The sequence below is a fragment of the Phaeobacter sp. JH20_02 genome, assembly GCF_048056915.1.
GTDB classification, from domain to species: domain Bacteria; phylum Pseudomonadota; class Alphaproteobacteria; order Rhodobacterales; family Rhodobacteraceae; genus Phaeobacter; species Phaeobacter bryozoorum.
Genome location: NZ_JAYMVP010000014.1, coordinates 1 through 56,310 on the forward strand (window position 1 = coordinate 1; position 56,310 = coordinate 56,310).

Here is a 56,310-nt window from a genome sequence, read left to right on the forward strand (position 1 = left end):
CGGCGCGCAAAAGGACGCGCAATCGAGGCGATCTGGTCCGAGAAAGTCCGGCGCGGGCAAGCGGGCGCCAAGCATCGCCAACGACAAACCGCGAGATCAACCGTTACCTCGTCTCCATGCGCGGGATAATCCTGCAGCCGTCGACGCCGCCAGCCGTGACGTCGTGGTGAATGCAATCCACAGTCTGGGCAGATGCCGTTTGGTGTCAGACTGCCCGATACAATCCACCCGCCGGATTCACTTCGCTCAACGCTTTGAACCGAAACATCGCTCCCGGGCGACCAGTGGTGCTTCGAAATCATGACTATCCCTCCTGAATTTTCCAGTCTCAGGATAGTGGTGCCACACAAATTGAGGATGACCCTAAATAAGGGCTACGCGACACTACCTCAAACTGGAGGATGAAACCGGTCGCAGGTCAAAGCTTGGCGTACACATAGCCGGTGGCCAAAATTGGCTCGGCTGCGTGGGCCTCAAGCGGATTGTCGAACCGTCTTGGTTCAAGCTAAATTTTTCTGACAATGCGCATAGGTCAAAAACTCGCAAACACGTCTCAAGCAAAACGCTGCCTGCGACATGTACTCGTCATCATAGCCCGCATCGTTTTCCAGGACGCTGAGCAGCGCGCACGAGGTTCCGGTGTCTGTATCGACAAGCAGGAACTGCCCGCCATAACCGGCATGACCCAACAGGCGTCCGTTTGTCATCAAATGGCCGGAGTAACGCAGCCAGTCGCGTGGCGGTTTCAGGCTTGGCGCTGCACGCGCCAAGCAATACCGCAGGTAACCGGCGTTCGGATACGGCCCGTCGCCCGATTTCCCCGCAAACAGCAGACCGAACCGCGCAAGATCGCGCGCGCTCAGGCAGCCGCCACCGGAAAATGCGGGCAGCTGTTCGGGGCTGAGGCTGATGTGAAACGCGCCCTCATAGCCCGCCGCGTCGGCGATTTCCTCGACCAGCCTGGCCAGCGGCACCGGCGACACCGCCGCCGCGATCAGGGTCAGAACATCGGTATTGGCCGATTTGTATTCGGCAAAGGCGGGTGGCGGGCCGGGCCTGAACCCGGTGATCCCAGCGGCGAACTGGGCCAGGCTCGGCTCGGGCGCGCCCTCGGGTGGCAGCCGCCAGCCAAGCGCGATTTCCTCGGTATAACAATCCGATAGAGGGTCTGAATAGTCCTCGGAAAAGTCATTGCGCACCGCCATGTCCAGCAAGGCCCCCACCGGGGCGTCTGCATAGCCAGTGCCGATGTCCGGCAGGTAGTCCGAGACCGGGGCATCGAGCGATACCAGTTCCTGCTCCAGCAAGTGGCCAAAGATCAGGTGGATATGCAGCTTGGTCACCGATTGGATCGAATGCGGCGCGGTGGGGCTGAAATCGCCCGCCGCGGCCTCGAAGATCAGAGTGCCGCCGCGCAGGCAGCAAAAGGCGGAAAAAGCGGGATGCGCCAGCAGCGCCCGCAGTTCCGGCAGGGCCGCCGGCAGGTCGATCGGGGACGGCGCCAACGGCAGCACGTTGCGCGACCGCACCATCAGCGCGCGCCGGAACAGGCGGTGTGCGTTATGGAACCCGTGGCGGCGATGGGCGGGGCGGTTCCAGCGTTGCTTGTTGCTGTCATCGACGGCCAGATCGGGGTTTGGAACGCGCGCGTGCATGGCTAGTCCCTGGCCACGCGATGCAAAAGCACGTCGATGGCCACCACCCGGTCAGGATAGATGAAAAGCGGGTTGATCTCGACCTCGGCGATCTCGGCGCAGTCTTGCAGATAGGCATCCGACAGGGCGTGAATGGCGCCAGCGACCTCTGTCAGATCGGTGGACGGACGCCCCCGATAACCGCATAGTAGCGGTGCCAGGCGCAACCCCGCAAGCCCGCGCTGCACCTCCTCGACGCTGCAAGGCAGAAGCAGCGTCACCGCATCGCCCAGAAGCTCGACCAGAACGCCGCCGCTGCCAAGCACCAGCGCATGCCCGAACTGCGGGTCGCGCCGCAGGGTCAGGATCAGCTCGGCCAGCGGGGGCGGCGACATCGCCTCGACCAGGAAACGGTCGGTGACCGCATCCGGGTCATAGGCAGCGACCGCGCCGGGCATTTGCGCAAGCGCCGCTTGCAACTCGGCCGGGTTGGCAAGGTTCAGCGCGACGGCCCCGGCCTCGGTCTTGTGGGCCAGGCGCGGGCTCATCATCTTGAGCGCGACCGGAAAACCGATTTCCGCTGCCGCGCCCGCCACCTCGCGGGCGGTAACGGCACGGCCCTCGGGCACCGCACCCCCTGACCCGCGCAGCCAGTCCTTGCCGATATCTTCGGTCTGCCCAACCAAGTTGGCTGGGGCCTGCGGTGGCAGCAGTGGCGCGGGCCTTGCGGACAGGATGCGCGCTCGCGCCGCGCTCCAGCCTGCCGCGTCACGGATGGCGTTCAGAGCCTCGTGAATGCCCTGCATCGGGGCGACGCCCTGCTCGATCAGCATCCGGCGGGTCCCTGCATCCATGTTCTCGGGAATGGTGGCCAGGATCGCGGCGGGAATCTGTTGTTCGCTGGCGGCGCGGGCAAAGGCTCCGGCGTCGTTCAGATAGAACACCTTTGAATCGTCCAGCCCAGCGGCGGGGTAATCTTGTACCAGAACCGTGAAATCGGGCGCTAACGCTTCCAGTGTTCGGGAAAACACCGGATAGGTGTGTTCAGACTGGCCCCAGATCGGCGTGGTGTAGTCCAGCGGATTGGACACTGTGGCAATCTCGGGCAGCAGGGTCTCCAGCCCGGCGCGATCCGCGCCCTCAATGGCCGGAAAGCTGAGCCCGATCTTTTCGGCGTGATCGGCCAGCATCGTGGCCCCACCGCCCGAACAGGTGAACCCCGCAACCCGCGCACCGCGCGGCGCGCCGGTCACGCACAAGAGCTTGAGCGTTTCAAGAAACTGCGACGGGTTGCTGACCGAGATCACGCCGCAGCGGGCAAAGAGCGCCTCGTAAAGCTCGTTCGCTCCGGACAGCGAGCCGGTATGGCTGATCGTCAGCGCGGCACCGATCCGGGAACTGCCGGATTTCAGCGCCACGACCGGCACACCGCTATCCAGCGCTCGCAGTGCTGCGCGCTCGAACCGGGCGACATCCTGCAAACCCTCGATATGCAGGCCGATGGCGCGCACCGCCGGGTCACTCGCAAAAGCGTCCAGAAAATCCTCTTGCCCCAGAACCGCCTGATTGCCCGCCGACACCATATAGGCCATCGGCAGCGAGCGCTGGCTCATGGTGATATCGGACGAGAACATGCCCGATTGGGTGATGATGGCCGCACCATATCCCGGCGACCAGCCGCCATGTTCAAACGACCACAGCGCCGAACTGCCCACATAGTTGATCAACCCATAGCAATTGGGCCCGATCAGCGCCATGTCGCCCGCCGCGGCGATCAGCGCCCGTTCGGCGGCCGCATCGCCGGTTTCCTTGAACCCGGCGGAGAAGCAGACCACACCGCCCACACCCATCGCCGATAACTGCCCCAGCGCGCCTGTAACAGCGGCGGCGGGAATGGCCAGATAGACCGCATCGGGGGCCTCGGGCAGATCGGCGATGGTGGGAACGCAAGCCACGCCTTCCAGCGTGTCACGTTTGGGGTTTACCGCCCACATCTGCCCAGCAAAGCCGCGCCTGCGCGCCTCGCGAATGGCAATTGCCGCATCACGCCCACCGATGAAGGCAATATGGCGCGGTGTCAGAAGGCGCCGGAAATTCTCACGCTGCGCCGGTCTCATGCACCAAGTGGCCTCAGCATCGAACGGGTGATGATATGGCGCTGGATCTCGCTGGTGCCGTCCCAGATCCGTTCCAGCCGGCTGTCGCGCCAGAGCCGCTGGACCGGCAATTCTTCCATCAGACCCATGCCGCCGAAGATCTGCACCGCGTCATCAGCGATCCGGCCCAGCATTTCCGAGCAGAAGACCTTGACCATCGCCGCGTCCTGATCGGCCATCCGGCCCGATTGGTGGCGGGCAACCGCATCGGTCACCATCAGGTTGGCCGCGCGCAGGTTCATCGCCCCGTCCGCCAGCCGGAACCCGGTCGCCTGGAACGAACCGATCGGCTGGCCGAACTGGCGGCGATTGGCGGCCCATTCGGTCGCCATGTCCAGAATGCGCTCGGCCTTGCCGCAGCAGGACGCCCCGACCCAGATGCGCCCCATGCCCAGCCATTGCCCGGCGATCTCGAACCCCCTGCCCTCTTCGCCCAGGATCTGGCCGGGGCCGAGGCGGACATTGTCGAAATGCAGCTCGAATGTCTTGTAGCCGCGATAGCTGACCGATCTTGTGCCCTCGCGACAGACGAAACCCGGGGTGCCCACATCGACCAGAAAGGCGGTGACGCGCTTGCGTGGCCCGCGCGGGGTGTCATCGGCACCGGTGGCGGCAAAGACGATGGCGAAATCGGGCATGCTGGGGCCCGAGATGAAATGCTTGGAGCCGTTCAGGATCCAGTCGCCGCCAACACGGCGGGCGTTCGATTTCATGCCCATCGCATCCGACCCGGCGTCGGGCTCGGTCAGGGCGAACAATTCGCGTTTCTCGCCGCGCACGCAGGGCAGCAGGTATTTCTCGCGCTGGTCGCCATCGCAGGCCAACAGGATCTCGGTCGGGCGGGCGGCCCAGCTGTGCAGGGCATGGGAGGTCCGGCCGTATTCTTGCTCGATGATGCGCTGTGTCGACAGTTCAAGACCGCCGCCGCCAACCTCTTCAGGCAGGTTGCAGGCAAAAAGGCCAAGTTCTTGCGAACGCGCCTCGATCCGCCGGCCGATCTCTTCGGGCACATAGCCCAGGCGGTCGACCTCGTCCTCGTGCGGCATCATCTCGGTTTCCACGAACTTGCGGACCGTGGCGGTCAGCAATTCGTGTTCGTGGCTGGTTTCCATGTTCATTTCGGAACCTTTCTCAGCTTCTGCTTCCGCCGGCATTGCGCCGCGACAATATGGCCGAAACGACAAAGGCGATGGCCGTGATCGCGATCAGGACCACGGCCGCGGCGGCCACGGTCGGGTCGGTATTTTCACGGATGCCGTTCCACATGCGGCGCGGCAGCGTGTAGACGCTGAACTTGGAGATGAAGAGCGTAACGACAATCTCGTCCCAGCTCAGGATGAAGGCAAAAAGCGCGCCGGCAAAAACCCCGGGCCGGACCGAGGGCAGGATGACCCGCCGCATCGTTGTCCAGTTCGACGCGCCGAGGTTCTTGGACGCCTGTTCCAGCCTGGGATCGAAAGTGGCCAGCGAAGCGCTGACCGTGATCAGGACCATGGGTGCGGCCAGGATCGTATGGGCCAGGATCAGGCCGGGATAGCTGTCCAAGAGGCCGAGTGGGATCCAGAGCCGGTAGAAGGCCATGGCCGAGATGATCTGGGGAATGATCAGCGGTAGCAAGAGGAAGGCGCGCACAAGTTCGCTGTATTTCGACGAAACCCGCCACAGGCCAATGGCGCAGAGCGTGCCCAGAAAGGTGGCCAGCACCGAGGTCGACAGCGCGATGACCCCGCTCTGGAAGAAGCTCGTGAGCCATTCCTCGCTGGTGAACAGGTTCTGGAAATGCCGAAGCGACAGTTCGTCCTTGGGCATCGACAGAAACCGCTTGGGCGTCAGCGAGACCGGGATGGCGATCAGGGCCGGGGTTACCAGAAACAGCAGCAGGACCCAGGCACCGGCACGGTTGAACTGGGAAAAAAGACCCGGTCTCATCGTGTGCTGCCTCCGAAGACCGTGCTAAGCTTCATGAAACGCGACATGATCCAAAGCAGGGCGAGAACTCCGGTCAGCATCAGCGCCGCCAGCATCGCAGCCGTGCCCCATTTCAGGGTGACGAGCAGCTGGACCGAGATGTACTCGGCCACCATCAAGACCTTGCCCCCGCCCAGCACTGCCGGAGTGACATAGAACCCGAGGCTGAGGATGAAAACCAGCAGGGTCGAGGCAACAATTCCGGGCAGGGTCAGCGGCAGGTAGATGCGCCGAAAGGTCTGGCTGCCGCTGGCACCGAGATTGCGCGAGGCATCCATGACCCGGCTGTCCAGAGATTGCATACTCACAAGCAGCGGCAGCACAGCATAGGGGATCATGTAGTGCACCATGCCGATCAGCACCCCCAACTCGTTGCGCATGAAGGCGATCGGGGCTGAGATCAGACCAAGTGACTCCAATGTGCTGTTGACCAGCCCCCGGTTGCCCAGCAGCATCAGCCAGGAAAAGGTCCGCACCAGGATCGAAATCCAGAACGAGACCAACAAGAGTGTCAGCATGTAGTTCTTCTGCCGCTGGTGGCAGTGCACCATCGCATAGGCGATGGAATAGCCCAATGTCACGCTGAAGACAGTCGTGATCACGCAGATACGCAGGGTGGTCCAGACGATCCGCAGCAGCGAGTCGCTTTCATAAAGTTTGCGATAGTTGCCAAGTCCCGGTTCGGGATCGGTCACACTCAGCCACATGATGTTCAGGATCGGGCCGAGATATAGCGCAATCACAAGCACCAGAAGCGGTGCTATGATGAACCAGCCGGGATGGATTTGTCTTAACACTGCGTTCATGTCCGTGTTCCGAGCGGCCACGCCCGCCAATTGGCGGCGGGCGTGGCCCAAGGGTTCTAGCTGATCGCGTCGAGGAAGGCGTTCACGGCATCGCCGCCGTTTTCGCCCCACCAGGTCGGATCGTTGTAGACGATGTTGGCGATGTTCATTGCCGAGGTGATCGCATAGGGTTGCTGGTCCTCGGGGATCTGGGCAAAGGCCTCGGGGTTGGAGGGGGTCATGCCAAGGCAGTCCAGGATCGTGAGCTGCGCCGGAACGCTTTGTGCCGTGGCGATGAACTTCATCACCGCCTCGCGGCCCGCCGGATTGCCCTTCGGCACGATATAGGCGCCGGGCATGGCGAGGGCCTCGTTCATCACCAGCTTGAAGCGGCCATCGGTGTCGTTCTCGATGTTGCGGCCACGGTTCTGCCAGACCATGCCCATCGAGACCTCACCGTTGACAACCATCGAATGCGCCTCGGAGCCGGAGCCCCAATAAAGGCTGTCATCCTTGATCGATTTGATCTTGGCCAGCGCCCGGTCCATGTCGAGCGGATAGAGCGCGTCCTTGGAAACCCCGTCGGCCAGCAGCGCGCCTTCCAGCGCCCCGTTCGCCCATTTGTAAAGCGAGCGTTTGCCGGGGAACTTTGCCGTGTCGAAGAAATCCGCCCAGCTGTTCGGCGGGTTGTCGCCGTAAGCCTCGGTGTCATAGACGAAGGCATAGCCGTAAAGGATGATCGAAACACCGTGTTCCAGGGCATACTGCGGCAGCGTCCGGTCCTTCGAGACGATGTCGTAGTCAATGGCTTCCAGATGGCCCGACGGCCCAAGCGCCACGGCGTCGAAGAGGTCGGCGTCGCAGACATCGGCGGTGACGTTGCCGCTGTCGACCATCTCCTTGATCTTGCCCTGCAGGGGGCCCGACGTGTCGAACTTCAGCGGCATGCCGGTTTCAGCCGTGAAGGGTTCGCCAATGGCCTTGCCATGGCATTCCTCGGACTGGCCGCCCCAGTTCCACATGACGATCTCATTCGCTGCCGCTTGCGCGTCGCCCGCCATCACGGCGTTCATGGCGACACCCGAGGCACCGCAAAGCGCCAGAAAGGTGCGCCGGTCCATGCGTCCCGCCTTATAGGCATGGACGCTTTCGGTAAGCATTTCCTTCATGAATTGCTTGTCTTGCATTTCGTCCTCCTTGTCAGATGCCCAAGGCCATGCCGGGCGATTGTTGCGACGCCTTGAACGGCGCTCTTGGGGTGCTCATTTAGCTTTCGTTCAGTTCCACGGCCGCCTCGTCCTGCCAGCTCAGCTCTACGGCTTCGCCCTCGTGCAGCTGTTGGCGGTTGCGCCAGACATCGATGTCGACCTCGATCTGTTCCGCTTCGTCAGTCTCGACGATGATCCGCTGCATCGACCCGAAATAGGTGATGCTGGTGATGGTTCCCTGACGCCGGGCCTGCGGATGACCGGTGCCGAGGTGAATGTCGATCTTCTCCGGGCGCAACGCATGGGGCCGGCCGTTCTGCTGAACAAAGTTCGACTTGCCCAGGAAACTGGCGGCAAAACGGGTTGCGGGCCGTTCATAAAGCTCTTTCGGAGAGCCCACCTGTTCGATGGCGCCGTCACGCATGATGACGATGCGGTCAGACATCGACAGCGCCTCTTCCTGGTCATGGGTGACATAGATAAAGGTCGTGCCGATCCGGCGGTGAATGTCCTTGAGCTGTTCCTGCACCTCGACCCGCAATTTCTTGTCGAGCGCGCCCAGCGGCTCGTCCAGCAGCAGGACCGGCGGCGCGAAACACAGCGCCCGCGCCAGCGCCACCCGCTGCTGTTGCCCCCCCGATAGCTGGCCGGGCTTGCGGTTGGCGAAATCCTGCAGCTGCACCAGCTCCAGCATCTCGTCGACACGGGCCCGGATCTCGGCCTCGGGCCGTTTGCGCACGCTCAGCGCATAGCCGATATTGTCGCGTACCGTCATATGCGGGAACAGGGCATAGCCCTGGAACACCATCCCGAAGTTGCGTTTTTCCGCCGGCACATTGGCAATCGAGCTTCCGTCCAGCGCGATGTCACCGCTGGTGATGTCCAGAAACCCCGCGATCATCATCAACAGCGTCGTCTTGCCCGAGCCCGAAGGGCCAAGCAGGGTCAGGAACTCTCCCTTGCGGATCTCCAGATTGACCTCGTTGACCGCCCGGAACGTGCCGAAATATTTCGACACGCCCGCGATCCGCAGACTGCCGCCAGAGAACGCGTCGGCCATCTACGCCTCCGCCCCGCGCAGTTTCAGCTTGGTACGGGCTTCATTCGGCGTCAGCAAACGCGCGCCCATGCGCTCGATGATCTCGCGCGCACGGGTCACCAATTGGCCGTTGGTCGCCAGAACACCGCGATCGAGATAGATGTTGTCCTCCAGCCCGACGCGGACATTCCCACCCAGCGCCACGGCGGCGGCGGCCATCGGCATCTGGCCGCGCCCGATGCCGAAACTGGCCCAGCTGGCCCCCGCCGGCAGCTGAGACTTCATCGCCACCATGGTTTCGACATCCTGATCCGCGCCCCAGGGGATGCCCAGGCACAATTGGAACATCGGCGGCGCGTCGATCAGGCCCTCGGCGATCATCGCCTTGGCAAAACGGATATGGCCCAGGTCGAAGACCTCCAGTTCGGGCTTCACCCCCCATTCCTGCACCAGCGCCGCCATCCGGCGCAGCGTCGGCGGGGTCGAGATGTAGATCATGTCGGTGTCCGAGAAATTCAGCGTCCCGCAGTCCAGCGAACAGATATCGGGGCGGCATTCCTCGATATGGGCCAGTCGCGCCTCGGGGCCGATCATATCGGTGCCCGGTCCGGGCATGGCCGGGTTGGCGGCGTCAGAGATCCAGTCGCCCCCCATCCCGGCGGTCAGGTTGATCACCACGTCGGTGCCGCTGTCGCGCACGCGGTCGACGATCTCCTTGAACAGTTTCGGATCGCGCGAACCCTGTCCGGTTTCCGGGTCGCGGGCATGGATATGGACGATGGCCGCGCCCGCCTTGGCGGCCTCGATCGCCGCCTCGGCAATCGCCTTGGGTGTGACCGGGACATGCGGGCTTTTGCCGGTTGTGTCCCCGGCGCCGGTAACGGCGCAGGTCAGCACGACTTCGTTGTTCATGCGATTTTATCCCTGTTGTTTTTTCCAGTTTGCTGGCCGGATCTTCTTAAAAACTGTCGATTATTCGCCGCATTTCGGGTGCAGGTGTCGAAAAACATTGATAGGGTGCAAGAAAAGGTAACCGCAGGAAACATCATGCAGCTCGACTTGCCGCCCCCGCAGGGCAAAGGCCAGGTCCATTCGGTTTTCGTGGTGGTGCCGCGGTTCAACCTGACGACCCTGATCACGATGATCGAAACCATGCGGATCGGGAATTACCTGTCTTCCGAGCGGCTGTTCTCGTGGGAGGTGACCTCGTTCGACGGGCTGAGCCTGGGCGCCAGCAATGGCATACGCGTGCATCTGGATGTCGAGCCGGACAAGACCGCGCCAGCGGATCAGGTCTTTGTCCTGGCCAGTTGGGGGGGTGAGCATTATCAGAACAAGGCGCTAACCTCTTGGTTGCGCAAGCGCGCCCGCCAGGGCGAGCGCATCTGCGCGGTCGAACTTGGCTGCTATCTGGTCGCCCGTGCCGGGCTGATGGATGGCAAGGAGGCCACGACCCATTGGTCCTGGATCAACGGATTTCAGGAGAAGTTCGACCAGATTTCCGTTGTGGAACAGCTATTTACCATCGACGGGCGGATCCTGACCTGTGCCGGTGGCATGGCTGGCGTCGATCTGATGCTACGGCTGATCGAGCAGTCGCACGGGGCCAGTTTCTCGGGAGAGATCGCGGACCAGATGCTGCACAATCCGATCCGCAAGGGATCGTCCTCGCAACGCCGGACCATGGGACGCGGGACCGAGTCTATCCTGCCGCTGGTGCGGCAGGCGATGACCCTGATCGAGCGCAACATCGAAGAGCCGCTGACCGTGCCCGAAATCGCCGACGCACTGGACGTATCACAACGCCAGCTTGAGCGGCAGTTCAAGAAACATGTGGGCTGCACGGTGGTTCAGTTCGGCCTGCTGCGCCGATTGCAGAATGCGCGCGTCCTGCTGATCGCCACAGAACTCAGCGTGCGCGAAATCGCCACCGCCTCCGGTTTCAACACACTCTCGCATTTCTCGTATTCGTTCAGCAAGTTCTTCGGTCGGCGGCCGTCGGACTATCGCGAGGCCTGGCCCTCGAACGAAGCGGCCCCGACCTGGCCCGGCACCTTGTCGGATTTTCTGCACGCGCTGAATTCGGTTGAGAAGCGCGCTAGCGCGCCTCTCGCGCCGCGCGAAGAGCATTGAGCACGGCGACGATCTCGCGGTCACGCTGGGCCGCCATGTCGGCAAAATGCCGGTCACCGGCGATGGCGTTGCAGCCATCGACCATGCGGTCGCGCAACTCTTGTGTCAGTTCGGGCGCCTGAAGCCGGGTCCAGGGCAGTTTCAGCGCCGGGCCGAACTGGTCCAGATTGGTGGCCATGCCACCCGCGCCGCAGGCGACGTGAAACGCCATGCATTGCCCCTGGCTGACCATGCGCGGCGCCGGTCCGTTAATCAGCGCGATGTCGATATCCTCGGGCGTGGCCTCGCCATTGGCGACCATGTGCAGCGCCTCGCGCCACAGCGCCTCTTGCAGCCGCGTCGCCACGAAACCGGGGATCTCCTTTTTCATCATCAGCGGCGCCTTGCCCGCGACGCGATAGAATTCACCGGCCCACTCTACCGCCGCCGGGTCGGTTCTCTCGCCGCCGACGATCTCAACCAGCGGCAGCAGATAGGGCGGGTTGAACGGATGCCCGATCACCGTGCGCCCGGGTGTTTCGCAGTTGGCCTGAATGTCGGTCATCATCAGGCCCGAGGTCGAGGAGCCGATCACCACCGTCTCGGGCACGATGCGCCCCAGTTGATGATAGAGCGCCTGTTTCATCGCCAGATTCTCGGGCGCGCTTTCCTGGATGAACCCCGCCCCCTCGACCGCCGCATCGAGGTCATGGACGACGCGCAACCGGTCGAGCGAGGCACCTGGTGCCAGGCCCAGTGCGGTCAGGCTGATCCAGGCGGTATCAAGGATGGTGCGAAACGCCCCCTCCTCTGCCGGGTCGTGCAAATAGCTGGTGACGTCATAGCCGCGCGCCAGGAAATGCGCGGCCCAGCCGCCACCGATGGGACCGCCACCGATGCTGGTGACACGAGTGATGGTGGTAGGATCTGGATACATCATTCGCCCTTGAACCTCGGTTCGCGTTTCTCGACGAAGGCGGCCACGCCTTCGGCCGCATCATCGGATTTCAGCATCTTGCGATAGGTCGGCATCGGGTCGGTGCGCATCTTGTGGAACGCCTGTTCCAGAGGAACGCATTCGATCTCGCGCTGAACCTCTTTCACCGACTGCATGGCCAGCGGTGCCGACCAGGCGATCGAGGCCGCCCATTCGCGGGCCGCATCCATCAGTTGGTCGTGGGGTACGACCTTGTTGACCAGTCCATAGTGGGCGGCCTCGGACGCAGACATGCGGCGGCCCAGCAGGAACATCTCCATCGCGATGTTGTGCGGAATGCGCCGCGGCAGACGTTGCAGCGCGCCTGCGTCCGGCACGATTCCCAGCGGCATTTCCGGCAGGCCAAACTCCACATGATCGGCGGCGATCAGCAGGTCACAGGCCATCGCCATCTCAAACCCGCCGCCGATGGCCAACCCGTTGATCGCGGCGATCACCGGCTTGTTCAGCGCCCAGTTTTCGGTCAGGCCGGTAAATCCGCCAAAGCCGTAGTCGTCGCTCTCCCACCAGTTATCAAGCTGCATCTCGCCTGCGTTCAGCGCCTTCAGATCCCAGCCCGCGCTGAAGATCTTGTCGCCTCCTCCGGTCAGGATCGCACAGCGCAATTCCTTGTCCTCGTGCAATTCCTGAAACGCCGCCGCCAGCGCCTGGCTGGTTGGCACGTCGATGGCGTTGACCTTGCCGCGCGACAGCGTGACCTCAAGAACATGGCCGTCACGGCGGGTGCTGACGCCCTCACTCATCGGGGTATCCTCCATTACCGGAATTCCGGCATGACTTCATTGCAGAACATCTTGAGCGATCGTTTCTGCGCGTCATGATCCAACCCCATCGAGGCGTAGTAGATGAACTCGTTCACGCCCAGGTCCTCGTACCGCTTCAGTTTACCGATGGCGGTTTCAGGCAAGCCGAACATCAGGTTCTCTTCCAGCATCTCGGGGTCGTATTGCTCGCGGCCCGCAATCTGGTCTAACGGCAGCGCGGCGGGGAAACCGTTGACGACGTCACCGGCATTTCGGAACAGGTTCTCGAATTGTGACAACAGGCGCCGGATGGCGTCCAGCGCCTGCTGGCGGTCGGTGGCATTGTCATAGATGCAGGCATGACGCATCAGCGCGAAACGCGGCGACCAGCCGTTATCGGCCTTGGCGATGGCCTCATCCAACTGCCGCTTGTAAAGCTCTGCCTCGGCAAAGGGCCGGGTCAAGGGCCAGCAGTTGATATGGCAGCGGTTGCGCACGGCATAGTCATAGGTGATGGGTGAACGCGCGGCGACCCAGACCGGCATGTCGGCCTGCACCGGCTTGGGCACCGAGGTCGAGGTCGGGAACTGCCAGAATTCGCCGTCATGGGCATAATCGCCCTGCCATAGCGCGCGCACCGCTGGCAGCATCTCCTGCATATAGCGCCAGGCATCGGACTGTTTCAGCCCCGGTTTCATCCGGTCGAACTCGCGCTGATAGGCGCCCGAACCGATGCCGAATTCCAGCCGCCCGCCGCTGATCAGGTCAAGAAACGCCGCCTCGCCCGCGAGGTTGATCGGGTGCCAATAGGCCGCCGTCGCCACAGCTGTGCCCAGCCTGATCTTGCTGGTCTCTCCGGCCCACCAAGTCAGGATCTGGAAGGGGTTCGGCGCGATCGTCATCTCGATGGCGTGATGTTCAGCGGCCCAGACGATGTCGAAACCGCCCTCTTCGGCCATTTGCACCATTTCAAGCGTGTGACGCGCGACATCGTTCATGTCGAGACTGTCGTCGATCCGCTCCAGGTTGATGGCAAGTTGGAATTTCATTGTCCGTGTTCCTTTCCGGGCTCTGGCTCAGCGCATGACAAAGGGGTTGGCCATGGGTTCGTCGGATGTGTTCATCCACACCGTCTTGGGCCGGGTGTAATCGTAGATCGCCTGGAACCCGCTTTCGCGGCCATAGCCGGACCCCTTGATCCCGCCAAATTCGGCGATCGGAGAGACCACGCGATAGGTGTTGACCCAGACGATCCCGGCACGCACGGCACCGGCCATCCGGAGCGAGCGGGCGCTGTCGCGGGTGAAGATCCCGGCCGCCAGCCCGTGTTCGGAATCATTGGCCAGCGCCAGCACCTCTTCCTCGGTCCGGAAACGCTGAACGCTCAGGACCGGGCCGAACAGTTCGGTATCGACGATGCGCAGGTCCTGGCGCGGGCAGTCGATGATCGTCGGCTCATAGAACAGGCCACCCAGCCCCTCGGGCTGCTTGCCGCCGGTCAGCACGGTGCCGCCCTCGGCCTGCGCATGGGCGACCTCGCGCTGGATATGCGCCAGCTGCCCGGCGGTGCAAAGCGGCCCCATCTGGGTCTCTTCCGCCAGCGGATCCCCGATCACGATGGCACGCGCCTGCGCCACCATCCGGTCCAGGAACTCTTCGGCGATGTCTTCGTGCAGGTAAAGCCGGGATCCGGCGACACAGCTTTGTCCCGTGGCGCCAAAGATACCCGCGATCGAGGCGTTGACCGCACTTTCGATATTGGCATCCTCGAACACGATGAAGGGTGACTTGCCCCCCAGTTCCAGCGAGACCTCGGCAAAGTTGCGCTTGGCGTTCTCCAGCACATGGCGTGCGGCGTTCGGCCCGCCGGTGAACGAGACCCTTGCCACCAGCGGATGCCCGGTCAGCGCCCGCCCGCAGGGTTCGCCGTGCCCGGTGACAATATTCACGACCCCGGGCGGGAAACCGGCCTCTTCGATCAGCTTTCCGAATTCCAGCATCGCCGCGCTGGCATGTTCCGAGGCTTTCAGAACCACCGTATTGCCCGCCGCGAGGGCCGGACCGATCTTGACCGCGACCAGGAACAACTGGCTGTTCCAGGGCACCACGGCGGCGACCACGCCCAGCGGCTCGCGCTTGGTAAAGACGAACATGTCCGGCTTGTCGATGGGCAACGTTTCACCGCTGACCTTGTCGGCGCAACCGGCGAAAAAGTGAAAGAACTCGGCGATGTACTTCGCCTGCCAGCGGGTTTCCTTCAGCATCTTGCCGGTATCGACCGACTCGATCCGCCCCAGTTCCTCGGACCGGTCCGCCAGCAGATCACCCAGGCGGCGCAGGTGCTTACCGCGTTCGGTTGGTGTCATCCTGGCCCACGGCCCCGAGGTAAAGGCGCGATGCGCTGCCTCGACCGCCCGGTTCACATCCGCCTCGGTGGCTTCGGGAACCCGGCACCACACCTTGCCGTCGGCGGGGTTGGTGCTGTCGAACAGCGCTCCGTCCGAGGCATCGACCCAAGCGCCGTCGATCAGCATCCGATAGCTCTGGATATCGGCCATCTCGGTCCTCCCTTTTTATCTCTCGTCTCATTCAAAGCGGCGAATCGTCGACGAGTTGTGCGAAAAATCGGCATCTAAGTGTCGAAAATTCTTAAGTTGAGGATTGGAGATCAGGGCAGGCTGGCCTCAAAAGGAGATGCGAACGTGACCAGCAGCAAGAAAAAGGTGATCGGCGGCCCCCTCGAGATCGGCGGCAGGGTTCTGTCGCTGTCGCGCGCCATCCGGGCCGGTGATTTTGTCTTTCTGACCGGCCAGATCCCGATGCAGGGCGGTGCACCGATGACCACAGGTTCGGTCGAGGAGCAGACCCGCGCCGTGCTTGACGACATTACCGCCACCCTCGCGCTTGCCGGGTGCACCCGCGACGATGTGGTCAAGGCGATGGTCTGGCTGCGCGACCGGAGCGATTTCCCCGGATTCAACGCGGTTTACGGCGAATACTTCCCGCACGACCCGCCAACCCGCTCGGCCGTGGTCAGCGACCTCTTGGTCGATGCCCGGGTCGAGGTCGAGGTGATGGCCTATAAGCCGCTGGGTGGAGAAGGCTGATGCCGGTCGCACCCGACGGCAGCGCCTATGAGCTGATCGGCCCGGAAGATGCGCCCTGCGTGGTGCTGATTCACGGACTGGGGCTGAACCGGGCCTGCTGGCAATGGACCAGCCCGGCGCTGGTCGAGGGCTATCGCGTGCTCAGCTATGACCTTTACGGCCACGGCGCATCGGCGGATCCGCCCGAGACACCCAGCCTGACGCTCTTTTCGCTCCAGTTGCAGGGTCTGCTCGATCATTGCGGTATCGCGGATGCGGTGATCGTCGGGTTTTCGCTGGGCGGCATGATCGCGCGCCGGTTCGCGCAGGACTGCCCTGAACGTGCGCGCGCGCTGGTCATCCTGCATTCGCCGCACCAGCGTGGCGCCGAGGCCCAGGCCGCGATCCTGGCACGGGTCGAACAGGCCCGCGACGAGGGCCCGCAATCAACGGTCGAGGCGGCGCTGGAGCGCTGGTTCACCGAGGGCTGCCGCACGGCCAACCCCGCGATGATGGAGACCGTTCGCGGCTGGGTCACGGCGAACCGCAAGGAGGTTTATCACCGGATCTACCGGGTTCTGGCCGATGGCATCGACGAGATCACGGCCCCGGTGCCGCCGCTTACTTGCCCCGCATTGGTGATCACCGGGGACGAGGATTATGGCAACGGCCCCGAGATGACCCGCGCCATCGCCGCCGAGATCAAGGGCGCGCAGGCGCTGATCCTGCCCGGTCTGCGCCACATGGCGCTGGCCGAGGATCCGGCCGCCGTCAACACCCCGCTGCGCCGATTTCTGGACAGTTTGCCAAAGGGGGCAACCGGATGAGCAGCACCCTCCTCAAGGGGATACGCGTGCTGGACCTCAGCCGCATGCTGTCGGGCCCCTATTGCAGCATGTTCCTGGCCGATCACGGCGCCGAGGTCATCAAGATCGAAGGCGGCAGCGGCGACACCAGCCGCAACAACGGCCCCTATCGCGCCGACGATCCGGGCCATGACTGGGCGGGCTATTTCGTCAGCCTGAACCGGGGCAAGAAAAGCATCCGGCTGGACCTGAAATCGCCCGAGGGCAAGACGGCCTTTCGCAGGCTGGCGGCGACGGCGGATGTGGTGCTGGAAAACTTCCGCCCCGGCGTGATGGACCGTCTCGACCTCTCTTATGAATCGCTCGCCGAGGTCAATCCCCGGCTGGTCTATGCCGCCATTCGCGGCTTTGGCGATCCGCGCACCGGCGCCAGCCCCTATGCCGACTGGCCGTCCTATGACGTGGTGGCGCAGGCGATGGGCGGGCTGATGGCGATGACCGGCCCCGATGCCGAGACACCCACCAAGGTCGGCCCCGGCATCGGCGATATCTTTGCCGGCATGATGATGTCCTTTGGCATTCTCGCCGCCCTGCGCGAGGCCGAGGCGACCGGCAAGGGCCGTTTCGTCGACGTCGCCATGTATGACGCGATGATCTCGATGTGCGAACGCATGGTCTATCTGCACGACATGACCGGGCAGGTACCGGGCCCCGAGGGCAACGGTCACCCGCTGCTGGCCCCCTTTGGGGTGTTTCCCGCCGCCGATGGTCAGGTTGCGCTCGGTATTGTTGATGACAGTTTCTGGCAAAAGCTGACCCGGATCATGAACTGGCCAGACCTGGGCGCCGATCTGCGGCTCTCCAACCGAGCCGGGCGGTCCGCCAATGCGGGCGAGATCAACGCGATCGTCTCGGGCTGGACCGCCACCCGCAGCAAGGCAGAACTGACCGAGTTGCTGGGCGGTCACGTGCCCTTTGGCCCGCTCAACACGGTAGCCGATATTACCGCCGATCCCCATGTCGCGGCGCGGCAGATGCTGGCGTGCATCCCCCATCCCGAACCCGGCCATGCGCCCTGGACCGTGGCCGCCAATCCGTTGCGCGTTGCCGGACAGGCGGCGCCTCCTCTACCCGCCCCGCCCCGGCTGGGCGAGCATGACGCGATGCTCGACACGCTGGCCGACAGCGCGCCGCTCGACGACGAGGCACGGCGCGACCTGCGCCGTGCCTTCGGGCAGTTCGCCACCGGGGTGACCGTGCTGACCACCCGGCAAGAGGATGGCACACCACGCGGCTTTACCGCCAATTCGTTCACCTCGGTCTCGCTTGACCCGCCGCTGCTGCTGGTCTGCCTCGCCAAGACGGCACATAGCTGCGATGTCTTTGCCCAGGCGCCGCATTTCGCGGTCAACATCCTGTCGGACGCGCAAAAAGAGATTTCGGGCCTCTTCGCCTCGCGCTCGATCGAAAAGTTCTCGGGCACCCATTGGCATCCGGGCCCGCAGGAGCTGCCGCTGATCAACGGGGCGCTGGCGACATTTGCCTGTGCGCGGCACAAGTTGGTCGATGCAGGCGATCACCTGATCCTGATCGGGCGCGTGTTGAACCACGCGGTGACCGAGGGCAAACCGCTTGGCTTCCACAACGGCGCCTACTTCGACCTTGGGCTGGAAAACCGGCTGGCCGACGCGGCGACCAAGGATGCCAACGGGGTCATCGCCGCCGTCCTGGCTGATGGAGAGCGGATCTTGCTTGAGGAGGCGGGCGACGGCACGCTGACAGTGCCCAAGGCGCCGACGCGCGACAACACGGTTGCCGGGTTCCTGCGGCATATGGATGGCCATGGTCTGACGGCCCGGCTCGACCACCTTTATGCCGTGTTCCAAAACAGCCAGACCGGCGCGCATTCGATCGTCTATCACGGCACGGTCAGCGGCACCGCGCCACCCGGCATGCGCTATCACGACCTGGCCGCGCTGCCGCTGGATCAGGTCGCCAACGACACCGAACGCTCGATGCTGGCGCGCTATCAACGCGAATACCGCCATGGCAGTTTCGGGATCTACCACGGCACCGAACGCAGCGGCATCGTCCATTCGATCGCCGATCACACTGAATACACCGTTTGACAGGAGAGACCTATGCTTCCGGAACTGAGAAAAGTCGTCACCTTCGATGAAGACATCCACACCGAGGGCGGCCGCGCCTCCGACCCGGTCCTGCGCATGATCGGGGTCGCGGCCGTGGTCGCCAACCCCTGGGCCGGACGTGGTTTTGTCGAGGATCTCTCGCCCGAGATCCGCCGCATGGCGCCGGTTCTGGGCAAGATGCTGACCGACCGCCTGATCGCGCTGGCCGGATCAGGCGATGCAATCGAGGCCTACGGCAAGGCGTGCATCTCGGGCACCAATTGCGAGGTCGAACATGCCTCGGCCCTGATCCACACGCTGCAATTCGGTAATTTCTACCGCGAGGCGGTGGGTGCGAAAAGCTATCTTGGCTTTACCAACACGCGCGGCCCCGCCAACACCCAGATCCAGATCCCGCTGATGGACAAGCACGATACCGGCCGCCGTTCGCATTACCTGACGGTGCAGTTCTCGATCTATGACGCACCCGCCTGTGACGAGCTGGTGGTCGCGCTTGGCGCCGCGACACGCGGGCGGCCGCATCATCGCATCGGCGACAGGTACTCTGATCTGGCCGCCTTGGGCCGGGGTGTACAGGACCCTGCCGGGATCGGAACCAGCGAATAGCGCGCAGCGCCAAGATATACTCGGCGATGCAGTCACTCTGGACGGCTCCTGTCGCGTTGCCCTTAATTCGGCTCTGCCTCAATCTGTGTGGCGGAACGGTAGCATTCTCGCCCGCAACAATGCTGGGCCGGCTCGGCCGTACATGGCGCGTTTGAGGGTCTTCAGGCGATTGATCTGACCTTCTGCTTGGCCGTTGCTCCATGGCATCTCGATGGCGTTTTTGACCGCATCAAAATCCCGGTTCAAGGTGCGGGCAAAGCGCATGATGGGCACCAAGTCAGTTTCGATCGCGTCGTCGATCCATGCAGGGAGCGGGTCTGCTTGGCGGCCACGCATGATACCGTTGAACCGCATGGCGAGGCTACGCATCGTTGCGAAGGCGGTCTCGATATCTTCGAGCTCCAGCTCGTATTGGGCCGGGTCAATCTTCTCGGATTTGGTCCCGAAGAGGGCTTTCTTGAAGGACGCAACCAGGGCCTCGAGCCGCGCATTCTGATCCTGTTGCGCACGGATGATCGCCTTCAGTTCGGCAATGTCATCGGGCAATTCATCAGGCGCGGTCATGCCCGATGCCATAACAAAACAAGGCCAGAATGACCCGCGCAAACGACCCCGTGAGTCACTCCGCCGCATAGGGCGCTGCCACCTCCAAAGGGCGCACGCGCCGCCAATCCAACCCCGCAAACAGCGCCTCAAACTGGGCCGGTTCCAGGCGCATCACCCCGTTCTTGACCGCGGGCCATGTGAAGCAGCATCTTCGAGCCGTTTGTAGGCCATCACCAACCCGCTACCGTCCCAATAGATCAGCTTCAGCCGATCCGCGCGCTTGGCCCGGAACACATAGACCGACCCATCAAACGGCTTCTGGCGAAGCTGGCTCTGCACCATTGCAGCCATGCTGGCTGTGCATGGTCGAGCTGTATTGGCTGGGGAGATTGCGCGGTGACAATGGAGAGGTTAGCACCTGCAATGCCAAAACGAGTTGAGCACGCCAAGACCCGCGATGGCGCCAATCAGAGCAGATCGGCAAACTGCTCCAGGTCAGCAACAGTTGCGACCAGCCCTTGTTGCGTCAGGATCGACAGATATTCGTCAACACTCTTGGGCGGGTTTTTGAGGCGGGCGCGAACTTTGCGTAGCGCGGAGCAGACCAGACCGGGCGCGAGAGAAAGCTGGTTCCGGAAAAAGTCGTCGGGGTGCTGAGTTTCGATGCCGAATGGTGCAAGTGCCTCTGGTGGGAAGTCCTTCAGGTTCTGAGTGACGATGGCGTCACAGCGCCCGACGATAGCGGCCGCCAGAACGTGCCGGTCGTCGGGATCCGACAATATGAGGGCCGGCACCAAGGCCTCATAGCCGGTGACAAGACAATCGCGTGTGGCCCTGTCCATCAAGTCGCGGGTCCGCTCCAGCGCCGCCCGCTCCCGATGAGGTTCATTGCGTAGAAGGGCGTCAATCCATTCCCGATGGATGTCAGCCGTCCACTTCGCCTTGAAAAGATCCGTGACCGCCAATTGCATCAGCGCGTCCCGCATGGGCGCAGGGTAGAGGACATTCGCGTCGAAAAGGACCGTGTACTGGCTCATTTCGAGCCATAGCCCATGTCCTGGTCCTGTGCGTCGGCGGTCAGTTGATCAAGGACGGCTTCGCGCTCGCTGTCGATGGCTGCCTTGTACGACATGACGTCTTCCATTCGGACGCGGCGATGCTTGCCTACCTTTCGATGCGGAATACTGCCATCCTCAAGCAACTTGATCAGAAACGGCCGCGAGACATTCAACACCTCTGCCGCCTGGACTGTCGAGAGTTCAGCGTTCTCGGGAATGATGGTGACGCCGCGACCGGCTGCCATCGCCTCAAGGATCTCCATGAGTAGCGCAACAGCGCCGGCGGGAAGTTCGATCGGTTCCATCTGCTCCGCGTCTGTAACGCGAAGCTTCAAGGGCCTTCGGGCTGCCGCAAAGCGCGACAAGGCCTGTCCCGAGACGCGCGCGATCGCAGCGTCCTGCGGGGTCGGTGGAAGATGCCGGTGTGCCAACATGTTCATGGTGGTCTCCTCTCCGTTTTGTACAGTCTACCACCATATATGAAATAAGTGCAACAAATGCATTAAGTGCACAGGACTTCTCAGGATGCTCTGCTGCGTGAGGGCTTTGGCGCCTTTGCCACCAACGTGATCAGCGAAGTCTGGAGCAGTCTTCAGTTCGTAGTCCGCCACATCCGATAGCGTCCTTGCCCGGTCACCTCACGGATCAGCCCATGCGCTTCCATCCAGGCGAGGTTGCGCTGGACGGCGGCGCGGCTGGCACCGGTCAGAGCTTCGGCCATCGGGGCGGAGACGAGTGGCCATTCGGTGAGCACGGCGCGCAATGCGCGCGGGGTCTTGCCCGAGAGTGGGGTCATCTGGGTTTCCGCCCTCGCTGACCATGCCTCGATATCGTCAAGGTGCCGCATTGCGGTCAGGCAGGCGGTCTCCATCCCGTCAAGCCAGCGCGCCAGACGGTCAGCGGGTGGGCCGCTGGCGCGCAGCCCCCCTGCCCCGCCCATGGCCAGAGGCGCAAAGACTGCGCCCCTGCCCTCGCTGGCCGCAATCCGCGCGGCCGTGACTGCCGCTTCCATTCGATCGCCCTGCTGCCCGAGGCCCGCGAGGCTCCAAAAGTGAAAGCCCACGCAGGCGCGGGTTATCGGGTGAAGATCGGCGACTTGTGCGATCAGGTCGAGCCAACCGCCCGCGCGATCCGCGAAGGGCTCGTCATCATCTGCCATATTCTTGGGATCGCGGCGGTCGAGGAAGGCGGATAGGTCCACCTCTGGGCCTAGCCCCCCTGTCAGACGACGTACCGCCCAACCGACACGTGCAAGGGCTGCGGTGTCGTCTTGCAGGCCGGAAATGCGCATGGAGATCCAGAGCGCCAGCCGATCCGGGCCGATGCGGTCACCCGCGAACCAGCTGAGGTCGGCAGCCTCGATCAGGGCAAGCCTGTGCCGCCATCCTTCCGGGCTGCGTTTCAGGCGGTCGTCCAGCGCGCCAACGCGACCGGCCACACGGGCAAGACGCGCGGCATGACCCGCCTCTGCTTTCCGCCAATCGTCGAGGGCATCGGTTTCACGCGGTTCGACCCTTGGTCCGGGCGGCAAGTAATCCGACTCCTCTTCCATCGGACCGGGCAGGAACCAAAGATGGTCCTCGGACGACTGTTCCACCTCCTCACCGTCGATGATGAGAGCATCATATTCATCATGTAAGGCAGGCGCTTGAGGCTTCATATGTGCAAAATATCTAAGTTTTGCATTTTACCCAAGGGTTTTGTCGGGGTGCGCTCACGAACTTTATATAGCACGCGCGGGCGATGGTCGGCGAGGGCTCTCTGATCGCGCTCACTGTATAGAAACCAAGGGCTTTCTGTTGAGCAGGGCCACAGAGAGCGCCCTTGCATCCGTTTGCAAACGGTCGTTTAATAACGGTATATGAAATTGCAAACGGCCGATTTTCATGCCCCTGATAGGCTATGCGCGCGTATCCACAGAGGATCAGACCCCCCTGCCCCAGTCTGAGGCCCTGCAAACTGCGGGATGCGTCGAGATCTTCGAAGAGCACGCCTCAGGCGGCAATCGTGCCCGGCCGGTGCTTGCCCGCTTGCTGGAGCGCATTAGCAAGGGCGACACGCTGGTTGTCGTACGGATCGACCGCCTCGCGCGGTCCCTGTCACATCTGCTGGAGGTGATCGAGCGGCTGGAGGCCAAGGGTGCTTTCTTTCGTTCCATTCAAGACCCCATCGACACCGGATCCCCGCAGGGCAAGTTCACTTTGCAAGTGCTGGGGGCTGCGGCCGAGTTTGAGCGCGCCCTTATCCGGGAACGAACCAAGGCCGGCCTCGCCAGCGCGCGCACTAAGGGCCGCGTGGGCGGGAACCCTGGGCTGCGGGCCAAAGACCCAGCCGCTCTTCGCAAGGTGCGGCTGGCGCGACAGGACGGCTACATGGAGCGTCTGAACGAGACGGCACAAGATTGGGTGCCCCATGTGCGCCGGTTACGCCCCGACTTGGCTTGGGAAGACGTGGTGCGCATCGTCAACGGCCCCTTGCCCGAGGCGCGTCGCTGGACCCAAAGCCGCCTGCTGCGCGCTGTGAAGGCCTATGTCCGCGACGGCTTCCTGCCTGCCGAGGTGCTGGCCCGCGCCGGGCGCCGCGAAACCGACGACCGCCTGCCCGCAATTATTGCTGGCATCAAGGGCGCAGATCCCGACATCACGCTTCAAGCGATCTGTGAACGGCTGGAATCTATGCGCGAACGCACGCCTCGTGGCCGAACAAGATGGCGGCCGTCTTCGGTGAAGATGCTGCTGGAACGGGCTGAGAGACTGGGAATGATTTAAGAGACTAAGATTCGTTTCTTTGGAAGCAAAACCGCCTATGTGAATCGGGTACATCTTGCGTTTAAGTGATGGCAGCGACACAAGCACTTGACGCGCTGGATCCGCGAAATAAGATAAGTCATTGTAAATAAATGATTTCACCGGATACCGGCCCACCATCTGAAAAAATCCTTGCCTGTCAAACGCTTTCCTGACATTTTTGCGGAAGAACGCTAACCATCAGTTTCCGGCGGTTTTGCGTTCCTTCTCAAGATAGACCCGGAAGACGGGCGGCGGGACGGGCATGAACGAGCAGCGGATCAGAATGGATCAAAAGATCCAGACGATGGCGACACGTCTAAGCAAATCGCTTGATGTGAATATGCGCAAGTCGTTTCTACCTGATGAACGAAAGGCTCTCAGACGCTTCTCATCCACGGAAGTTGCCCAGATCCTCGGCGTAAGCCAAGATTTTTTGCGGAAGATGTTTTTCGAGGACAAGCTCGATCTCGGTGAAATCGAGACAGACGCCCGCGGCCGCAGGTTCTACACTGCAGAGCAAATCGATATAGCGCGCCACGAAATAGCCCGGTCAAGCACCAAGTTCCAGCATATCGTTCCTCGTCGTCGGGATGGGGAGCATATCCAGATCATTTCGATCGCCAACTTCAAAGGGGGCGCAGGGAAGACGACAACAGCGATCCATCTGGCCCAAAAGCTTGCCCTTGATGGTTATCGGGTTCTGGCAATTGATCTCGACCCACAAGCCTCAATGACCACCATGTTCGGTTTCCGGCCGGAAATCGACTTCCCTGAGGCCGGAACGGTGTACGATGCCCTTCGGTACGAGGACCCTATCCCCTTTAGAGACGTTGTGCGCAAAACGTATTTCCACAACCTCGATCTAGCCGCGGCCGGCTTGCTGCTCTCTGAGTTCGAGACCGAAACCGCACACGCCCTTCGAAACAATATCAGGCCGCCGTTCTATCAGCGGCTTGCCCTTTGCATTAATGAAGTCGAGACAGACTACGACATTGTCGTCATCGACTGCCCACCGCAACTCGGGTTTACCACACTATCGGCTTTGGTAGCGTCGACATCCCTAGTCGTCACTGTCATTCCAAGCATGCTTGACGTCGCCTCGATGGCCCAATTCCTGCAGCTCACATCCAGCCTCATGGCAACAATTGCTGAAGTGGGCGCATCGCCCGACTGGGACTTCATGAGATTTCTAATCACTCGTTTCGAGCCCAATGACGGCCCCCAAACCCAGATGGCGGCATTCCTGCGGACCATGTTCACGGATGACGTTCTTACTCAGCCTTTCCTGAAATCCTCCGCAGTCTCTGACGCTGGGCTCACGCAACAGACACTGTTCGAGATCGCCAGAACGGATTTTCATCGCCAGACGTACGATCGGGCTATCGAGTCCATCAACGGGGTTGTGGCGGAGGTCGAAGGGCTCATCAAAACGGCATGGGGGCGCAAGTAATGGCCCGCAAAGTCACATTCGACATTCCCGAGGATGAAGAAAAGCAGCAGAGCTCGTCGATTTCTCCGACTCGAACCCAGTCACGAGCCCCTGCCCTTTCGGGAATGGCCCGTTCTCTTCAGGATGCGGCACAATCTTCAATTCAAGAAATCAGTACCGACCTTATTGATGATTCCGAGTTCCAGGATCGTCTCGCCCTGGATGACGAAGATGACATCAGGGAACTGGCTGAAAGCATTGACAAGCAGGGACAGCTTATCCCGATACTTCTGAGCCCCGAAGGGGGGCGGTACAGGATCATCTATGGGCGCAGGCGATTAGCGGCCCTTCGACTTATTGGCAAGCCCGCAAAGGCTCTCATCAGAGGCTTGGATGAGGATCAAGCGATTCTTGCACAAGGCCAAGAGAACAGCTTCCGAAAAGACCTCAGCTGGATCGAGAAAGCCCTTTTTGCACGTTCTCTCATAGAGTCCGGCAAGGATGAGGGACTGGTCTGTGACGCCCTCAACATCGATCAGAAAGCCAGGAAAGCCGGTGACAAGCTCACGGGACTTGCTCGCATGAAACAAGTCACTTCCTGTATTCCGACTGAACTCATCCAAAAGATCGGGGCGGCACACGGGGTTGGACGGGATCGTTGGTATGCTGCCGCAAAGTCTTATGAGAGCCTTGGCTTCTCTGGAGGTGAAGGGTTTCCGGCCGGAAACCGAGAATTCCATGATGCTCTCATGGAATCCAGAGGTTCAGGCAAGACCTCCGACGAACGCTTTGCGATCTTCGAAGGGCTCCTGAAACAGCACAAGCCCCCTGCCCCATCGGCGATCAAGACAAAACTCGGGATGGTGAAGGTCACCAAAAGAAACGTGATCATCACCGTCAAGAACGGAGATGACGGGCTTCATAAGTGGATCTCTGAGAATCCAGAGGCCGCTCTTCTAGCGTTGGCGAACGCGAAGGCCGCTGGTCCAGGGCAGATCATTACCCCAGAGAAAATGGAACCCATAGGTAACCCAGTCTCCGGCAGGGATCAGGATCTTGATGGTCCTGACATAGACGATAACAAAAACTGAGCAGAAAGGAGGACAGGCCAGAAAAGGAAAGACCCCCCGAAAGCAGTGCTTCCGAAGGGCCTCGATTAGCTTAGACACCTGATTGATACCCCGAAGCCGAATCGTTTTCAACACCGTTCGCGGTGAACGGGGAAGCTTTTTCAGCCGAAATCATCATGAGACAGGTATTTTCTCACACACCCGCCTTGGCGGAACGATCGTCTGTACCCGGTACGAACCCGTACAGGGTAATCGAGCCGATCCGAGCGCTTCGCAAAGAACTCGGTCTGACACCAAATGACCTGGTAACACTGCAGGCCTTGATCAGCTTCATGCCGAAGAAGGCCGGCCAAACAGCTCCAATGACTATCGTCTTTCCCTCAAACGCATCATTGTCTGAGAGAACGAACGGCCTGAACGAGAGAACGATTCGACGGTGTATCGGACACCTCGTGGATGCCGGGCTGATCCAGCGCAGGGATAGCGCAACCCGCAAACGGTTCCCTCTTCGCTACGGTGGATTGATCAGAGATGCCTTTGGCTTCGATCTGCAGCCAATGTATGATCGGGAAAGAGAGCTCACCGAACACGCAGAACAGCTTGTGGGCGATCAGGAAAAGCTACGGTCACTCAAGGCGGAGGCACTGGCTCTTCGTGTCGAGGCTTTGCGCCAAGCAAAGGATGTTGAGACTGTCTCATTTCTCCAGAACGTACGAAACATCCTACGCCGTGCAACTCTCAAAGCCGACGAAATCATAGAGCTTATCAAGAGGCTGGCAGAGTTGGTCGGAGCGACCATCAGAGAGTTTCCGGCCGGAAACCATGACGCTCAGGAAACAATGCCGGACCAAATGTCCGGCGACGACGGACAAAATGTCCGGCACGTAGAACCCACAAGATTGAATATAAAAAAAGATAGAGCAGATGCACACTGCACCTCTGGTTTTCAGGAACGCCGAGATCCAACAATTATGGCATGGACGGACCTGAAAAACGTATCGGACTTCTTCCCGCATGAACCAAGAGATCATCAATCAGTTCTCGAAATATTGGCCGATGTCGGAAGATTGCTAAGAATAGAACAGGGCAGGATCATGAAACACCTTAGAGAACGAGGTCCAGGGCAGCTCCTTATTGCACTCGACGAATTAATTTTGAGAGCCAGCACAGGACAGGTGAAAAACAACAACGCCTACCTCGACGCTATGATGAGGCAAGGGACGTGATGGTCTTATCACGCTCACTCAACCAGTTTGTAATTGAGCGTAGTCTTCGATCCTCCGGCAAATTTTCCCGGATAGTTCCAACCATAAGGTCATCGAGAGGGAAAGGAGTGTTGGTTTGAGGGTGACGGGAAGTGAGATCGGGAGAGTGGCTTCCGGCGCCCGTTGTGGAGAAGATCTGATGACCAAAGCTGTTCGGAAAATCACCCTGTCCCCGTCCCGGGATATCCCTTTTGACAAGCTGGTGCTGAGCCAGTCCAACGTGCGGCGCATCAAGGCTGGCGTGTCCGTCGAGGAACTGGCCGAAGACATCGCCCGCCGCGGTCTGTTGCAGAGTTTGAGCGTGCGGCCCGTGTTGGCTGACGATGGGACCGAGACCGGCAAGTTCGAGATCCCGGCCGGGGGCCGTCGGTTCCAAGCACTGTCCTTGCTGGTGAAGCAGAAGCGGTTGGCAAAGACTACGCCCATTCCCTGCATCGTCCGCGATGCTGCGTCCGATATCCTGGCCGAGGACGATTCCTTGGCCGAGAACATGCAGCGCGTCGCCCTGCACCCGCTCGACCAGTTCCGCGCGTTTGTGTCCCTGCGCGACAAAGGTCAGACCGATGCAGAGATCGCTGCAGCCTTCTTCGTAACGCCGCAGATCGTGAAGCAGCGCTTGAAACTCGCTTCCGTCGCCCCTGCCCTACTTGAGGTCTATGCCGAGGATGGCATGACGCTGGAACAGCTCATGGCCTTCACCGTGAACCCCGATCACGCGCGTCAGGTTCAGGTGTGGGATGTGATACATTCATCCTGGAACAAGGAGCCATTCCAGATCCGGCGCATGTTGACCGAGACCTCGGTCCGGGCGTCCGACCGACGCGCGGTCTTTGTGGGTGTTGAGGCCTATGAAGCGGCGGGCGGCACGATGCTGCATGACCTCTTTCAGCGCGATGACGGTGGCTGGCTCGACGACCCTGCCCTGCTCGATCGGCTGGTGACGGAAAAACTCCAGGCCGAGGCTGAGACGGTTGCGGTTGAAGGCTGGAAGTGGATCGAGGTCGCGCTTGACCTGCCCTACGGCTACAGCCACGGCCTGCGGTCTCTGTCCGGTGATCCGGCACCGATGACGGATGACGAAGGTGCAGCTCATGCCAAGCTGCTCGCCGAGTATCGGGCGCTGGAAGAGGAATACGCGGGTCAGGATGAAATCCCCGACGAGGTCGACACGCGGCTTGGCGTTTTGGAAGCGGAGATGGAAAAGATCGAGACCCGGCCATTGATCTTCGATCCCTTGGAATTCGGACGGGCAGGGGCGTTCGTCACGCTCGACCGCTACGGCGCGCTGGCAGTCTATCGCGGGTATGTGCGCCCAGAGGATGAGCCCGTTGAGGAGACCGTTGAGGAGACCGCGGTCCAGGATGGTACTGATCCTGCGGTGGCGGGGCAGGGGGATGATCGTGATCTCACCGATAGCCATGGCAGTGCCGCTCATGGCGGAACCGTCATCATGTCGGGTGGCCAGCCGATCGGAGCTGACTTGCCGGAGGATGAGGATGACGGGGCGCTGAAGCCGCTGCCCGAGCGGTTGGTCATGGAGTTGACGGCCCACCGGACGCTGGCGCTGCGTGAAGCAATCGGGCGCTCGCCCGACGTGGCGTTGACGCTGCTGCTTCTGAAGCTGGTGACGGACACCTTCCGCACCTCCTCAGCTTCGGGCAGCTGTCTCGAGGCATCCGTGCGTCACGTCTACATGTCGGCGCAGGCGCCCGATCTGAAGGACAGCGTGGTGGCCAAGCTGGTCGACGAGCGTCATGCGGAATGGGAAGCCGATCTGCCGCTTGGCGATGATGCGGCTCTTTGGGACTATCTGACGGTCCTCGACCAGGGCAGCCGTCTGGCCTTGCTGGCGCATTGCCTCAGCTTCGGCGTCAACGCGCTGCATGAGAAAGTGAACCCTTACGGAGCGGGCATCTCTGCTGGCGGTTTGACCCGGCGGATGGCGCATTCCGATCTCGTGGCGCGCGCCACAGATCTCGATATGGTCGAGGCAGGCTGGGAGCCGACGGTCGACACCTATCTCAACCGCGTGCCCAAGACCCGCATCCTCGAGGCCGTACGTGAGGCCAAGGGGGAGGGGACTGCCCAACTCCTCGATCACCTGAAGAAAAGCGAGATGGCCAGTGAGGCCGAGCGCTTGCTGAAGGGCAGCGGCTGGTTGCCCGAGGTCCTGCGCCGTGTCGATCTCGTGGCGCTGGACGATGAGGACCATGCCGAAGGGCAGGGGCCGGATGTCGATGCCGAAATGGCCGACAGCGTCAGTGAGGCTGACCTTCCTGCATTCCTGACGGATGACTTGCCTGTTGAAAGCGCATCGATGCTGGCCGCGGAATAGCGTGATCCAGCGGGGGGCGGAGATTCCGCCCCCCAATCACCCTATAACGTAATGATATCAATTAGATGAATGCGATTACTCGCATTCAGAATGAGGAATCATGTCTGCAACAACCATCATCGACACCGCACCCCTCGGGGCGCTGATCCGCTACACCGACGGCAGTCCCAAGCCGCCGGCACGCTTCACGAAGAAGCTCGCAGCCTGGGAGCGCTCGAACGGCGTCGGGCGCCTCGTGAAAAAGGAACCACCCCGACCTTACCCGACATGGACGGCACCCGCGTCGTTCACGCTGCATGAAGGCAACTTCGCTTCGGACGGGGTGATCCTCGTCACCATCATGCGCAGCCATTCCGCTGACAGCGCCCTCGTCTTCGAGGTGGCCGAGGACCCGAAGCCCGGGCAGGTGCGCGTGCTTCTCGACTTCGGCGGCAACACGGAGCTGCTGCATCTAGCGGAGTCCGTCACTGCGGCCGAGCTTTGGATCGCCAAAGAAGGATACCGCAACGCGCGGCTTGAAATCGTCGGCGATGAAGAGGGCGAAAGGGCAGGGGGCGCGGACCTGGCCGCCTGAGCCCAACTGAAACCGAGGGGCCCGCCCAAGCGGAGGCCTCTCAACCATCACAACCTTGTCCTTTGAGTTCGCGGGGTACCAAAGGAACCATCCCCAAAGAAGGAGTCTTCAACCAAGAGCATGGCCGGGAGGCTCGCGGCGTTCCAAGCATCAGCGGGACAATCGGCTCCAGTCGTAAGGGGACCATCCCCCGCTCGCCATTCCCTTCCTTGGCCCGAATCCTGTCTTCGAGATCAACCCGCGGGGGGTCGGACTACGGGCGAGCCCGTGCCGCCGGATGGATTCGGACGAGCCGAACGCACCCGGTGATGTCAGCCAGTCTTCGGGCCTTCGAGGTCCTGTCGCGCGGGGGATGGTCCCCCGCCTCCAAGACAGGAGCCAAACAGATGTCCCGCAAAGATGCCCACGCCTTCGCCGCCTCCCTCGCCGCCACGCTCATGGTCTCGATCGTCGTCTTCCAGGCTGGGGATGGAACCTTCGGCGCTGTCCCCGCCGATGAAATCGACGGAGACGAGGTCGTGATCGTTTCGGAATACGATCCCTTCGGGTGAGGCTTTGGCCTCACTTCCCGAGGGCCCGGGCACGGCGCAGGTGCGCCTCCGGGCCTATCGCCAACAGAGTGATCGGCGATGCCGATCTTGGTACCCTAGTGTGCCATCTGCGCAATTCGTGGTACGCAAGGGGCCGATATCGTGCGTCGCTAAGCTATCCCGCTCTATGCAGATGTACCTTCAAATCAGCCCATTGCTGGCAGAACTCATCAATTCGGGCCTCGATCTCTTCGTTGGGGTTCAGCACAAAGAATGTCCTTGGACTGTAAGCGGTCGCCCGCACCGCAAAGCCCGGCGTCCCGACCTCGCCTAGCCAATGATCAACCTCAGCGTCATGGCCGCCGCGCCGCCGCGTATTGTGATGGTAGATTACAGCGCATCGACCTTTGGCCAACTCCTGCACCTCTGCGAGGGGCATCTGCTTGCCGAACTTCGCCCGCCCCCTTCGCCAATTGGCGTCATCGATGATACCATTATCCGGGTCTGCGAATACGAGATCGCACGTGGATAGCCTCTCCATCACACGCTGGAACCAAGCGGTGCGCCAGTTGCGGCGTTCACGCGGTGCTACCATACTACTGTCTACGTTCTCGTCAGATGAAATCGCACCCTCCAACACCGGCAGCAACGAGTTGATCGAGCGCGCGTCCCTCGTAATGTTTCGAAGATGGCTGAACAGGACCGGGTCCAAGTGTTCGTACCGTTGCGGTTGAACGAGATAGGTGATGTGCCGCCCATCCCCGTTGTGGCTCTCGTCCGGGTACCGGTACCACGCGACGCCCAATTGCCGTCCCGGGGATAGGGCCCTCAACAGGCCAAGCTTTACAAAGTCGCCAACATCTCCGGCATAACGGTCTTGCACTTGGAGTAACCTATTCCTTCTTTGTCCATGACACTCCACCAGATCATTAGCGGATTGCAGGCTTGTGGGCCACCAACTTGCGATGACGGCTGTACAAGATCAGATGAATATTCGCTTTTAAAAGAAGTCGGGTCAGCGGGTCCAATTTAGCACGTTCAGCGAATGACCGCTTCGACGGGCGGCACCACAGTACCTGGCTGGGTCGACCAGCGGCAGCTTAGGGTCGATCGCGTAGGTCAGGCCTTTAACTGACGGCGAGGTCGCTCGCGGTCTTTCCCGCTTCCAGTGCTTCCACGAACCACTGCGGTTTGCGCCCTCGGCCGGACCAGGTGAGTGCCGGGTTTTCAGGGTGCCGGTATTTCGCCACGACAGGCGCTCGCAAGGATTTCGTTTTGGTGCCCACGAGTTCGGCAAGGGAGTAGCCCAGATCCAGTGCGACTGCTTCCACCTTGGCGCGGGCTTCCGCCTTCTGCCGATCCTCGAACGTGGAGATGGCCTTGGCGACGTCCTTCTTCATTTTGTTTAGCTCGCTGAGCGACAGTGCCTCGAGATCGTAATCAGCCATTGGTGCGGTCCGTGTCCTGAATGATCCGGTATCGATAGCCCGTCGATGCAAGGCGCCGCAACTCCCGGAAGGCTGGGGCAGGGGTGGCCGAAGCTGTTGATCGCCGTTTCGTCGCCAGGGAGGTGCTGAATTGGGGGTCAGGCTGTCCCGATTGGCAGGATGACAGGGTCTGGCATGGGCTCCTCGCGCATCTCTGTCTTCTGGTCCATCCCTTCGACTGACAATCCCCTAACCCCGTTCGGTCTCCTGCGCGCAACCCCGCGTCAGCCCGGGCCGTGTTGGCCGCCTGTGGCGTCCTGCCCGCTCCACCCCGGTCCTCTGGGGGTTTCCGGCGTCCGTTCCGTTCACCGTGCACGCGTCACCCGACGGGCTTTTTCCGGGTCTTGTCGAAGGGACGGTCCCAAAGACAGGAAACACAGGAGCTAATCATGCAGAACATCGTCATCCTCGCCGGCAACATCGGTCAAAAACCCGAAACCCGCACCACCCAGGGCGGCACCAACATCACCAACTTCAGCCTCGCCACCTCTCGCCCCCGCCTCTCGGAAGGTCGCGTCCTGCGCGACGAGAACGGCTACCGGGTCATGGACACCGAGTGGCACCGCATCACCTGCTTCAACGGTCTCGGCAAGACGGTCGCCGAGCATTGCGAAAAGGGCATGAAGGTCCTCGTCCACGGCCGCATCCACTACACCAAGTGGATCGACAGCATGGGGAACGACCGCTACGGCTGCGAGATCATCGCCGAAAAGGTCGACTTCCTGAGCCGCCCGAAGTCGGCCGAGAACGAAAACCCCGAGCTGGTCGACCGCGACGACGAGATCCCGTTCTGAGGAACGGGGTCTCCCCCTTGGGCCCGGCGGGTTAGACCGCCGGGTTTGACTGATTGCCGCAAGGCGGCTCGGAGTCCATCTTCCTGATGCTCCACCATGCGAAAATTCCCTCGAACTGCAGCGTGCCGACACTGGACATGACGGGGATAGATCATTCAATCCTTCAAGCGACTCCGGTCCTTTCTAGCTCTCATTCTTGTTGTTGATGTCAGTACATGGTGTTGCATTGCTTTGCAGCAACACAACCAGTAGTATTGCGCCTGATTAGGAGTGCTCGCAGATGAAATTGTCCAGGTTCAGAGTTTCCAATTTCCGGTCCGTGTCCGACAGCGGTTGGCTTGAAGCCGACGACGTGACAGCGCTGATTGGGGTCAACGAGTCTGGCAAGACGAACTTGCTGCTGCCACTTTGGAAGCTAAAGCCTGCCCAAGACGGTGAGATTCAACCGACGTCCGATTATCCGAAAACGATGTTCGGAGAAATCCGCAACGCGCCGGGCGATTACCATTTCATCGAAGCCGAGTTTGATACCGGTGCATCCGGCGCTGCCATCGCGCAAGCCGCTGGTATTTCGGCTGAGATTGCTAAGACGGTCCGCGTCACGCGCTTCTTCGACGGTCACTACGACATCGAATTTCCAAAGCACCAACGGATCACCACCGTTACGCGTGAGTGGCTCGCGGGCAAGCTAACGGGGGCCGCAGGCACAGTTGAAGCGGCGCAGGCTCTCAAGAAAGAAGCCGAGCTGCAGCCTCAGTTGGTTCAAGGCCTCAGGGCCACCTCCGACGCGCTGCCCGAAACGGAGAACCTTGGAGCGGTTCAGTTGCGCGCGGCCATCAAGGCAGTCGATGCGCTAATACCCGAAGAGCCCGCAGAGACCAGCGTTATTGTCCCGATGGTCAGGCAACTATCGTCAGAACTAGGCGACCAGCTCCGCGTGCTGATGACACCGCCACCAGGCCGTGTCGAAGGCGCTGAAGCAGTAGTCGTGAACGCAATCCCGCCATTTGTCTATTACTCCAACTATGGCAACCTCGATTCAGAAATCTACCTGCCGCATGTCGTTGAGAACCTCGTGCGGCAGGATTTGGGGGCGAAAGAAGCCGCAAAGGCGAGAACGCTGCGGGTGCTGTTCAGCTTCGTGCAGTTGGAGGCAAAGGAAATCCTAGAACTCGGACGTGACTTCAAAGAGGTGAATGGCCAGAACCGAGAGCCAACCGCGGATGAGATTGCCGCAATCGCGGAGCAGAAACGGACGCGCTCAATCTTGCTGCAATCTGCGGGCGCAACTCTGACCACTCGTTTTCGGGATTGGTGGAAGCAAGGCGATTACCGCTTCCGTTTTGAGGCGGACGGAAATCACTTTCGTATTTGGGTTGCTGACGACCGGCGTCCGACTGAGGTAGAGCTTGAGAACCGAAGCACGGGTTTGCAGTGGTTCCTGAGTTTCTATCTCGTCTTCCTTGTCGAAAGCCGAGGCGACCACAAAAAGGCGGTGCTGCTCCTCGACGAACCGGGCGTGTCGCTGCACCCGCTTGCCCAACGTGACCTCTCTGCGTTCTTTGAAAGTCTGTCCCAGACCAACCAGATCATCTATACATCGCACTCACCCTTCTTGGTCGATGCGGATCGACTTGAGAGGGCTCGGAAAGTCTATGTAGCGGCGGACGGCACCACCAAGGCAACACCAAACCTGCGGCATAGCGAAGGCCGGGATGAGCAGGCGGGCGCGGCGTATGCCGTCCATTCTGCACTGAACCTGAGCGTCGCTGAGAGCCTACTTGTTGGTTGTCGGCCCGTGCTGGTCGAAGGCCCGTCGGATCAGCATTACCTGACTGCAATCAAGGCTCTCTTGGTCTCCGGCGCGAAAATTACGCCCAAACGAGAATTGGTCTTCCCACCCTCTGGCGGAACGAAGACAGCGCGGGTAGTGGCCAGCATCCTCACTGGTCGCGACGAAGTGCTGCCGATGATGCTGCTCGACGACGATGGACCTGGCCGACAGATGCGCGCCAACTTGGCTCAGGGTTTGTATGCGGAAAGCCCGGACAAGGTGCTTAGCGTCGCAGCCCATGTTGGCTACGAGCGTGCCGAGATTGAAGACCTGATACCATTCGACATCATCGCCGACGAACTGGACCGAATGGAACGCGAACCTGACGTCAGGTTCGCGGACGTTGTGCAGGCAGGCCTGCCAATTGTGGGCCAGATCGAAGCCTGGGCACAGGCGCAGGGCGTGCAACTTGACGAACATTGGAAAGTGCCGCTGTCGATCAAGGTCAAACAAAGGATGCTGACACGGGGATTGAACGCGATCCCGCCGCACGTGGTGGAGAGGTGGGTCGGGTTGTTCGAGGCATTCTCGCCGCAAGACGCACCATAGTGGCACCTGAAGGCGCGCGAGGAAAGCGCAAATAAGCTACGTTCGGTTCGAAACAACATGAACACCAGCTTGGTCCCGCATTGCTCGACTTTTGAAGAGTGAGAGACGTGCCGGTTTCCCGGTGACGGGTTGAGGGCTGGGAGAGTGGCTCCCGGCGCCCGTCGCGGGAGATAGCCGATGGGCGTTGTAGAAGTTCTGGATCCGGTCGCACCGGCGAGGGCTGGTGGCTGGAAGGTGGACGTGAGCCGGGGTGAGCGGAACGGGCGGGTGTCGTCCGAATGGTTCAACCGGCCCGATGACGAGCGGTATCTGTCGCTCGATGATCTCTGGGCCAATGTGAAAGGCCGGTCGGAGCGCAGCCGCAGCCGTGTGGTGCAGACCGCTGACATCCGTGTCGAGGCCGCGCGCGACAACCCCGAGCGGTTGCACCTGATGCTGCCAAAGGCGCAAGAACCGGTCGCGCCCACGCATTGGGCGTTCGGCCAGCTTGCCAGCATCGTCGGCGCCCCGGCCTCCTATCTGCGGCAATTGCCCGCGCCGTTGGCGGGGATCAACCTGCAATATGGTCTGACCAACCACCGCGCCGAACAGGTGAAGACTTTTGAGACCGAAGATGGCCGCAAAGAACTGCGCGCCGTGACCGGCCCCGATTACGGCCGCATCCACGATTTCGAGCTGGTCGAGGCGGTGCAGCGCATCGCGGGCAATGGCACCGGCGACACGCGCTGGAAGGTGCCGGGCGTGCTCGATTGGTCGACCGGGGTCTACAACCCCGATGTCGAGATCAGCCGCGACACGACCACGCTCTATGCCTCGGACCGCGACGTCTTCCTGTTCCTGGTCGACGATCGCAACCCGATCGAAGCGGGCAAGCTACCGGACGGCTCCCCCGATCTCTACTTCCGCGGCTTCTACTGCTGGAACTCCGAAGTTGGTGCCAAGACCCTCGGCATGGCGAGCTTTTACCTGCGGGCGGTGTGTCAAAACAGGAATCTGTGGGGCGTCGAGGATTTCCAGGAGATCCGCATCCGCCATTCGAAATACGCCGCTTCCCGCTTTGCCCATGAGGCGGCCCCGGCGCTGACGCGCTTCGCCAATTCCTCGCCGCAGGGCTTCGTGAACGGCATCAAGGCAGCGCGGCAGCAGATCGTAGCGCGCAGCGACGAGGATCGCGCGGATTTCCTGCGCAAGCGGGGCTTCTCGAAGGCGGAGTCCGGGAAGATCATCGAGAAAGTGCTGATGGAAGAGGGCCGCCCGCCCGAGAGTATTTTCGACTTCGTGCAGGGCATCACGCGGCTTGCGCGCGACAAGACCCAGCAGGATGCCCGCCTCGACATGGAGGGGCGCGCCAAGAAGCTCCTCGACCGGGTCGGCTGACGCCGGGCTCGACAACGCGACCGCCTGCATCGGCGGCGGTCGCGCTTTCCCCTTCCAAATGCATGCCACTGGCCCCGCCCGAGAGGGCAGGGGGGCTTCGGCCTGCGCATTTCAGCGAGACCCCCATGACCCCCCAGGAAGAAACCATCGTCCTCGAGGCCCGCGATATCCTCGGCCGTTACCTTAGCCAGAACCCGGTCATCGGGAGCTGGCAGGCGTTGATGGACTATTGCGCTCTGACCGTCCGAGGTCCCATCGAGCGATTCCATGTCCTCTATCTCGACCGCAAGAACCGCATCATCGCCGATGAGCTTTTGTCGACCGGCACAGTCGATCATGTCCCTGTCTATCCGCGCGAGGTGATCAAGCGGGCGCTGATGCTGAACGCCAGCGCCCTGATCCTGATCCACAATCACCCGTCGGGCGATCCGACGCCGTCCGAGGCCGATCTCAGCATGACCAAGGAGATCCAGAAGGGCTGCAAGTATCTCGGCCTGACGCTGCATGACCACATCATCGTCGGTGCCGGAACGGAGCTGAGCCTGCGGGCCCTCGGCAAGCTCTGATCGTGGCACCAGACTTGCTACCGTCGCCCCTTCGAGCAAGAGGGCGGCGGTTTGGTCTTTGACGGATGAGGCGGGGAGAGTGGCTTCCCGCGCAGTTGGAGATATTGCCATGTTTGACCTTCCCCTGCCGCTCCAACCGAGCCCGCGCCCGATGGGTCCTGTCCCAAATGGCCCGACTGTCGCTTCTGATCCCAGCCTGCCTTTCGCGCTGACGCGGATGCACCGGACGCCGGCAGCCCTGATGTCGGGCACCGCTGCCCCCGTGGTCGTTGAGCGTTTTGCGACGCTGGCCGATGCCATGCAGGGGGCGTTCGAACTTGCGGAGGACAACGGCCTCAATCCAGCGCCGCAGCTTCTGGCCATCCTTGATTGCGACCAGCGCCTGGTTCTTGCCGGGGCCGCCAGTCATGGCGCTGTGGCTTGGTGCCACCCCGTCGCCAATGCTCTTGAGGCGCGGGCCGTCGTGACCGAGGCGGTTCAACTTCGCGCCCAGGCTGGCCGCGCTATTGATTGGCACGAGCCCGAATTGGCGCAGTGGCTGCGTCACCGTGCTGATCTGCTGGATGCCCGCCTTGTCGACCCGCTCTGGCGCGCCTTTGCTGCCCGCGCGCTTCAGATCGCGGCGTGACGCCCGAGAGACAGAGGAGGGATGGGAAGGGTTTGAGCCTTCGGGGGGCAGAGGAGTCCGCCACCCGGGGGGTCTGACCTGTCCTCACCGAACGGAGATATCCATGACCCAGACTGAACCCACTCTGGCAGCACCACTGCGGCCTTCCACCGTCGATTTCGGGGCGATCCTTGCCGCGCATGCCGAACGCACCGCCCGGACCCTCGCCCTGCGCCCGGGCAACAAAGATCGTCTCTTCGATGGCCTCATGGCCGCCGGCATCACCCATGTCACCGTGACCTTCGACGGTTCCGGTGACAGCGGCCAGATCGAAAGCATCGAGGCGTGGTCCGGCAAGACCGCCGTTGAATTCCCCGCGACCGAGATCGACTACGCCGCTCTGACCTGGGACGACCCTGAGGTCGAAATACGGCAGCTCTCGCTGGAGGATGTCGTCGAGCAGCTCACCTACGACTTCCTCTCCGACACCCATGGCGGTTGGGAAAACAACGACGGCGCGTGGGGTGAGTTCTGCTTCGACGCGTCCGCACGCTGCATCCATCTCGAGTTCAACGAGCGCTTCACCTCGTCCGAACTCTACACGCACGATTTCTGAGGGGGCGACGATGGCACATCCCTACCACCACGCCCTGTCCTCAGTGAAGAAATGGGGCGGCACGGTCGATGATTTCATCGCCGTGCATACCTGGTTCGACCAGAGCAAGGAGATCACCGCCGATTTTCGGCACCGGGCCCTGCGGCACCATGCCTTATCCTGACTCTATGGAAGCGTCTTATTCCTGTGCATGGCGCGGGTTATGCGGAACTTTGGGATTGAGAGATGAGCCAGCCCCGGCCCGCTCTCCATCAAAAGGGCCGTAGGGACGGGGCTGGCGGCGTTTCGGTTTGAGCGCGACTGGAGTCGCGGGCGTCGTTTGCTGGACGCGAACGCCTTTGGAGGATGGATGGTGCAGCTGTATTTCACCGACGGATCGGCGCTGCGCGCGCCAGTTTCGGTCGAAGGCGTTCCGGTCGATCTTTCCGTGTCCCTCACCGAGGCCGCTGGCAGGATCGGCCTGATGGATGGCATGCCGTTCTTTCTGGATCGGAACGGAAGCTACTTGCATGAAGTGAACCGGTTCTTTCGCGCCTGTCAGACCATGGGGGTTCGTTCGCGGCACAGTTTGCGCGCTTACGCCCATGACATCTTCGTCTGGATGCGCTTTCTGGAAGAACGGCGTGGTGGCAAGCAGCTTTGGCGTGCCGATTACAACGATGTCATCGCGTTTCACCATGCACGGCGTTTGTCGGATGCACCGTTCCGGATTTCGGCATCCAGCTGGAACAGGGCGATCGCGGCGCTCGACAAATTGTATCGGTGGGCGCTCGAAGAGGGCCTGATCGCATCCTCCCCGTTTCGTTACGACCTGTCCTTTCGTCATGGGCAAGGGCGTGGAGCGCCCAAGGTCGTCGAGGGTAACAGGGCGCGGGAACGTGCCGCACGCCCGCATGACATGCAATTCGTCGATATCGGCCGCTACCTCGCGTTCCGGGATATCGGCCTGAGAGGAAGATTGCCGGACGGGTCCGAGGACCCAGCCTGGCGCGGCCGCAATGGCGAGCGGAATGCCGTCTTCGCGGAACTGCTCGTAACAACGGGGATGCGCCTCGGTGAGGCTGGCAGCCTGATCATCGACGAACTGCCTCGGTTGACGTCGGACAGCCCGCGGATACTTCTTTTCGATCTTCCGAGCGCGATCACCAAGGGCGAACGCCCGCGCCGCATCCGGTTGCCGCGCCGTGTGCTCAAGCTGATCGGGGATTATTGCGATATCGAGCGCCACGTTGCCGCCGCCAAGGCGTCGCCTCCTCCGGTCGTCCCCCTCGTATTGTCACCCGATGGCCGCAGCGCCATCGATGGCAGTGGCCGGCGCATCGCGCTGACCAAGCTCCGGCCACAAGACCGCCAACGGCTGCTGCGATCGCCTGATGGGATGCCTGAACACGCATCGCTTTGGCTCACTGAGCGTGGTCAACCCGTGTCGTCCGGAACCTGGGAGGTTGCTTTTCGCAGGGCAAGCCAGCGATGCCAGGCCTTCGGTCTCGATATTACTGTCACGCCGCACATGTTGAGGCACACCTTTGCGGTCAACATGTTGTCGATGCTGATACGCGAACAGGTGGGCAGGATCTTCAACCCGACCGATGCGCATGGTGCTGCCTATCGCCAGATGCTTGGCGATCCGCTCCGCCATCTCCAACACCTCCTCGGCCACGCGAACATCACCAGCACCTACATCTATCTCGACAGCCTTGCCGAGGCGCAGGAACTCGTCGATGCGGCGGCGGATCGCTGGACCGACGAACTCATGGCGGACGAACAATGACCGGCAGAGCCCGCGTCTCACAGCCCCGCCCGGGACGGAGGGCAAGCTTTCCCGAACACCTTCCAGATCCCGGCCCCGCTGCGGCCATTGCCATCGCCGCGGGCCGTTTCGAGATTACCCTGGCCGGACGGACCGCGACGATGGACCTAACGCGTTTGCCGGGTCGTGCTTCGCTTGCGCGTTCCTTCACGCAAGCACTCTGGCAGGCGTGTCAGGTCGGTGGCCCGGCGGGCACTGTCCGCACCGCCATGTCGCTGGCAGAGGCTGTCCATCGGTTCTGGCGCTATCTCGATGCGACAGGCTCATCCGTGCATGCGCTTGCCGATATGGATGTCACCACCATCGAAGGCTTCGACGCCTGGATGGATGAGCGCGGGCAGCATCCCAACCATCGCCGCCACCAGATGGGAGATGTAGTGATGCTGCTGCGATTGGCGGATGCGGGAGAACGGGGCCGCCTTTCCGAGGCCGCTTCCCGCCGGTTGCTCTATGTCAGCACGCGCCCAGGTGTTCCACCGCGCCCGCGTGATGCCTACAGCGACAGTGTCCGGGCGGCCTTGAAGGCGGCCGCGCGTACCGACGTCGCGGCGATCGTCGAGCGATTCCGGTCGGCGCTTGCGCAGGAGTGCAAGACACGCATCGACCGGTTGGAGATGGACGCCTTCGCGGAGATCGACCGTGTCGGTTTCATTACCGTCAAGAACGACCTTTTTCGTCAACTCTACGGGGCACGGAACTATGCGGGGATTTCGAATGAGGGGCTGAGCGACAGGATGCATGGCACGCGGCATCTGCTCCTCGGCGATCTGATTGCTCTGTTCGTTCTGCTGTCGCTGGAGACCGGTCTCGAGATCGAGGCGATCAAGACCCTGCGCGCTGATTGCCTCAAGAACCCCTCCAGCGGCTATGTCGAGATCGATTATTGCAAGCGCCGCGCACGTCATGCCGAGTGGAAGCGGCTCCGGGTTCGGGATGGCGGCTCAGGTACCCCGGGCGGCCTGCTGCGCCTGGCAATTCAGTGGACCGCGACCGCGCGCGGTCATCTCAAGAGCGAGCAGCTTTTCACGTATTACTGCCGCGGCCGCCTGACCGATGTCGTTCTGCCGATGCAATCCGCTAGAAAGGTCTGGGTCAAACATCACGGGTTGCAGGATGATGACGGGAAGCCGTTGAAGCTCTGCCTCTCGCGTTTGCGCAAGACCCACAAGTCTGCGTGGTATCGCAAGACCGGCGGTCAGCTGCGCCGGTTTGCGGTTGGACATACCGTCGAGGTTGCCGCGAACCACTATGGGGACATTCCCGCCTTGCGGCCGATCCACGAAGCTACCATCGCCGAGGCGCTGATGGACGCTGTCGAAGATGCCTTGCAACCTACCGTGCTGACCCCGGAGGCCGAGGCCAAAGTCTTGGCAGCTCCGTCTTCGGCACAGCCCGGTTTTCCGGAGGGCTTGGCGACCGATGTTCCGGCAATGCTGGCAGGCGAACAGGATGTATGGCTGGCAAGCTGTTCCGGCTTCTACAGCAGCCCTTTCGCCACGTCGGGAGAGGCCTGCCCGGTGCCGTTCTGGGGCTGCCTCGAATGCCGCAACGGCGTCATCACCACCCGCAAGCTTCCCGCGCTGATGGCGTTTCTGGATTTCGTCGTGGACCAGCGCAAGGTTTTGTCCGAAGCAGATTGGCAGGCGAAGTTCGGGAGGGCCCACCACAGGATCGTCGCGCAGATATTGCCGCAGTTCTCTGAGCCCGATCTCGCCGCCGCGCGTGCCCTCGCAGCCAGTCAATCGGCACAGATCTACCTTCCCCCGGAGGCGGGTCTCGCATGAGAGCAAATCCAGACTTCGCGACCGCAAGGCCATCGCTGCCATCGGCAATCCATCCCGACGACACCGACATCCTCGCAGGCAGACCGCTCAGACCGGGATCGGAGCGGTCGATGCTGTCCCGCTTCGGCGACGATGTCTGGGATCTCAGTCCGGCGATGTTTCGCGCCAACGCGCGTCCGGCCGCGTTTCGTGTGGATTTCGGGGCCATTGCAGACCCCGCGCTTCGACGGCTCGCCAAGGAGTATATGCTTGCCCGCCTTCAGGCGCCGCTGCGCAGCTACCGGGGCCCGTGCGGCCCCTCGACCGCCAAGGGCACATTGCTGTTCCTGCGCCATTTCGGAGAGTTCCTGCACGATCGTATCGGTTCCGTCGAACTGGCGCGCGTCGACCAGCAAGTGCTGGACGCGTATCTGGCGCATCTGGGGGCAGACGGCGCACGTTCATCGCAACAGATCCGCCTCTATGTCGATGTCCCCATCGACCTCCATCATTTCGGGCCATGGGTGACCGGGGGCGGCATTCCCTTCCTGCCTTGGGGTGGGCGCACAGCAAGCAATGTCAGCGGTCGGAGCCGGACGAGCTCAGAGAACACCACGCCGCGCATCCCCGAACCGGTCATCGGCGCGTTGCTCCACTGGTCGATGCGATACGTCGATGTCTTCGCCCCGGATATCATCGCGGCGCACGAAGAACTGGATCGCCTTGAAGCCCGTGCTGCCCAGATCATTGCCGAGGATGCGCGCCAGACCCGCCACGAACGGTTTCGCTACCGTCTTCGTACCTGGCTCGAGGTCCGACGGGTGGAAGGGCGGGGCGTGCCAATCTGGGAGCGCCGTCCAAACACCACCCGCGGTGTCCCCGATGTTAAGGAAGGCAACGCGTATAATTTCAGGCTGATGTGCCTTCAGATCGGCTGTCCTCAAACGGGGAACCTCAGTAGTTCCACCGCGACCGTGAGGATGCTGGACCAGATGGCGGGTGAGATGGGAACCGAGGTTGGCGGCATGGATACCCCGATCAGCCTCGATCCCGATACCTGCCTGCCCTGGCGGGAGCGTTTCGACACGGACAGCCTGCCGCATGAAGAACGAATGCTGCAGGCGGCCTGCTACATCGTCTGCGCCTATCTGACCGGAATGCGCGACAGCGAGTTGCAGGACATGGAACCGGGCTGCGTTTCGGTTGAACGCAGTGCCGACAACCTGATAGAGCGCTATCGTGTGCGGAGCACCGTCTACAAGCATCGCGAGGCGGCGGGTGTTTCCGCCGACTGGATCACCATCGCGCCGGTCGCCCGTGCCGTCGAGGCCATGGAAGCCCTGTCGCGTGGAGCGCGCGGCGACCGTGATCTTCGATCCCTCTGGGTCTCGCTGAAGCCATGGGACTGGACCGCGGACTACCTGGCAGCGCAGGCGTCGCCGATCATCGAGATGTTTCGAGACGGTCTGGATGCAAAGGTCGCAAACCCGCCCGCAATTCCACATGTAGATGGGCGCGCATGGCATCTCAGCACCCGGCAGTTCCGGCGCACCATCGCATGGTACATCGCGAACCGCCCCTTCGGCGTGATCGCTGGCAAGATCCAGTACAAGCACGCCTCCGTGGCGATGTTCGAGGGCTATGCCGGCGCGCCGCATGGCGATTTTCGCCGGGCAGTCGAGCAGGAACGGGCGCTTGGTCAATTGGACGATGTCGTCGCCTATTATGAGGCCTACCTGCAGGGTGACGAGCCCGGCGGACCGGCATCGTCCCGCCTCAAGCAGGAGTTCGACCACGTTCGGGACACCCTCGGTGATCTGCCCGGGCGCATCCTCGATCAGAAGCGCCTGAGAACGATGCTGGCGCATCTTGGAAAGACGCTGCATGTCGGATTTCTGAACGATTGCTTCTTTGAGCCCGCCAGCGCCCTCTGCCTGCGGCCCGACGACAAGCCGGTGGCCCCGGTGATTTCGCGCTGCAGCCCGGACCGCTGCCCCAATTCCTGTCTGACCACGCGTCATGTTGCGCCCTGGCAGGCTTCGATCGAAGAGGGTGAGCGCCTCCTGCAGGGCAACACCCTGTCAGCGGTTCAGAAGGTCGCAATCACACAGGACAATGATCGAAAGCGCCGGCTGATCGCTCATCTGGAGGACCCAAAGGTATGACACGGCCCGTCAGTCAGAAGACCGAAGTCGCCTTGCGCGCCGCCATGATGCGACTGCTCGAAGGAACCTCCGTCCATACCGACGGGCGCCTCACCGTCGCCAATCTCGCGCGCGAGGCCGGTGTCAGCCGGGCAACGGCCAACCGGGCTACCGCCGTTCTTGCGGAGTTTCGTGCGGCGGAGGCGCGGTTCCGGTCGGGATCTGTCGCGGGCTTGAAGGAGCGTATCCGCGAACTTGAAGCCGAGCTGCGGGCCGCACGCGGTGGCGAGATGGCCGAGCTGCGCGCGACCGTCAAAACCCTGGCGCAACAAATCCAGATCCTCGCGCTGCAGGGTGAAGAACAACGCCGCCTGATCGCGGTTCTTGAAGAGCAGATCGTGCGGGCTGACCCGAAAGTCCTGCCGTTCAGGCCGCCGTCCCAGGGCGGCACCTGAGGTCACGATCAGAAAGAGAAAGAGGTGAGCTGGGTGGGGGTGAAACAGGGATAAGAAGAGAGGGAGCCCCCATGAACTGTCTCACCCATGCCACTCGGGAAAACCCCAATGATGGCAAGAAGTTTTCAAAAAGAGACAACTTGACTGTCCAGATAACATGCCGAGGGCATATTCATGGCCGAGACGATCTTCGGCCAGACCCTCACGCTCTCGACCGGGCGCATCATCCCGACCCGATGGGTTGGCGAACAACATGTGAAAGAGGATCTCGGCTTCATCCCGGGCTTTGCCGATTGGGTGAAGGCCATCAGGCCCGAACCCTGGATGGGCCGGTCCGAGCGGATCGAGGCGCAGGTCGATCCGCATCTCGCCTCGCCCGTGGTCGAGGTCAGCTGACATGACTGATCCCGCATACTTGCGCCTCGGTCTGCCGCCGACGGCATCGCCCCAGACAGTTCTGCGCGCGGCGGTCCGAGCGCTGCACCCCGACACGCGCGCCGTGCGCAGCTTCCGGACGGCGCGCAAGCGCTTCTACCGGCAGATGCTCTGCGCGCATGCCGCGCGGCAGGCATCGGGCGACAATCCGACCGGCTGATCGCTTCCAACCAACCCTTCATCCCAATCCAGGGCCCGGCCCCAAGGCCCGGGTTTCTCAATCTCAGGAGGTTCCCATGGCGGATTACTTCACCCATTTCTCATGCCTGATCGACGTTGGCACGCCCGACAAGGCCGCCCGCGCGCTCGCGCTGTTTCATGACCTGCGCGCCGCGGATCAGGACGCCGATGACCCGGAGGTCTCAGGCTTCACTCTTGCGCGCCAGGACGCGCCCGAGGGCAGCACGCTCTGGATCCATGACGACGAGCACGGCGATGTCGAGGCGGTCATCCACTTCGTGCTGCGCCTTGCGGAAGACCTCGACCTCACAGGTCTATGGGGGTTCCAGTACGCGCTGACCTGTTCCCGGCCTCGCCTCGACGCCTTCGGCGGCGGCGCGCATATCATCGATCTCGGTGCCCGCAAATCCATCGGCTGGACCAGCACGCAAGAATGGCTGGCCGCCGCGCTGAACGGGGAGGACGTCGATGCCTGAGGTGATTTGCACAACAGTCTACCAGTTCCCTGAACTCTCCGACATCGCCAAGGAAAAGGCGCGCAGCTGGTATCGCGAGCTTGGGCCTCACGACGATTGGTGGGACGCGGTCTATGAGGATTTCGAGCGTATCTGCGAGATCCTCGGAATCCGCCTGAAGACCACGCCCATGCGCCTGATGGGCGGCGGGACTCGGGCCAAGCCCTGCATCTGGTTCTCAGGCTTCTGGAGCCAGGGCGACGGGGCTTGCTTCGAAGGTTACTGGTCCCACTCCAAGGGCGCGGCCGCGCGCATCCGGGACTACGCCCCGACGGACGCGACGCTGCATGGCATAGCCGACTGGCTGCAGGCCATCCAGCGGCGGAATTTCTACCAGCTCGCTGCCGAGGTCAGCCACCGCGGTCGCTACTACCACGAATACATCATGTCCGTGGACGTCACCCGCGACAGCCCGACCTGGCAGCCGCCCACCGAGGACGCAGAAGAGACCGTGACCGAGGCGATCCGCGATCTCGCCCGCTGGCTCTACCGCCAGCTTGAGGCTGAATACGACCACCTGACCTCGGATGAGTCCGTTGAGGACGGCATCATCGCCAATGAATACACCTTCACCGAAGCAGGGCGGCGGTTCGGATGACACATGGGCGGGCGCAACCCATCTCTTGCAGAATATCCAGAATGTATGTATATTCTGCACAAATGGAGACCTCGATCATGCATGATCTTCCCGAGTTCAAGGCGGCCGACCTGACGCGGCACACAAGTGACCTGTTTGACGCGGCCATTCGGTCGCCGATCGCGATCACCAAACATCGCAAGCCGAAATTCGTGCTGATGAGCATGGATCAGTACCAGCAGCTCACCCGGGGGGCCACGCAACAGGCTCATATGGTTGACGAGATGCCCGAGGATCTCAAGTCGCTGATGATAGAAGGGCTCGAGCGGGACTTGACGCAGGCGGATGACTAAGCCGAGTGCTGGAGAGGTTTTCCGCTACCCGTTCCTGTGGAAACGCGAACAGATGGCGGGTGAGACCGAGGGCCGCAAGACGCGGCCTGTCTGTATCGCCGTCACTGTCGCCAAGTCCGATAGCGAGACCGTGGTATTCATCCTGCCGATCACGACGCAGCCGCCCTTGCCCTCGCGCAAGTTTATCGAGGTGCCACAGATCGAGTCGCAGCGCGTGGGGCTGGAAACCCATGTTCGCAAGTGGGTCATGCTGGACGAGATCAACACCGATATTCTGGAGCGGTCCTATGTCTGGGAGGATCGCACGCCCATTGGCACGTTCAGTTCCGTCTTCACATCCAGGATCCAGTCCAGCCTGATCGCGCTTGCCAGATCGGGCGGGGCATCGGTTGTTGATCGGCTGAAGTAATCTCGATCACCGCAGGGTCTGCCCAGCTTCACTTGTTCCCGTCGATCCACTTCGACATCAGCCCCTTGTCGCGAAAACACTCATCCGGAACGGCGCGGCGCTTGATGCGGGCGAGGCGCTCGGCAAATGCGACCTGCTTTGATGTCGGGCGGCTGTCCTGCGCTGTCGCGGATGTGAGCTTGGCTTGTGCGTCGATCCAGGCGCTCAAGGAGCGCCGATCTTGCTGAACCTCCCACGGCAGAAGCGTCTGGTTGCGCAGGGCCAGCGCGCGCGCATAGGCGATCTGCTTTGGCGTCGCGGGCAGGACGTAAGTGGTGCTTTCCATCGGGGTTCTCCCTTCCTAGCTTGGTTCGTAAAATAGAACATAACAGGAACAAAATCAAGCCACCCGCGAAAATCATGAGGTTTGAGAGAAAGAGGAGGGCCGGGGAAGGTCAGGCCTGAGGGTGCTCGAAAGAGGGTGTCCGGGCCTGATCCTGTTCCTCATTCCGGAGTTTCCCGATGACCCATCTCGCCCCCTTTGCGACCGAGCGCGCCCTTGCGCCTGTCGCCCCTATCCCGTCCCTCGATACGGCCGCTGCGATCTTGAGCGTGGCCGAAGCGCTGCAGACTGATCTGGCGCAGGGTTTCCAGATCGATGCGCTGCGCCTGCGCGTTGAGATGGAGCGCGCCTTTGGTGGCTCCGATGCGACCGGCGCCTGGGACTGGAAGCTGGCCTATGAGGCGGGCGAGGCAGCGCTGGTCTTGTTCCTGCGGAAGTTTGGCCGTGCGCTGTTGGCACGTGCCGGCTCGCCTGCGGCACTCCTGCCCATCCTCGCCAAGGTGGCGGGCCTTTTGCCCACGCACACCCGGCGGTCCGAGGAGATGGAGCGGTTCCAGCAGTTCTCGACGCCGCTGCCTATGGGGCTGGCGGCACTGGCTGCGGCGCAGATCACCGCGCATGATCTGGTGCTGGAACCATCGGCCGGAACAGGCCTTCTGGCGATCCTCGCGGAAATCGCGGGCGGCAGCCTCGCGCTGAACGAGCTTGCCGACACCCGCGCTGATCTCCTCCACCGCCTGTTTCCGGGCCGGCCGGTCACGGGCTTTGACGCAGCGCAGATCGACGATCATCTCGACGCGGATCTGCGCCCAAGCGTCATCCTGATGAACCCGCCCTTCTCGGCGGTTGCCAATGTCGATGGCCGCACCACCGAGGCGACGGCGCGGCATCTGCGCTCGGCGCTTGCGCGTCTGGCCCCCGGCGGACGGCTGGTCGCCATCACGGGTGCCGGCTTTACGCCCGACGCCCCCGCCTGGGCCGAGACCTTCGCTCGCCTGACCGAGTCCGCGCATCTGGTCTTCACCGGCGCTGTGTCTGGTGCTGCCTTCGCCAAACACGGCACCAGCTTCGAGACGCGGATTTCGGTCTTCGACAAATGTCGTGGTGGCGAGGCGGGCGGCATCACCGCCGATCTGGCGCGCCCGATTTCGCCTGATGTCGCCAGCCTGCTCTCGCTGATCGCTGCCCACGTCCCCCCGCGCCTCGTGCTGGCGCAGGTCGCACCAGCCGGGCAGGGCCGCACTTTCCTCTTCCCGGGAAATCCTGCCCGCACCACGCGCACGGCCATCAGCACATCGCGCGCCGCGCCAGCAACACCCGCCACCACCACCGCTGCGCCGACTGCCGCCGCCGACCTCGCTTACAGCCTGCGCGATGCAACCGAGGATGATACCAGCGCGCGCCTGTCGGATGCCATTTATGAGACCTTCCGGCTGCAGGCGATCGACATCCCCAGAGCGGAACCGCACCCGACCAAGCTTGTGCAATCTGCGGCCATGGCTTCGGTCGCGCCCCCGAAACCCAGCTACCGGCCCAAGCTTCCAACCGCTATCCTGCGCGATGGCCTTCTGTCCGACGCGCAGCTTGAGACCGTGATCTACGCGGGCGAGGCGCATGGCGCGTATCTTGCCGGGTCTTGGACTGTCGATGAAACCGGCGACATGGTCTCGGCCGCGCCGGACGATGCCGCGGACGCCGTCAGCTTCCGCCGTGGCTTCTTCCTTGGCGATGGCACCGGTGCGGGCAAGGGCCGCCAGTCGGCCGGGATCCTGCTCGACAACTGGGCCCAGGGTCGGCGTAGAGCGCTCTGGATCTCCAAAAGCAACAAGCTGCTGGAGGATGCGCAGCGCGATTGGTCGGCCCTTGGGCAGGAACGCTTGCTGGTGACGCCACTGTCGCGCTTTGCGCAAGGCAAAGACATCCCGCTGACCGAAGGCATTCTGTTCACTACCTATGCCACGCTGCGCTCCGAGGAGCGGGGCGCAAAAAAGTCCCGCGTCGACCAGATCGTCGACTGGCTGGGGGCAGATTTCGACGGGGTGATCCTGTTTGACGAAAGCCATGCCATGGCGAATGCGGCAGGATCGAAAGGCGAGCGCGGCGATGTCACGGCCTCGCAGCAGGGCAGGGCGGGTCTGCGCCTTCAGCACAGGTTGCCCAATGCCCGCGTGGTCTATGTCTCGGCCACGGGCGCGACCTCGGTCCATAACCTCGCCTATGCGCAGCGCCTCGGTCTTTGGGGCGGCGAGGACTTTCCGTTCGCGACGCGCGCGGAATTCGTCGAGGCCATCGAGGCGGGCGGTGTCGCGGCAATGGAGGTCCTCGCCCGCGACCTGCGGTCCCTTGGCCTCTACACCGCCCGGTCGCTTTCCTACGATGGCGTCGAATACGAGCTGCTCGAGCACGCGCTGACGCCGGAGCAGCGTGGCATCTACGATGCCTATGCCGGAGCCTTCGCCATCATCCACAACAACCTGGCCGCCGCGATGGAAGCGGCCAATATCACGGGTGAGAACGGCACGCTGAACCGCCAAGCCAAGTCCGCTGCCCGATCCGCCTTCGAATCCGCCAAGCAGCGCTTCTTCGGCCATCTGCTAACCTCCATGAAAACCCCGACCCTGATCGCTGCCATCGACGCCGATCTCGCCGCAGGCCACGCGGCCGTCATCCAGATCGTCTCGACAGGCGAGGCGCTGATGGAGCGCCGCCTGTCGGACATCCCCCCGGGCGAGTGGAACGATGTGCGGGTGGATATCACGCCAAGAGAGGCTTGCCTGGACTACCTCGCCCATTCCTTCCCGGTGCAGCTCTATGAGCCGTTCACCGATAGCGAAGGCAACCTCTCCTCGCGGCCCGTCACGCGCGACGGCCAGCAGGTGGAATGTCGCGAAGCTGCGCGCAGGCGCGACGCGCTGATCGAGCATCTGGCCTCGCTGCCGCCGGTGCCCGGCGCGCTGGATCAAATCGTCCAGCGCTTCGGCACCGATCTGGTGGCGGAAGTGACAGGCCGCTCGCGCCGCATCGTGCGCAAGGGCGAAGGGCATGCCGCGCGCCTCGTGGTCGAAAGCCGGGCCGGCTCGGCCAATCTCGCGGAAACCGCCGCCTTCATGGATGACCAGAAGCGCATCCTGATCTTCTCGGATGCCGGCGGCACGGGGCGCAGCTATCACGCTGATCTCAGGGCAAAGAACCAGCGCCTGCGGGTGCATTACCTTCTGGAACCCGGCTGGAAGGCAGACGCCGCCATCCAGGGATTGGGCCGCACAAACCGGACCAATCAGGCGCAACCACCGCTGTTCCGACCAGTCGCCACGGATGTGAAGGCGGAGAAGCGGTTTCTCTCGACCATCGCGCGTCGCCTCGACACGCTCGGGGCGATCACGCGCGGCCAGCGTCAAACCGGCGGGCAGGGGCTGTTCCGGCCCGAGGACAATCTGGAGTCTCCCTATGCCCGCGATGCCTTGCGCCAGCTTTACCGCCGCATCTATCGCGGCGATGTCGCGGGGTGCTCACTTGGCGCTTTCGAGGATGCCACAGGTCTCAGCCTGACCGATGACAATGGTCTGAAGGATGATCTGCCCCCGATCACGACCTTCCTCAATCGCCTGCTGGCGCTGACGATCGACATGCAGGCCGTGCTCTTCGCGGCCTTCGAGGAACTCCTCGACCAGCGAATCGAGGGGGCCATCGCGGCCGGGGTCTATGACCTCGGGCTCGAGACGCTGCGCGCCGAGAGCTTTCAGGTGACGGACGCACGGGTGATCTACACCCATCCCGGCTCCGGCGCGGAAACCCAACTCCTCACCATCGCGGAGAAACGGCGGAACACGCCGACTACGCTGGCGGATGCGCTCGACTGGCTCGACGACCCCAAGGCACGCCTGCTGGTGAACAGCCGCTCGGGTCGGTCTGCCGTGCAGGTGCCCGCCACCAGTCTAATGATGGACGATGGCACCATCGAACCCCGCCTGCGGCTGATCCGCCCGCTGGAGGCGAGCACGGTTCCGGCCAAGATCATGGACGACACCCATTGGCTGGAAGCCGACCGCACGGCCTTCGCCGCCGCCTGGACGGCAGAACTGGCCGAGGTGCCGGAGTTCTCGGAAACCACCCTGCATATTGTGGCGGGGCTGCTGCTGCCGATCTGGAAGCAACTGCCGCAGGATGAGACCCGCGTCTACCGACTGCAAACCGACGATGGCCAGCGCATCATCGGTCGCCGCGTTTCGCCGTCGTGGGTCGCGACCACGCTGGCCGCTGACGCGCCGCAGCTGACAGCTGCGCAGGTCCATGCCCTTGTTCTGGAGGGCAAGACTGTGGTGCGGCTGGCCGAGGGGATGGAGTTGCACCGGTCCCGCGTCATGGGGGTGAACCGGATCGAACTGTCGGGCTTTTTGGGTGCCGCCAAGGACCGGCTGAAGGCAGATGGGTTCTTCTCGGAGATCATCGCCTGGAAGCTGCGGCTCTTCTGCCCAGCAGACTCCAGCGGCATCGCAGTGCTTGATCGTCTGCTTGCACGTTGTCCCGTGACAGGACTACATGCGCGTGGAGGGTGCTGAGCCATGTATTCCGAGACCGAAGATGTGATCCGCGCACTCGCGGAGAATGCAGAGAGCGTGTGTCGCGCCTACCTTCCCGCCGGACGGCGGGAAGGGTCCTACTGGATCGTGGGCGACCTGCAGAACAACCCCGGCCGGTCGCTCTTCGTGCGGCTGAACGGGCCTGCGTCTGGGCCGGGTGCTGCCGGCAAGTTTACCGATGGCGCCACGGGCGAGCATGGCGATCTTCTGGACATCATCCGCGAGCGGACTGGGATCTCCCGCTTTCCCGATCTTCTCACTGAGGCCCGAGCGCATCTTGGCCGTCCCCAGCCGGTCCTCCCGAATACGCCAGTGCCGAAGAAGCCCAAAGCCCCCGGTGGCACACGAGCCGCGGCGGCGCGGCTCTTTGCAGCCTCTATGCCAGTCGCAGGCACGCTTGCCGACACTTACCTTCGCGCCCGGGGCATCACCCAAGGCGGCACGATGAGCGCGCTGCGCTTCCACCCGACGTGCTGGCATCGGGATGAGGGCCAGACCAAGAGCATTCCCCGACCAGCATTGATCGCTGCGGTCACCGATGGGGCAGGGGCCCTGCAGGGTGTGCATCGGACTTGGCTGGCGCACGACGGGAAGGGCAAGGCGGCGGTCAAAACGCAGCGGCGTGCCATGGGTCACCTCCTCGGCAATGCTGTCAGGCTGACCCCGCATGACGACATCCTCGTGATCGGCGAGGGCATTGAGACCATGCTGTCCCTGTTCGAGGCAGTGCCGGGCCTTCCCGTCTGGGCGGCGCTGTCGTCGGGTCACCTCGGGGCCGTCCTTCTGCCAGAGGGATTGCAGCGCCTCTACATCGCGATCGACCGCGATCCGGCCGGGCAACGCGCGGCAGAGAGGTTGAGCGCCAGAGCCACAGAGGTCGGGATTGGGTGCCATGTGCTCGAGCCACAACTCGGGGATTTCAACGATGATCTCCGGGCGACCGGCAAAGAGGCGCTGCGCCAGCATCTGGCAGGGCAGATCGGGCTTGAGGATCGCCAACGCCTGTTGGGCTGAGCCGCATCGCGCAGAGGGTGGTCAGGGGTTGAGGGAGTAGGGGTCCTGCAGTCCTGTCGCGGGTTTGGATCATCACCTTTGCCTCTTCCCGGGTAAATCTCATCCACCCGACACCCGAGCGGCCTTCAAGAGATGGGCAGGCGGCCGTCAAAGGGGACGCCCCATCAAGGGCGGCAAGCAAGCTATTTCCGCCGCGGGGGACGAGCCCCCGCTTTGCATCGCGAAACAAATAGCTTGCCTGCCGCCCTCCTCCACATGCGTTCCGGCCCCGAAGGCGGGGTGAGGGGGCGTCCCCAGTGACAGCTTTCGCAGCCCATGAAGGCCGCGCGGGTTGTCGCGCGGATGAGACAGGCCCGGAGGCAAGAAACAGATGACGATCCACACACACGACGACACGTATGAACCCGCCCACACCGCATCCCAGACCGCCCTTGCGCTCGACGAGCTGCAGCTTTATGGCTACCGCCCCTTTGATGAGCCCGATCCGCGCCCGATGCCCGATGGGCAGCGCCTCGCGGTCGCAGTCGCCGACATCTTCGATGCCCTCGTCGCGACCCTGGAAGACACCCGCATGGAACCCGACCTCGAAGAGGTGCTCTGGGGCCAGGTCAACCTCTTTCACCGTGCCACGGCGAGGGTTGAGCGGTCGCTCGATGAGAACGAGCAGGCGCAGCGCCGCCTTCAGCGCGAGCAGGATGGCTCCGAGGTGAAATCGACCGAGCTTGAGCGCCTGACGGCCGAAGGCCTGACGCTGATCGAACGGCGCAACTGCATGGACATGATGCGCGATCACGCCGCCACCGAGTTCGTCCATCACACGGGCTCCACCTGGCGCCCCCGCACTGGCTCGATGGTGAACCGCCAGCACATGACCGCGGCGCTCATCGACAGCCGTGATTTCCTGGCCGCCAAGCGCCGCGCGGAAACCGAGGTGATGCTCCCCGCAGGCCCCAAAGTCGCCCTCACCGGTGGAACCGACTTCAACGATCACCGCCTGATCTGGGGCAAGCTCGATCAGGTCCGGACCAAGTATCCCGACATGGTCCTCCTCCACGGGGGCAGCCCGAAGGGCGCAGAACTCATCGCCGCCAAATGGGCCGAGGCCCGGGGCGTGACGCAGGTGGCCTTCAAGCCCGATTGGACCAAGCACGCCAAGGCTGCCCCCTTCAAGCGCAACGACGCCATGCTGGAGGTGCTGCCGGTGGGTGTTCTGGTGTTCCCCGGCACGGGTATCCAGGAAAACCTCGCCGACAAGGCCAAGAAGCTGGGCATCCCGGTCATGAAGTTCGAGAAGGGGGCATGAGCCCCCTTTTCCCCTTGCGGGGAAATCATGTTGGCAGGGCGCGCGTACACTTGATATTATGGAAGAAAGCCTGCTGGATCACGATATGTCTCACTCTGTCGCTCAACTTGAGGTGTTCCCGACCGACCTGCAGATGCGGCGGATCGATCCTGCCTGCAACATGCGCCGCTTTTACCGCATGAGCATTCAGCCCGATCTCTTTGGGGGCGCCAGCCTGGTGCGCGAATGGGGCCGCATTGGCGCGCGTGGGCAGATGATGATCGAGCAGCATCCGGATGAAGGGCGCGCCGTCACCGCGCTGATGAAGCTTGCCGCGGTGAAGAAGCGGCGGGGGTATGCATGAAGTGCGCGCGTGCGAAACGGCGCGAAACCAACGTAAGGGGAGGGAGATGACACTCGACACGGACAAGATCGACGACGCAGCCCTTGCGATCCTCAGCCTGACGCTGCATGACGGTGATCGGGTCTGGAAGGGGATCGATTGGAACATCACAGACCGGCTTTTTGAGAAAGGCTTGATCTATGATCCGAAAAACAAGGCGAAATCGCTGAGCCTGACCCCAGAAGGGGTCGCACATGCGCGGGAAATTCTCCCGCGGGATTTCAGCAAGGTCGAGTGACGAGCGGCTTTGCGGGACCTTCCAGTCGTTCGCTGCATCTGCGCGCAATTTGCCCGCATCCGCAACGTGCACGGCGGACTGCAGACCTTCGTTGCGTCCCGCACGAACGGCCGCGATGCGCAGGTCACGGGGTTTACAAAGGCGGGTGCAACCGTCTGCCCTAGGGAAATGACAGCCAAAAGCTACCGTCCGTATCGGCACCTGTTGGGGTATCCGTCCGGTCTTCCTGCTCTGGCAAGAGATAGAGTGTCTTGATGAGGTCCACCAACGAATGTGGACATCTTAAGGCGAGCGTTGGCGGGCAAGGAAGATCAGAAGAGTCGATTTAGGTCGTAAGATGATAAGCAGAAAGGTACGCTTGGTTCACTCATCAAACATTGATCACAAACGTCATGTACGCTATTTGTTCTAGTGTAATTTCCACCGACTTAGTTCATAGAAGCGTCATGAAAGACCATCTCGATCACGAGCAAAGCGAAAGCGCATCCGAAGTTCTCATTCGGACTGCGTTGGTGCGTCACCTCGTGTCACTCGGCAGATCGCAGAAGTGTATCCTGGCGGCGGAAGCTGTTTACGGATTCGAAAATCGCAGAGCTGACCTGCTTCAACTGGACGATTTCTCTCACGCCTTTGAAATAAAATCTGATTACGACAACACATCAAGGTTGCCCGGCCAGCTTGCTGAGTATGCGAGAACTTTCGATTTGGTATCCGTAGTAACCACACAACGGCTTCTGCAAGAAGTTCGGGCGATCGCGCCGAGAAGAGTTGGACTTATGGTGTTCAGTGGCGGAAAGATCGAACCTGTCCGGAAACCAGCGATTAATAAACAGCTTTCAAAGTTTCATTTGGCGGGTGGCACGACCAAAGCTCGTCTACTCGATGTTCTGCCTAGCTCAAGCAAAAACCGGGACGCCGCAGAAGTACGGGCTGAGGCCGCGAAAGCTCTGACGACCAAGGTTCTTAGACATCTGTTCCATTCTGAACTAATTAATAGATTTGCGGAAAGCTCAGAGACATTCTTTACGGAAACGGATACAGAAATTTCACCTGAAGACTTACTACTCTTGCGCCGCAGTTCCCGTCTTTTTTCTTAAGCCGGGTCGCAGCCGAA

55 protein-coding genes and 2 pseudogenes (1 of these 57 only partly in view) are annotated in these 56,310 nt (G+C 62.2%); 35 read left to right on the forward strand and 22 right to left on the reverse strand.

From position 1 onward, the window contains the following. The 9 genes from VWY34_RS03665 to VWY34_RS03705 form a co-directional block, all read right to left on the reverse strand. Positions 1-302 (reverse strand): transposase family protein (locus VWY34_RS03665; protein WP_416535699.1); only part of this gene is annotated, 302 nt, incomplete at its 3' end. 198 nt (positions 303-500) lie between these two features. Continuing rightward, entirely contained in the window at positions 501-1,655 is a 1,155-nt protein-coding gene (locus VWY34_RS03670) for a serine hydrolase domain-containing protein (protein ID WP_416535700.1), read from the reverse strand. Between the two features lie 2 nt (positions 1,656-1,657). Further along, positions 1,658-3,751, reverse strand: a complete 2,094-nt coding sequence (locus VWY34_RS03675) for an acetate--CoA ligase family protein (protein ID WP_416535701.1) — start codon at positions 3,749-3,751, stop codon at positions 1,658-1,660. After that, complete coding sequence (locus tag VWY34_RS03680; protein ID WP_416535702.1) at positions 3,748-4,908, reverse strand: acyl-CoA dehydrogenase family protein; 1,161 nt, start codon at positions 4,906-4,908, stop codon at positions 3,748-3,750. The genes VWY34_RS03675 and VWY34_RS03680 overlap by 4 nt, the downstream gene beginning before the upstream one ends. Positions 4,909-4,921: 13 nt before the next feature. Beyond that, a complete protein-coding gene (locus tag VWY34_RS03685; RefSeq protein ID WP_416535703.1) occupies positions 4,922-5,719 on the reverse strand; it encodes an ABC transporter permease in 798 nt (265 codons plus the stop codon). Next, the gene (locus VWY34_RS03690; protein WP_416535704.1) at positions 5,716-6,564 is read right to left on the reverse strand and encodes an ABC transporter permease; all 849 of its coding nucleotides are present in this window, start codon (positions 6,562-6,564) and stop codon (positions 5,716-5,718) included. The genes VWY34_RS03685 and VWY34_RS03690 overlap by 4 nt, the downstream gene beginning before the upstream one ends. A 56-nt stretch (positions 6,565-6,620) precedes the next feature. After that, positions 6,621-7,730, reverse strand: a complete 1,110-nt coding sequence (locus tag VWY34_RS03695) for an extracellular solute-binding protein (protein ID WP_416535705.1) — start codon at positions 7,728-7,730, stop codon at positions 6,621-6,623. Positions 7,731-7,809: 79 nt separating this feature from the next. Beyond that, on the reverse strand, positions 7,810-8,811 hold the full coding sequence (locus VWY34_RS03700) for an ABC transporter ATP-binding protein (protein ID WP_416535706.1): 1,002 nt from the start codon (positions 8,809-8,811) through the stop codon (positions 7,810-7,812). Continuing rightward, positions 8,812-9,702: a 3-keto-5-aminohexanoate cleavage protein gene (locus tag VWY34_RS03705; RefSeq protein ID WP_416535707.1), complete on the reverse strand. Its 891-nt coding sequence runs from the start codon at positions 9,700-9,702 to the stop codon at positions 8,812-8,814. A 135-nt stretch (positions 9,703-9,837) separates the two neighbouring features. Here VWY34_RS03705 and VWY34_RS03710 point away from each other — a divergent pair, with 135 nt between their 5' ends. Next, positions 9,838-10,923: a GlxA family transcriptional regulator gene (locus VWY34_RS03710; protein ID WP_416535708.1), complete on the forward strand. Its 1,086-nt coding sequence runs from the start codon at positions 9,838-9,840 to the stop codon at positions 10,921-10,923. Here the strand turns inward: VWY34_RS03710 and VWY34_RS03715 are convergent. The 4 genes from VWY34_RS03715 to VWY34_RS03730 are packed head-to-tail and all read right to left on the reverse strand — an operon-like array spanning position 10,889 to position 15,200. Then, positions 10,889-11,839 carry a 3-hydroxyacyl-CoA dehydrogenase NAD-binding domain-containing protein gene (locus VWY34_RS03715; protein WP_416535709.1) on the reverse strand — a complete coding sequence of 317 codons (951 nt, stop codon included), beginning with the start codon at positions 11,837-11,839 and terminating at the stop codon, positions 10,889-10,891. The two genes, VWY34_RS03710 and VWY34_RS03715, sit on opposite strands and share 35 nt — an antisense overlap. Beyond that, on the reverse strand, positions 11,839-12,642 hold the full coding sequence (locus tag VWY34_RS03720; protein ID WP_416535710.1) for a carnitinyl-CoA dehydratase: 804 nt from the start codon (positions 12,640-12,642) through the stop codon (positions 11,839-11,841). Before VWY34_RS03720 ends, VWY34_RS03715 begins: the two co-directional genes overlap by 1 nt. 14 nt (positions 12,643-12,656) lie before the next feature. Beyond that, the gene (locus VWY34_RS03725; RefSeq protein WP_416535711.1) at positions 12,657-13,691 is read right to left on the reverse strand and encodes an LLM class flavin-dependent oxidoreductase; all 1,035 of its coding nucleotides are present in this window, start codon (positions 13,689-13,691) and stop codon (positions 12,657-12,659) included. A gap of 27 nt (positions 13,692-13,718) precedes the next feature. Further along, on the reverse strand, positions 13,719-15,200 hold the full coding sequence (locus tag VWY34_RS03730) for an aldehyde dehydrogenase (RefSeq protein ID WP_416535712.1): 1,482 nt from the start codon (positions 15,198-15,200) through the stop codon (positions 13,719-13,721). A 144-nt stretch (positions 15,201-15,344) separates the two neighbouring features. On the opposite strand from VWY34_RS03730, the gene VWY34_RS03735 reads away from it, so the two are divergent. Genes VWY34_RS03735 through VWY34_RS03750 form a run of 4 tightly spaced genes read left to right on the forward strand, consistent with a single transcriptional unit; the run spans position 15,345 to position 19,290 of the window. Then, entirely contained in the window at positions 15,345-15,749 is a 405-nt protein-coding gene (locus tag VWY34_RS03735) for a RidA family protein (protein ID WP_416535713.1), read from the forward strand. After that, entirely contained in the window at positions 15,749-16,555 is an 807-nt protein-coding gene (locus VWY34_RS03740) for an alpha/beta fold hydrolase (protein WP_416535714.1), read from the forward strand. Before VWY34_RS03735 ends, VWY34_RS03740 begins: the two co-directional genes overlap by 1 nt. Continuing rightward, positions 16,552-18,663 carry a CoA transferase gene (locus VWY34_RS03745; RefSeq protein WP_416535715.1) on the forward strand — a complete coding sequence of 704 codons (2,112 nt, stop codon included), beginning with the start codon at positions 16,552-16,554 and terminating at the stop codon, positions 18,661-18,663. Before VWY34_RS03740 ends, VWY34_RS03745 begins: the two co-directional genes overlap by 4 nt. A 12-nt stretch (positions 18,664-18,675) precedes the next feature. Further along, a complete protein-coding gene (locus tag VWY34_RS03750) occupies positions 18,676-19,290 on the forward strand; it encodes an amino acid synthesis family protein (protein WP_416535716.1) in 615 nt (204 codons plus the stop codon). A 78-nt stretch (positions 19,291-19,368) separates the two neighbouring features. Here the strand turns inward: VWY34_RS03750 and VWY34_RS03755 are convergent, their stop codons facing one another. The 5 genes from VWY34_RS03755 to VWY34_RS03775 all read right to left on the reverse strand — a co-directional run bounded on the left by VWY34_RS03755 (position 19,369) and on the right by VWY34_RS03775 (position 22,554). Then, positions 19,369-19,923: a transposase gene (locus VWY34_RS03755; protein ID WP_416535717.1), complete on the reverse strand. Its 555-nt coding sequence runs from the start codon at positions 19,921-19,923 to the stop codon at positions 19,369-19,371. A gap of 84 nt (positions 19,924-20,007) precedes the next feature. Beyond that, positions 20,008-20,226 carry an IS66 family insertion sequence element accessory protein TnpB gene (tnpB, locus tag VWY34_RS03760; protein ID WP_416535742.1) on the reverse strand — a complete coding sequence of 73 codons (219 nt, stop codon included), beginning with the start codon at positions 20,224-20,226 and terminating at the stop codon, positions 20,008-20,010. A gap of 77 nt (positions 20,227-20,303) precedes the next feature. After that, positions 20,304-20,873, reverse strand: coding sequence for a PIN domain-containing protein (locus VWY34_RS03765; RefSeq protein ID WP_416535718.1), 570 nt, complete (start codon positions 20,871-20,873; stop codon positions 20,304-20,306). Beyond that, positions 20,870-21,334 carry a helix-turn-helix domain-containing protein gene (locus VWY34_RS03770; RefSeq protein WP_416535719.1) on the reverse strand — a complete coding sequence of 155 codons (465 nt, stop codon included), beginning with the start codon at positions 21,332-21,334 and terminating at the stop codon, positions 20,870-20,872. Before VWY34_RS03770 ends, VWY34_RS03765 begins: the two co-directional genes overlap by 4 nt. A gap of 152 nt (positions 21,335-21,486) precedes the next feature. Then, on the reverse strand, positions 21,487-22,554 hold the full coding sequence (locus VWY34_RS03775) for a hypothetical protein (protein ID WP_416535720.1): 1,068 nt from the start codon (positions 22,552-22,554) through the stop codon (positions 21,487-21,489). Between the two features lie 226 nt (positions 22,555-22,780). Between VWY34_RS03775 and VWY34_RS03780 the strand changes: the two genes are divergently transcribed. The 7 genes from VWY34_RS03780 to VWY34_RS03810 all read left to right on the forward strand — a co-directional run bounded on the left by VWY34_RS03780 (position 22,781) and on the right by VWY34_RS03810 (position 30,907). Continuing rightward, positions 22,781-23,662, forward strand: coding sequence for a recombinase family protein (locus VWY34_RS03780; RefSeq protein WP_416535721.1), 882 nt, complete (start codon positions 22,781-22,783; stop codon positions 23,660-23,662). Positions 23,663-23,945: 283 nt separating this feature from the next. After that, complete coding sequence (gene repA / locus VWY34_RS03785) at positions 23,946-25,133, forward strand: plasmid partitioning protein RepA (RefSeq protein WP_416548805.1); 1,188 nt, start codon at positions 23,946-23,948, stop codon at positions 25,131-25,133. Continuing rightward, entirely contained in the window at positions 25,133-26,203 is a 1,071-nt protein-coding gene (repB, locus tag VWY34_RS03790) for a plasmid partitioning protein RepB (RefSeq protein WP_164184759.1), read from the forward strand. The genes repA and repB overlap by 1 nt, the downstream gene beginning before the upstream one ends. Before the next feature lie 122 nt (positions 26,204-26,325). Then, positions 26,326-27,408 carry a helix-turn-helix domain-containing protein gene (locus tag VWY34_RS03795; RefSeq protein ID WP_416558528.1) on the forward strand — a complete coding sequence of 361 codons (1,083 nt, stop codon included), beginning with the start codon at positions 26,326-26,328 and terminating at the stop codon, positions 27,406-27,408. Between the two features lie 178 nt (positions 27,409-27,586). After that, positions 27,587-29,782 (forward strand): ParB/RepB/Spo0J family partition protein, encoded by a 2,196-nt coding sequence (locus VWY34_RS03800; RefSeq protein ID WP_416548808.1) that lies wholly within the window; start codon positions 27,587-27,589, stop codon positions 29,780-29,782. 100 nt (positions 29,783-29,882) lie between these two features. Continuing rightward, on the forward strand, positions 29,883-30,356 hold the full coding sequence (locus VWY34_RS03805; RefSeq protein ID WP_416548810.1) for a hypothetical protein: 474 nt from the start codon (positions 29,883-29,885) through the stop codon (positions 30,354-30,356). Positions 30,357-30,742: 386 nt separating this feature from the next. Next, positions 30,743-30,907, forward strand: coding sequence for a hypothetical protein (locus VWY34_RS03810; RefSeq protein ID WP_007803240.1), 165 nt, complete (start codon positions 30,743-30,745; stop codon positions 30,905-30,907). Positions 30,908-31,061: 154 nt separating this feature from the next. Here VWY34_RS03810 and VWY34_RS03815 read toward each other — a convergent pair whose 3' ends face one another. Together VWY34_RS03815 and VWY34_RS03820 are read right to left on the reverse strand one after the other, a co-directional pair. Beyond that, positions 31,062-31,598 carry a hypothetical protein gene (locus tag VWY34_RS03815; protein WP_416548812.1) on the reverse strand — a complete coding sequence of 179 codons (537 nt, stop codon included), beginning with the start codon at positions 31,596-31,598 and terminating at the stop codon, positions 31,062-31,064. Between the two features lie 415 nt (positions 31,599-32,013). Continuing rightward, entirely contained in the window at positions 32,014-32,334 is a 321-nt protein-coding gene (locus tag VWY34_RS03820; protein WP_416535727.1) for an H-NS family nucleoid-associated regulatory protein, read from the reverse strand. A 428-nt stretch (positions 32,335-32,762) separates the two neighbouring features. Between VWY34_RS03820 and VWY34_RS03825 the strand changes: the two genes are divergently transcribed. From VWY34_RS03825 to VWY34_RS03905, 17 genes and pseudogenes are all read left to right on the forward strand, one after another. Continuing rightward, positions 32,763-33,167 (forward strand): single-stranded DNA-binding protein, encoded by a 405-nt coding sequence (locus VWY34_RS03825; protein ID WP_111550034.1) that lies wholly within the window; start codon positions 32,763-32,765, stop codon positions 33,165-33,167. A 280-nt stretch (positions 33,168-33,447) separates the two neighbouring features. Next, positions 33,448-35,550 carry an ATP-dependent nuclease gene (locus tag VWY34_RS03830; RefSeq protein WP_416535728.1) on the forward strand — a complete coding sequence of 701 codons (2,103 nt, stop codon included), beginning with the start codon at positions 33,448-33,450 and terminating at the stop codon, positions 35,548-35,550. Positions 35,551-35,727: 177 nt separating this feature from the next. After that, a complete protein-coding gene (locus VWY34_RS03835; RefSeq protein ID WP_068242602.1) occupies positions 35,728-36,927 on the forward strand; it encodes a hypothetical protein in 1,200 nt (399 codons plus the stop codon). Between the two features lie 125 nt (positions 36,928-37,052). Next, a complete protein-coding gene (locus VWY34_RS03840; RefSeq protein ID WP_068242599.1) occupies positions 37,053-37,493 on the forward strand; it encodes a JAB domain-containing protein in 441 nt (146 codons plus the stop codon). A 109-nt stretch (positions 37,494-37,602) separates the two neighbouring features. Further along, positions 37,603-38,121, forward strand: a complete 519-nt coding sequence (locus tag VWY34_RS03845; protein WP_416548814.1) for a DNA repair protein RadC — start codon at positions 37,603-37,605, stop codon at positions 38,119-38,121. A 103-nt stretch (positions 38,122-38,224) separates the two neighbouring features. Further along, on the forward strand, positions 38,225-38,716 hold the full coding sequence (locus VWY34_RS03850) for a DUF6878 family protein (protein ID WP_416548816.1): 492 nt from the start codon (positions 38,225-38,227) through the stop codon (positions 38,714-38,716). Between the two features lie 10 nt (positions 38,717-38,726). Beyond that, positions 38,727-38,870 (forward strand): annotated as a pseudogene (locus tag VWY34_RS03855) (DUF6915 family protein); the annotation flags it as partial. A 195-nt stretch (positions 38,871-39,065) separates the two neighbouring features. Beyond that, entirely contained in the window at positions 39,066-40,487 is a 1,422-nt protein-coding gene (locus VWY34_RS03860) for a tyrosine-type recombinase/integrase (protein ID WP_416548818.1), read from the forward strand. Positions 40,488-40,627: 140 nt separating this feature from the next. Next, the gene (locus VWY34_RS03865) at positions 40,628-42,310 is read left to right on the forward strand and encodes a hypothetical protein (RefSeq protein ID WP_416548820.1); all 1,683 of its coding nucleotides are present in this window, start codon (positions 40,628-40,630) and stop codon (positions 42,308-42,310) included. Continuing rightward, positions 42,307-44,454, forward strand: coding sequence for a hypothetical protein (locus VWY34_RS03870; protein WP_416548822.1), 2,148 nt, complete (start codon positions 42,307-42,309; stop codon positions 44,452-44,454). Before VWY34_RS03865 ends, VWY34_RS03870 begins: the two co-directional genes overlap by 4 nt. After that, the gene (locus tag VWY34_RS03875) at positions 44,451-44,888 is read left to right on the forward strand and encodes a hypothetical protein (protein ID WP_416548824.1); all 438 of its coding nucleotides are present in this window, start codon (positions 44,451-44,453) and stop codon (positions 44,886-44,888) included. The genes VWY34_RS03870 and VWY34_RS03875 overlap by 4 nt, the downstream gene beginning before the upstream one ends. Before the next feature lie 156 nt (positions 44,889-45,044). Beyond that, a pseudogene (locus tag VWY34_RS03880) lies at positions 45,045-45,284 on the forward strand (DUF6915 family protein); the annotation flags it as partial. A 1-nt stretch (position 45,285) separates the two neighbouring features. Then, on the forward strand, positions 45,286-45,483 hold the full coding sequence (locus tag VWY34_RS03885; RefSeq protein ID WP_127109533.1) for a hypothetical protein: 198 nt from the start codon (positions 45,286-45,288) through the stop codon (positions 45,481-45,483). A 76-nt stretch (positions 45,484-45,559) separates the two neighbouring features. After that, positions 45,560-45,979, forward strand: a complete 420-nt coding sequence (locus VWY34_RS03890; protein ID WP_416548826.1) for a hypothetical protein — start codon at positions 45,560-45,562, stop codon at positions 45,977-45,979. Then, a complete protein-coding gene (locus VWY34_RS03895) occupies positions 45,972-46,616 on the forward strand; it encodes an antitoxin of toxin-antitoxin stability system (RefSeq protein WP_416551705.1) in 645 nt (214 codons plus the stop codon). The genes VWY34_RS03890 and VWY34_RS03895 overlap by 8 nt, the downstream gene beginning before the upstream one ends. A gap of 41 nt (positions 46,617-46,657) precedes the next feature. Next, positions 46,658-46,948, forward strand: coding sequence for a type II toxin-antitoxin system prevent-host-death family antitoxin (locus VWY34_RS03900; RefSeq protein ID WP_416558529.1), 291 nt, complete (start codon positions 46,658-46,660; stop codon positions 46,946-46,948). After that, positions 46,941-47,357, forward strand: a complete 417-nt coding sequence (locus tag VWY34_RS03905; RefSeq protein ID WP_416548830.1) for a hypothetical protein — start codon at positions 46,941-46,943, stop codon at positions 47,355-47,357. The genes VWY34_RS03900 and VWY34_RS03905 overlap by 8 nt, the downstream gene beginning before the upstream one ends. A 28-nt stretch (positions 47,358-47,385) precedes the next feature. Here VWY34_RS03905 and VWY34_RS03910 read toward each other — a convergent pair whose 3' ends face one another. After that, complete coding sequence (locus VWY34_RS03910; RefSeq protein WP_416535736.1) at positions 47,386-47,682, reverse strand: hypothetical protein; 297 nt, start codon at positions 47,680-47,682, stop codon at positions 47,386-47,388. Positions 47,683-47,858: 176 nt separating this feature from the next. Between VWY34_RS03910 and VWY34_RS03915 the strand changes: the two genes are divergently transcribed. The 6 genes from VWY34_RS03915 to VWY34_RS03940 all read left to right on the forward strand — a co-directional run bounded on the left by VWY34_RS03915 (position 47,859) and on the right by VWY34_RS03940 (position 56,293). Further along, positions 47,859-52,238 (forward strand): strawberry notch-like NTP hydrolase domain-containing protein, encoded by a 4,380-nt coding sequence (locus tag VWY34_RS03915; RefSeq protein ID WP_416548832.1) that lies wholly within the window; start codon positions 47,859-47,861, stop codon positions 52,236-52,238. Positions 52,239-52,241: 3 nt separating this feature from the next. Further along, entirely contained in the window at positions 52,242-53,273 is a 1,032-nt protein-coding gene (locus VWY34_RS03920) for a toprim domain-containing protein (RefSeq protein WP_416548834.1), read from the forward strand. Between the two features lie 370 nt (positions 53,274-53,643). After that, entirely contained in the window at positions 53,644-54,576 is a 933-nt protein-coding gene (locus tag VWY34_RS03925; RefSeq protein WP_089423528.1) for a DUF2493 domain-containing protein, read from the forward strand. A gap of 85 nt (positions 54,577-54,661) precedes the next feature. Next, entirely contained in the window at positions 54,662-54,919 is a 258-nt protein-coding gene (locus VWY34_RS03930) for a WGR domain-containing protein (protein WP_104017778.1), read from the forward strand. 46 nt (positions 54,920-54,965) lie between these two features. Further along, on the forward strand, positions 54,966-55,196 hold the full coding sequence (locus VWY34_RS03935) for a DUF6429 family protein (RefSeq protein WP_416543784.1): 231 nt from the start codon (positions 54,966-54,968) through the stop codon (positions 55,194-55,196). 446 nt (positions 55,197-55,642) lie between these two features. Then, positions 55,643-56,293, forward strand: coding sequence for a sce7726 family protein (locus tag VWY34_RS03940; RefSeq protein ID WP_416548836.1), 651 nt, complete (start codon positions 55,643-55,645; stop codon positions 56,291-56,293). Here VWY34_RS03940 and VWY34_RS03945 read toward each other — a convergent pair. Then, on the reverse strand, positions 56,290-56,310 hold the end of the coding sequence (locus VWY34_RS03945) for a beta family protein (RefSeq protein ID WP_416548838.1). Its footprint extends 1,200 nt past the window's final position; 21 of the gene's 1,221 nt are visible here — the last part of the coding sequence; its start codon lies beyond the right edge, outside the window — the gene reads right to left on this strand; it ends in the stop codon at positions 56,290-56,292. The genes VWY34_RS03940 and VWY34_RS03945 overlap by 4 nt on opposite strands.

What these genes read in the sequence shown, in the direction of transcription:
- VWY34_RS03900 (WP_416558529.1), top strand. Translation starts at nt 46,658, where the DNA reads ATGTATGTATATTCTGCACAAATGGAGACCTCGATCATGCATGATCTT.
- VWY34_RS03705 (WP_416535707.1), bottom strand. Translation starts at nt 9,702, where the DNA reads ATGAACAACGAAGTCGTGCTGACCTGCGCCGTTACCGGCGCCGGGGAC.
- VWY34_RS03765 (WP_416535718.1), bottom strand. Translation starts at nt 20,873, where the DNA reads ATGAGCCAGTACACGGTCCTTTTCGACGCGAATGTCCTCTACCCTGCG.
- VWY34_RS03700 (WP_416535706.1), bottom strand. Translation starts at nt 8,811, where the DNA reads ATGGCCGACGCGTTCTCTGGCGGCAGTCTGCGGATCGCGGGCGTGTCG.
- VWY34_RS03895 (WP_416551705.1), top strand. Translation starts at nt 45,972, where the DNA reads ATGCCTGAGGTGATTTGCACAACAGTCTACCAGTTCCCTGAACTCTCC.
- VWY34_RS03755 (WP_416535717.1), bottom strand. Translation starts at nt 19,923, where the DNA reads ATGCGGCGGAGTGACTCACGGGGTCGTTTGCGCGGGTCATTCTGGCCT.
- VWY34_RS03800 (WP_416548808.1), top strand. Translation starts at nt 27,587, where the DNA reads ATGACCAAAGCTGTTCGGAAAATCACCCTGTCCCCGTCCCGGGATATC.
- VWY34_RS03920 (WP_416548834.1), top strand. Translation starts at nt 52,242, where the DNA reads ATGTATTCCGAGACCGAAGATGTGATCCGCGCACTCGCGGAGAATGCA.
- VWY34_RS03685 (WP_416535703.1), bottom strand. Translation starts at nt 5,719, where the DNA reads ATGAGACCGGGTCTTTTTTCCCAGTTCAACCGTGCCGGTGCCTGGGTC.
- VWY34_RS03775 (WP_416535720.1), bottom strand. Translation starts at nt 22,554, where the DNA reads ATGAAGCCTCAAGCGCCTGCCTTACATGATGAATATGATGCTCTCATC.
- VWY34_RS03850 (WP_416548816.1), top strand. Translation starts at nt 38,225, where the DNA reads ATGACCCAGACTGAACCCACTCTGGCAGCACCACTGCGGCCTTCCACC.
- repA (WP_416548805.1), top strand. Translation starts at nt 23,946, where the DNA reads ATGAACGAGCAGCGGATCAGAATGGATCAAAAGATCCAGACGATGGCG.
- VWY34_RS03740 (WP_416535714.1), top strand. Translation starts at nt 15,749, where the DNA reads ATGCCGGTCGCACCCGACGGCAGCGCCTATGAGCTGATCGGCCCGGAA.
- VWY34_RS03725 (WP_416535711.1), bottom strand. Translation starts at nt 13,691, where the DNA reads ATGAAATTCCAACTTGCCATCAACCTGGAGCGGATCGACGACAGTCTC.
- VWY34_RS03715 (WP_416535709.1), bottom strand. Translation starts at nt 11,839, where the DNA reads ATGTATCCAGATCCTACCACCATCACTCGTGTCACCAGCATCGGTGGC.
- VWY34_RS03845 (WP_416548814.1), top strand. Translation starts at nt 37,603, where the DNA reads ATGTTTGACCTTCCCCTGCCGCTCCAACCGAGCCCGCGCCCGATGGGT.
- repB (WP_164184759.1), top strand. Translation starts at nt 25,133, where the DNA reads ATGGCCCGCAAAGTCACATTCGACATTCCCGAGGATGAAGAAAAGCAG.
- VWY34_RS03915 (WP_416548832.1), top strand. Translation starts at nt 47,859, where the DNA reads ATGACCCATCTCGCCCCCTTTGCGACCGAGCGCGCCCTTGCGCCTGTC.
- VWY34_RS03675 (WP_416535701.1), bottom strand. Translation starts at nt 3,751, where the DNA reads ATGAGACCGGCGCAGCGTGAGAATTTCCGGCGCCTTCTGACACCGCGC.
- VWY34_RS03720 (WP_416535710.1), bottom strand. Translation starts at nt 12,642, where the DNA reads ATGAGTGAGGGCGTCAGCACCCGCCGTGACGGCCATGTTCTTGAGGTC.
- VWY34_RS03935 (WP_416543784.1), top strand. Translation starts at nt 54,966, where the DNA reads ATGACACTCGACACGGACAAGATCGACGACGCAGCCCTTGCGATCCTC.
- VWY34_RS03690 (WP_416535704.1), bottom strand. Translation starts at nt 6,564, where the DNA reads ATGAACGCAGTGTTAAGACAAATCCATCCCGGCTGGTTCATCATAGCA.
- VWY34_RS03930 (WP_104017778.1), top strand. Translation starts at nt 54,662, where the DNA reads ATGTCTCACTCTGTCGCTCAACTTGAGGTGTTCCCGACCGACCTGCAG.
- VWY34_RS03710 (WP_416535708.1), top strand. Translation starts at nt 9,838, where the DNA reads ATGCAGCTCGACTTGCCGCCCCCGCAGGGCAAAGGCCAGGTCCATTCG.
- VWY34_RS03745 (WP_416535715.1), top strand. Translation starts at nt 16,552, where the DNA reads ATGAGCAGCACCCTCCTCAAGGGGATACGCGTGCTGGACCTCAGCCGC.
- VWY34_RS03680 (WP_416535702.1), bottom strand. Translation starts at nt 4,908, where the DNA reads ATGAACATGGAAACCAGCCACGAACACGAATTGCTGACCGCCACGGTC.
- VWY34_RS03770 (WP_416535719.1), bottom strand. Translation starts at nt 21,334, where the DNA reads ATGAACATGTTGGCACACCGGCATCTTCCACCGACCCCGCAGGACGCT.
- VWY34_RS03730 (WP_416535712.1), bottom strand. Translation starts at nt 15,200, where the DNA reads ATGGCCGATATCCAGAGCTATCGGATGCTGATCGACGGCGCTTGGGTC.
- VWY34_RS03840 (WP_068242599.1), top strand. Translation starts at nt 37,053, where the DNA reads ATGACCCCCCAGGAAGAAACCATCGTCCTCGAGGCCCGCGATATCCTC.
- VWY34_RS03820 (WP_416535727.1), bottom strand. Translation starts at nt 32,334, where the DNA reads ATGGCTGATTACGATCTCGAGGCACTGTCGCTCAGCGAGCTAAACAAA.
- VWY34_RS03870 (WP_416548822.1), top strand. Translation starts at nt 42,307, where the DNA reads ATGAGAGCAAATCCAGACTTCGCGACCGCAAGGCCATCGCTGCCATCG.
- VWY34_RS03885 (WP_127109533.1), top strand. Translation starts at nt 45,286, where the DNA reads ATGACTGATCCCGCATACTTGCGCCTCGGTCTGCCGCCGACGGCATCG.
- VWY34_RS03830 (WP_416535728.1), top strand. Translation starts at nt 33,448, where the DNA reads ATGAAATTGTCCAGGTTCAGAGTTTCCAATTTCCGGTCCGTGTCCGAC.
- VWY34_RS03825 (WP_111550034.1), top strand. Translation starts at nt 32,763, where the DNA reads ATGCAGAACATCGTCATCCTCGCCGGCAACATCGGTCAAAAACCCGAA.
- VWY34_RS03695 (WP_416535705.1), bottom strand. Translation starts at nt 7,730, where the DNA reads ATGCAAGACAAGCAATTCATGAAGGAAATGCTTACCGAAAGCGTCCAT.
- VWY34_RS03940 (WP_416548836.1), top strand. Translation starts at nt 55,643, where the DNA reads ATGAAAGACCATCTCGATCACGAGCAAAGCGAAAGCGCATCCGAAGTT.
- VWY34_RS03890 (WP_416548826.1), top strand. Translation starts at nt 45,560, where the DNA reads ATGGCGGATTACTTCACCCATTTCTCATGCCTGATCGACGTTGGCACG.
- VWY34_RS03670 (WP_416535700.1), bottom strand. Translation starts at nt 1,655, where the DNA reads ATGCACGCGCGCGTTCCAAACCCCGATCTGGCCGTCGATGACAGCAAC.
- VWY34_RS03865 (WP_416548820.1), top strand. Translation starts at nt 40,628, where the DNA reads ATGGACCTAACGCGTTTGCCGGGTCGTGCTTCGCTTGCGCGTTCCTTC.
- VWY34_RS03805 (WP_416548810.1), top strand. Translation starts at nt 29,883, where the DNA reads ATGTCTGCAACAACCATCATCGACACCGCACCCCTCGGGGCGCTGATC.
- VWY34_RS03925 (WP_089423528.1), top strand. Translation starts at nt 53,644, where the DNA reads ATGACGATCCACACACACGACGACACGTATGAACCCGCCCACACCGCA.
- VWY34_RS03905 (WP_416548830.1), top strand. Translation starts at nt 46,941, where the DNA reads ATGACTAAGCCGAGTGCTGGAGAGGTTTTCCGCTACCCGTTCCTGTGG.
- VWY34_RS03835 (WP_068242602.1), top strand. Translation starts at nt 35,728, where the DNA reads ATGGGCGTTGTAGAAGTTCTGGATCCGGTCGCACCGGCGAGGGCTGGT.
- VWY34_RS03780 (WP_416535721.1), top strand. Translation starts at nt 22,781, where the DNA reads ATGCCCCTGATAGGCTATGCGCGCGTATCCACAGAGGATCAGACCCCC.
- VWY34_RS03810 (WP_007803240.1), top strand. Translation starts at nt 30,743, where the DNA reads ATGTCCCGCAAAGATGCCCACGCCTTCGCCGCCTCCCTCGCCGCCACG.
- VWY34_RS03750 (WP_416535716.1), top strand. Translation starts at nt 18,676, where the DNA reads ATGCTTCCGGAACTGAGAAAAGTCGTCACCTTCGATGAAGACATCCAC.
- VWY34_RS03910 (WP_416535736.1), bottom strand. Translation starts at nt 47,682, where the DNA reads ATGGAAAGCACCACTTACGTCCTGCCCGCGACGCCAAAGCAGATCGCC.
- VWY34_RS03860 (WP_416548818.1), top strand. Translation starts at nt 39,066, where the DNA reads ATGGTGCAGCTGTATTTCACCGACGGATCGGCGCTGCGCGCGCCAGTT.
- VWY34_RS03875 (WP_416548824.1), top strand. Translation starts at nt 44,451, where the DNA reads ATGACACGGCCCGTCAGTCAGAAGACCGAAGTCGCCTTGCGCGCCGCC.